General features: G+C 56.1%; 53 protein-coding genes and 1 pseudogene (1 of these 54 only partly in view). 23 read left to right on the forward strand and 31 right to left on the reverse strand.

Annotated features, from left to right (window positions below):
- The 9 genes from flgJ to flgB all read right to left on the reverse strand — a co-directional run.
- Positions 1-8, reverse strand: the beginning of a protein-coding gene (gene flgJ, locus IFU29_RS06305) for a flagellar assembly peptidoglycan hydrolase FlgJ (protein ID WP_062743740.1). It extends 934 nt beyond the left edge of the window; the window shows 8 of its 942 coding nt (coding positions 1-8); its start codon is at positions 6-8; its stop codon lies off the left edge, out of view.
- Positions 8-1114, reverse strand: coding sequence for a flagellar basal body P-ring protein FlgI (locus IFU29_RS06310; protein ID WP_062743741.1), 1107 nt, complete (start codon positions 1112-1114; stop codon positions 8-10). The genes flgJ and IFU29_RS06310 overlap by 1 nt, the downstream gene beginning before the upstream one ends.
- Before the next feature lie 9 nt (positions 1115-1123).
- Positions 1124-1825 carry a flagellar basal body L-ring protein FlgH gene (locus IFU29_RS06315; RefSeq protein WP_062743742.1) on the reverse strand — a complete coding sequence of 234 codons (702 nt, stop codon included), beginning with the start codon at positions 1823-1825 and terminating at the stop codon, positions 1124-1126.
- Between the two features lie 86 nt (positions 1826-1911).
- Positions 1912-2694 (reverse strand): flagellar basal-body rod protein FlgG, encoded by a 783-nt coding sequence (flgG, locus tag IFU29_RS06320; protein ID WP_191933186.1) that lies wholly within the window; start codon positions 2692-2694, stop codon positions 1912-1914.
- A 15-nt stretch (positions 2695-2709) separates the two neighbouring features.
- The gene (locus tag IFU29_RS06325) at positions 2710-3465 is read right to left on the reverse strand and encodes a flagellar basal body rod protein FlgF (protein ID WP_191933187.1); all 756 of its coding nucleotides are present in this window, start codon (positions 3463-3465) and stop codon (positions 2710-2712) included.
- 21 nt (positions 3466-3486) lie between these two features.
- Positions 3487-4695, reverse strand: coding sequence for a flagellar hook protein FlgE (gene flgE / locus IFU29_RS06330; RefSeq protein WP_191933188.1), 1209 nt, complete (start codon positions 4693-4695; stop codon positions 3487-3489).
- A gap of 30 nt (positions 4696-4725) precedes the next feature.
- Complete coding sequence (gene flgD, locus IFU29_RS06335; RefSeq protein ID WP_062743746.1) at positions 4726-5397, reverse strand: flagellar hook assembly protein FlgD; 672 nt, start codon at positions 5395-5397, stop codon at positions 4726-4728.
- Positions 5398-5408: 11 nt separating this feature from the next.
- Positions 5409-5813, reverse strand: a complete 405-nt coding sequence (gene flgC, locus IFU29_RS06340; protein ID WP_062743747.1) for a flagellar basal body rod protein FlgC — start codon at positions 5811-5813, stop codon at positions 5409-5411.
- 3 nt (positions 5814-5816) lie between these two features.
- Positions 5817-6230 (reverse strand): flagellar basal body rod protein FlgB, encoded by a 414-nt coding sequence (flgB, locus tag IFU29_RS06345; RefSeq protein WP_154750752.1) that lies wholly within the window; start codon positions 6228-6230, stop codon positions 5817-5819.
- Between the two features lie 155 nt (positions 6231-6385).
- Between flgB and flgA the strand changes: the two genes are divergently transcribed.
- The 3 genes from flgA (at position 6386) to flgN (ending at position 7896) form a co-directional block, all read left to right on the forward strand.
- Positions 6386-7054, forward strand: coding sequence for a flagellar basal body P-ring formation chaperone FlgA (flgA, locus tag IFU29_RS06350; protein WP_191933189.1), 669 nt, complete (start codon positions 6386-6388; stop codon positions 7052-7054).
- 104 nt (positions 7055-7158) lie between these two features.
- Positions 7159-7461 (forward strand): flagellar biosynthesis anti-sigma factor FlgM, encoded by a 303-nt coding sequence (flgM, locus tag IFU29_RS06355; protein ID WP_191933190.1) that lies wholly within the window; start codon positions 7159-7161, stop codon positions 7459-7461.
- Positions 7462-7464: 3 nt separating this feature from the next.
- On the forward strand, positions 7465-7896 hold the full coding sequence (flgN, locus tag IFU29_RS06360) for a flagellar export chaperone FlgN (protein ID WP_191933191.1): 432 nt from the start codon (positions 7465-7467) through the stop codon (positions 7894-7896).
- 62 nt (positions 7897-7958) lie between these two features.
- Here the strand turns inward: flgN and murJ are convergent, their stop codons facing one another.
- The 4 genes from murJ to rimJ all read right to left on the reverse strand — a co-directional run bounded on the left by murJ (position 7959) and on the right by rimJ (position 11873).
- The gene (murJ, locus tag IFU29_RS06365; protein ID WP_191933192.1) at positions 7959-9497 is read right to left on the reverse strand and encodes a murein biosynthesis integral membrane protein MurJ; all 1539 of its coding nucleotides are present in this window, start codon (positions 9495-9497) and stop codon (positions 7959-7961) included.
- Positions 9498-9700: 203 nt separating this feature from the next.
- Entirely contained in the window at positions 9701-10624 is a 924-nt protein-coding gene (locus IFU29_RS06370; protein ID WP_191933193.1) for a Gfo/Idh/MocA family protein, read from the reverse strand.
- Positions 10621-11271, reverse strand: coding sequence for a DUF480 domain-containing protein (locus tag IFU29_RS06375; protein WP_191933643.1), 651 nt, complete (start codon positions 11269-11271; stop codon positions 10621-10623). The genes IFU29_RS06370 and IFU29_RS06375 overlap by 4 nt, the downstream gene beginning before the upstream one ends.
- Before the next feature lie 8 nt (positions 11272-11279).
- A complete protein-coding gene (gene rimJ, locus IFU29_RS06380) occupies positions 11280-11873 on the reverse strand; it encodes a ribosomal protein S5-alanine N-acetyltransferase (RefSeq protein ID WP_191933194.1) in 594 nt (197 codons plus the stop codon).
- Between the two features lie 262 nt (positions 11874-12135).
- On the opposite strand from rimJ, the gene grxB reads away from it, so the two are divergent.
- The 7 genes from grxB (at position 12136) to solA (ending at position 17256) form a co-directional block, all read left to right on the forward strand.
- A complete protein-coding gene (gene grxB, locus IFU29_RS06385) occupies positions 12136-12783 on the forward strand; it encodes a glutaredoxin 2 (RefSeq protein WP_191933195.1) in 648 nt (215 codons plus the stop codon).
- Positions 12784-12935: 152 nt separating this feature from the next.
- Entirely contained in the window at positions 12936-13499 is a 564-nt protein-coding gene (locus IFU29_RS06390; protein ID WP_191933196.1) for a lipoprotein, read from the forward strand.
- A 136-nt stretch (positions 13500-13635) separates the two neighbouring features.
- Positions 13636-14688 carry a dihydroorotase gene (gene pyrC, locus IFU29_RS06395; protein ID WP_191933197.1) on the forward strand — a complete coding sequence of 351 codons (1053 nt, stop codon included), beginning with the start codon at positions 13636-13638 and terminating at the stop codon, positions 14686-14688.
- 135 nt (positions 14689-14823) lie between these two features.
- A complete protein-coding gene (dinI, locus tag IFU29_RS06400) occupies positions 14824-15066 on the forward strand; it encodes a DNA damage-inducible protein I (protein ID WP_062743759.1) in 243 nt (80 codons plus the stop codon).
- A gap of 195 nt (positions 15067-15261) precedes the next feature.
- Positions 15262-15549 carry a hypothetical protein gene (locus tag IFU29_RS06405; RefSeq protein WP_191933198.1) on the forward strand — a complete coding sequence of 96 codons (288 nt, stop codon included), beginning with the start codon at positions 15262-15264 and terminating at the stop codon, positions 15547-15549.
- A gap of 229 nt (positions 15550-15778) precedes the next feature.
- Entirely contained in the window at positions 15779-16033 is a 255-nt protein-coding gene (gene bssS / locus IFU29_RS06410) for a biofilm formation regulator BssS (protein ID WP_062743761.1), read from the forward strand.
- Positions 16034-16140: 107 nt separating this feature from the next.
- A complete protein-coding gene (gene solA, locus IFU29_RS06415; protein WP_191933199.1) occupies positions 16141-17256 on the forward strand; it encodes an N-methyl-L-tryptophan oxidase in 1116 nt (371 codons plus the stop codon).
- Positions 17257-17317: 61 nt separating this feature from the next.
- Here solA and proP read toward each other — a convergent pair whose 3' ends face one another.
- Entirely contained in the window at positions 17318-18796 is a 1479-nt protein-coding gene (gene proP / locus IFU29_RS06420) for a glycine betaine/L-proline transporter ProP (protein WP_191933200.1), read from the reverse strand.
- A gap of 598 nt (positions 18797-19394) precedes the next feature.
- Between proP and IFU29_RS06425 the strand changes: the two genes are divergently transcribed.
- Both IFU29_RS06425 and IFU29_RS06430 read left to right on the forward strand, forming a co-directional pair.
- Entirely contained in the window at positions 19395-19949 is a 555-nt protein-coding gene (locus tag IFU29_RS06425) for a cytochrome b (protein WP_191933201.1), read from the forward strand.
- A 20-nt stretch (positions 19950-19969) separates the two neighbouring features.
- Positions 19970-20545 carry a YceI family protein gene (locus tag IFU29_RS06430; RefSeq protein ID WP_062743892.1) on the forward strand — a complete coding sequence of 192 codons (576 nt, stop codon included), beginning with the start codon at positions 19970-19972 and terminating at the stop codon, positions 20543-20545.
- A 45-nt stretch (positions 20546-20590) separates the two neighbouring features.
- Here IFU29_RS06430 and trhO read toward each other — a convergent pair whose 3' ends face one another.
- A complete protein-coding gene (gene trhO, locus IFU29_RS06435) occupies positions 20591-21643 on the reverse strand; it encodes an oxygen-dependent tRNA uridine(34) hydroxylase TrhO (protein WP_137268871.1) in 1053 nt (350 codons plus the stop codon).
- 207 nt (positions 21644-21850) lie between these two features.
- Here trhO and IFU29_RS06440 point away from each other — a divergent pair, with 207 nt between their 5' ends.
- Positions 21851-22771 (forward strand): Kdo(2)-lipid IV(A) acyltransferase, encoded by a 921-nt coding sequence (locus IFU29_RS06440; protein ID WP_062743766.1) that lies wholly within the window; start codon positions 21851-21853, stop codon positions 22769-22771.
- Positions 22772-22906: 135 nt separating this feature from the next.
- A complete protein-coding gene (mdtG, locus tag IFU29_RS06445) occupies positions 22907-24142 on the forward strand; it encodes a multidrug efflux MFS transporter MdtG (RefSeq protein WP_191933202.1) in 1236 nt (411 codons plus the stop codon).
- A gap of 5 nt (positions 24143-24147) precedes the next feature.
- Here mdtG and IFU29_RS06450 read toward each other — a convergent pair whose 3' ends face one another.
- Complete coding sequence (locus IFU29_RS06450) at positions 24148-24897, reverse strand: DeoR family transcriptional regulator (RefSeq protein WP_191933203.1); 750 nt, start codon at positions 24895-24897, stop codon at positions 24148-24150.
- 83 nt (positions 24898-24980) lie between these two features.
- Here IFU29_RS06450 and IFU29_RS06455 point away from each other — a divergent pair, with 83 nt between their 5' ends.
- Together IFU29_RS06455 and IFU29_RS06460 are read left to right on the forward strand one after the other, a co-directional pair.
- A complete protein-coding gene (locus tag IFU29_RS06455) occupies positions 24981-25565 on the forward strand; it encodes a GDP-mannose pyrophosphatase (RefSeq protein ID WP_191933204.1) in 585 nt (194 codons plus the stop codon).
- Positions 25566-25574: 9 nt separating this feature from the next.
- Positions 25575-25937: an NUDIX hydrolase gene (locus IFU29_RS06460; RefSeq protein WP_191933205.1), complete on the forward strand. Its 363-nt coding sequence runs from the start codon at positions 25575-25577 to the stop codon at positions 25935-25937.
- Positions 25938-25967: 30 nt separating this feature from the next.
- Here IFU29_RS06460 and IFU29_RS06465 read toward each other — a convergent pair whose 3' ends face one another.
- Positions 25968-27299 (reverse strand): carbohydrate porin, encoded by a 1332-nt coding sequence (locus IFU29_RS06465; protein WP_191933206.1) that lies wholly within the window; start codon positions 27297-27299, stop codon positions 25968-25970.
- Between the two features lie 367 nt (positions 27300-27666).
- On the opposite strand from IFU29_RS06465, the gene kptA reads away from it, so the two are divergent.
- On the forward strand, positions 27667-28209 hold the full coding sequence (gene kptA / locus IFU29_RS06470) for an RNA 2'-phosphotransferase (RefSeq protein WP_191933207.1): 543 nt from the start codon (positions 27667-27669) through the stop codon (positions 28207-28209).
- Positions 28210-28219: 10 nt separating this feature from the next.
- Here the strand turns inward: kptA and IFU29_RS22465 are convergent.
- The 3 genes and pseudogenes from IFU29_RS22465 to IFU29_RS22705 form a co-directional block, all read right to left on the reverse strand.
- A pseudogene (locus IFU29_RS22465) lies at positions 28220-28348 on the reverse strand (IS3 family transposase); the annotation flags it as partial.
- Between the two features lie 520 nt (positions 28349-28868).
- Entirely contained in the window at positions 28869-29147 is a 279-nt protein-coding gene (locus tag IFU29_RS06475) for a YrhB domain-containing protein (RefSeq protein WP_191933208.1), read from the reverse strand.
- Positions 29147-30166 (reverse strand): toxin glutamine deamidase domain-containing protein, encoded by a 1020-nt coding sequence (locus IFU29_RS22705; protein WP_342214453.1) that lies wholly within the window; start codon positions 30164-30166, stop codon positions 29147-29149. Before IFU29_RS22705 ends, IFU29_RS06475 begins: the two co-directional genes overlap by 1 nt.
- Positions 30167-30261: 95 nt before the next feature.
- On the opposite strand from IFU29_RS22705, the gene IFU29_RS06485 reads away from it, so the two are divergent.
- Positions 30262-30477, forward strand: coding sequence for a hypothetical protein (locus IFU29_RS06485; RefSeq protein WP_191933209.1), 216 nt, complete (start codon positions 30262-30264; stop codon positions 30475-30477).
- Between the two features lie 51 nt (positions 30478-30528).
- On the opposite strand, the gene IFU29_RS06490 is transcribed toward IFU29_RS06485, so the two are convergent.
- The 4 genes from IFU29_RS06490 to IFU29_RS06505 form a co-directional block, all read right to left on the reverse strand.
- On the reverse strand, positions 30529-30807 hold the full coding sequence (locus tag IFU29_RS06490; protein ID WP_191933210.1) for a contact-dependent growth inhibition system immunity protein: 279 nt from the start codon (positions 30805-30807) through the stop codon (positions 30529-30531).
- Positions 30808-30821: 14 nt separating this feature from the next.
- On the reverse strand, positions 30822-42023 hold the full coding sequence (locus IFU29_RS06495; RefSeq protein ID WP_191933211.1) for a hemagglutinin repeat-containing protein: 11202 nt from the start codon (positions 42021-42023) through the stop codon (positions 30822-30824).
- A 12-nt stretch (positions 42024-42035) separates the two neighbouring features.
- Positions 42036-43712, reverse strand: a complete 1677-nt coding sequence (locus IFU29_RS06500) for a ShlB/FhaC/HecB family hemolysin secretion/activation protein (RefSeq protein ID WP_191933212.1) — start codon at positions 43710-43712, stop codon at positions 42036-42038.
- A 128-nt stretch (positions 43713-43840) separates the two neighbouring features.
- Positions 43841-44005, reverse strand: a complete 165-nt coding sequence (locus IFU29_RS06505; protein WP_191933213.1) for a hypothetical protein — start codon at positions 44003-44005, stop codon at positions 43841-43843.
- 65 nt (positions 44006-44070) lie between these two features.
- On the opposite strand from IFU29_RS06505, the gene IFU29_RS06510 reads away from it, so the two are divergent.
- A complete protein-coding gene (locus IFU29_RS06510) occupies positions 44071-44469 on the forward strand; it encodes a MysB family protein (protein WP_062743775.1) in 399 nt (132 codons plus the stop codon).
- A 19-nt stretch (positions 44470-44488) separates the two neighbouring features.
- Here IFU29_RS06510 and IFU29_RS06515 read toward each other — a convergent pair whose 3' ends face one another.
- From IFU29_RS06515 to IFU29_RS06525, 3 genes are all read right to left on the reverse strand, one after another.
- A complete protein-coding gene (locus IFU29_RS06515) occupies positions 44489-44707 on the reverse strand; it encodes a YceK/YidQ family lipoprotein (RefSeq protein ID WP_423244826.1) in 219 nt (72 codons plus the stop codon).
- Between the two features lie 217 nt (positions 44708-44924).
- Positions 44925-47501, reverse strand: coding sequence for a glucans biosynthesis glucosyltransferase MdoH (mdoH, locus tag IFU29_RS06520; protein WP_191933214.1), 2577 nt, complete (start codon positions 47499-47501; stop codon positions 44925-44927).
- Positions 47494-49029: a glucan biosynthesis protein G gene (locus tag IFU29_RS06525; RefSeq protein ID WP_191933646.1), complete on the reverse strand. Its 1536-nt coding sequence runs from the start codon at positions 49027-49029 to the stop codon at positions 47494-47496. The genes mdoH and IFU29_RS06525 overlap by 8 nt, the downstream gene beginning before the upstream one ends.
- Positions 49030-49299: 270 nt before the next feature.
- On the opposite strand from IFU29_RS06525, the gene mdoC reads away from it, so the two are divergent.
- Positions 49300-50427, forward strand: coding sequence for a glucans biosynthesis protein MdoC (mdoC, locus tag IFU29_RS06530; RefSeq protein WP_191933215.1), 1128 nt, complete (start codon positions 49300-49302; stop codon positions 50425-50427).
- Positions 50428-50522: 95 nt separating this feature from the next.
- Here mdoC and IFU29_RS06535 read toward each other — a convergent pair whose 3' ends face one another.
- On the reverse strand, positions 50523-51992 hold the full coding sequence (locus IFU29_RS06535) for a phospholipase D family protein (protein ID WP_191933216.1): 1470 nt from the start codon (positions 51990-51992) through the stop codon (positions 50523-50525).
- 131 nt (positions 51993-52123) lie between these two features.
- Between IFU29_RS06535 and IFU29_RS06540 the strand changes: the two genes are divergently transcribed.
- Entirely contained in the window at positions 52124-53293 is a 1170-nt protein-coding gene (locus tag IFU29_RS06540) for a beta-glucosidase (RefSeq protein ID WP_191933217.1), read from the forward strand.
- On the opposite strand, the gene IFU29_RS06545 is transcribed toward IFU29_RS06540, so the two are convergent.
- Positions 53274-53414, reverse strand: a complete 141-nt coding sequence (locus IFU29_RS06545; RefSeq protein WP_162900974.1) for a hypothetical protein — start codon at positions 53412-53414, stop codon at positions 53274-53276. The two genes, IFU29_RS06540 and IFU29_RS06545, sit on opposite strands and share 20 nt — an antisense overlap.
- 420 nt (positions 53415-53834) lie before the next feature.
- Between IFU29_RS06545 and IFU29_RS06550 the strand changes: the two genes are divergently transcribed.
- Both IFU29_RS06550 and IFU29_RS06555 read left to right on the forward strand, forming a co-directional pair.
- Positions 53835-54671, forward strand: a complete 837-nt coding sequence (locus IFU29_RS06550; RefSeq protein ID WP_191933218.1) for an AraC family transcriptional regulator — start codon at positions 53835-53837, stop codon at positions 54669-54671.
- Positions 54672-54722: 51 nt separating this feature from the next.
- Positions 54723-55130, forward strand: a complete 408-nt coding sequence (locus IFU29_RS06555) for a DUF2000 domain-containing protein (RefSeq protein WP_191933219.1) — start codon at positions 54723-54725, stop codon at positions 55128-55130.
- 25 nt (positions 55131-55155) lie between these two features.
- Here IFU29_RS06555 and IFU29_RS06560 read toward each other — a convergent pair whose 3' ends face one another.
- Both IFU29_RS06560 and IFU29_RS06565 read right to left on the reverse strand, forming a co-directional pair.
- Positions 55156-56538, reverse strand: coding sequence for an efflux transporter outer membrane subunit (locus IFU29_RS06560; RefSeq protein ID WP_191933220.1), 1383 nt, complete (start codon positions 56536-56538; stop codon positions 55156-55158).
- On the reverse strand, positions 56535-57626 hold the full coding sequence (locus tag IFU29_RS06565) for an HlyD family secretion protein (RefSeq protein WP_191933221.1): 1092 nt from the start codon (positions 57624-57626) through the stop codon (positions 56535-56537). The genes IFU29_RS06560 and IFU29_RS06565 overlap by 4 nt, the downstream gene beginning before the upstream one ends.
- Positions 57627-57671 lie beyond the last annotated feature (45 nt).

Genomic DNA, 57671 nt, shown 5'->3' on the forward strand with positions numbered 1-57671 from the left:
TCGGTCATCAGATAATTTCCAGTTTTGCGTGCAGACAGCCTGCGCTTTCCATGGACTGCAGAATCGACATCAGGTCGATAGGCGTTGCGCCCAGCGCGTTAAGCGCCCGCACTACGCTGTTCAGGTTGGCGCTGGCATTGACGGTCTGTAACGCCCCACCGCTCTGACGCAGATCGATCTGAGTCTGTGGTGTCACCACCGTCTGACCGCCGCCAAACGGCGTATCCGGCTGGCTGACGTTTTGCGTCTGGTTCACGGTAACTGACAGGCTGCCCTGCGCGATGGCGCACTGTGTCAGCATCACCTCACGGTTCATCACTACCGAGCCGGTGCGTGAGTTGATGATCACTTTGGCATCCTGGATCGGCACCGAAACGTCAATGTTCTGAATATCTGCCAGCAGGCGCACCTGAGAAGTGCTGTTCGCTGACGAGCGGATTTGCACGGTGCGGCCGTCAACGGCCTGGGCCATACCGTAACCGCCCCGGCTGTTAATGGCGTCGCTGATGCGCTGCGCCATGCTGAAATCTTCCTGATTGAGGTAGAGACTGACCACGTTGCTGGTGCCGAAGTTGTTCGGCAGCTCACGCTCAATGGTGGCACCGCCGGTGATCCGCCCGCCGTTGACCTGGTTCACCTGCACACTGCTGCCGCCGGCGGCCGCACTGGCCCCGCCGATCAGAATATTCCCCTGCGCCAGCGCATACACCTGGTTATCCACCCCTTTCAACGGTGTCATCAGCAGCGTACCGCCGCGCAGACTTTTGGCGTTCCCCATGGAGGACACCACGACGTCCAGCACCTGGCCCTGACGGCCAAACGCCGGCAGCTTGGCAGTGACCATCACTGCCGCCACGTTTTTCAGCTGCATATTGGTGCCGGTCGGCACGGTGATCCCCAACTGCGAAAGCATGTTACTCAGGCTCTGCGTGGTAAACGGCGTCTGCGTCGTCTGGTCACCGGTGCCATCCAGCCCCACCACCAGGCCGTAGCCGATAAGGGAGTTATCGCGCACGCCGCCCACCGTCGTGAGATCGCGAATACGATCGGCCTGAGCCAGGGTGCTGAACCCCACCATCAGCAGCAGGGCAAATCGAATCAGTACATTACGCATTAAAACCTCTTACATCGGTGATATGTTCAGGAAGAACCGCTGCAGCCAGCCCATATTCTGCGCTTCATTGATATAGCCGTTACCGACGTATTCAATGCGGGCATCGGCCACCTGAGTAGAAACAACGCTGTTGCTGGCGCTAATCGTGCGGGGGTTAACCACGCCGGAGAAGCGGATAAACTCTGTTCCCTGATTAATCTCAATCTGTTTCTCACCGACCACATTCAGGTTGCCGTTCGGCAGGACCTGATTAACGGTAACGGTGATGGTGCCGGTGAAGGTGTTGTTCGCCGAAGCGCCCCCTTTGCCAGAAAAATCATTTTTGCCTTCCCCGGCGAAGGTGGCTTTGTCGCCGCCCAGCAGTCCGACCAGGGCACGCGGTGTGGCAGACAGCCCAAAGCTACTGCTGCCATCACGTCCGGCATTGGCTGAAGAACTCTTACTCGCGCTGACATTTTCCTGCAGCGTGATGGTTAACGTGTCGCCAATATTACGCGGGCGTCGATCCTCAAACAGCGGCTGATAGCCGTAGTTCATCGGCATCACGCCCTGAAAAATAGAGCCGTTGACCAACGCAGGCGAAGCAGGCATCGGCTGGGCCGTTGTCGAACCTTCCACCAGTGGCTTACGGGGAACTAACGCACAACCGTTAAGCGTTAGCAGCAGCGTGGCCACTAACAAACGTCCAGGCAATGAGATCTGCTGCGCCATGGATATAAACCTTTCATTACGAGAATATTTTATTAACGGGCCGGGCAAGCCCGGCACCTGTAACGGTCAGACAGGCCGTTTTACACTTACAGCTGAGTCAGCTTCGCCAGCATCTGGTCAGACGTACTGACCGCCTTACTGTTAATTTCGTAAGCGCGCTGAGTCTGGATCATGCTGACCAGCTCTTCCGCTACGTTAACGTTCGACGTTTCAACGTATCCCTGATACAGCGTACCTGCGCCGTTATTGCCCGGGTTACTCTCCGTCGGAGCACCCGAGGCCTGCGTTTCCTGGTAAAGGTTCTCACCCATACTTTCCAGACCGGCGTCATTGATAAAAGTACTCAGCGTCAGCTGGCCTACCTGTACCGGGTTGGTCTGCCCCTGCTGCGTAACGCTCACCACACCGTCACGGCTGACCGTCATGCTAAGGGCATTCGGGGGAATGGTGATGGCAGGCTGTACCGGGAAACCGCTGTTGGTCACCAGCTGGCCATTCTGATCGGTCTGGAATGAGCCATCACGGGTATAGGCGGTCGTTCCATCCGGCATCTGCACCGAGAAGAAGCCCTGACCACTGATCGCCACATCTTTCGATGAGTCCGTCTGCGACAGGTTGCCCTGATTGTGCAGACGTTCGGTAGAAACCGGACGGACACCCGTACCAATCTGTAAACCTGAAGGCAGCGTTGTCTGTTCTGACGACTGAGCCCCTGGCTGACGCATGGTCTGGTACATCAGGTCTTCAAACACCGCGCGCTGACGTTTAAAGCCGTTGGTGCTGACGTTTGCCAGGTTGTTGGCAATAACGTCCATGTTGGTCTGCTGGGCGTCAAGGCCGGTTTTGGCAATCCATAAAGAACGGATCATGTGTTATTCCTCTGGTCAGCTCATTGACAGCAGCTGGTTGGCTCTTTGTTCGTTTTCATCGACGCTGGAAATGACTTTCATCTGCATCTCGAAACGACGGGCGTTGGCGATCATATCGACCATGGTCTGCGTGGTACTGACGTTGCTGCCTTCCAGCACGCCCGGCATCACTTTCATCGTCGGGTCGTTGGCCAGGGTGGCACCACGCTGTGCCACTGCGCTGGCGGAGACGCGGAACATGCCGTCATCGCCACGCGTCAGCTCGCTGCCGGTCGCCTGCACCAGCTTGAGCCTGCCCAGCTGCACCGTCGCGTTCGGGGCATCACCCGGATTCAGCGCGGTAATCGAACCGTCAGCCGCGATGGTGAGTTCAGCGCCCTGCGGCACCGCAATCGGCCCACCGTCGCCCATCACCACGTTGCCCTGTACGGTAAGCTGCCCGGCCGGGCTGACTTCCATATTACCGTTGCGGGTGTAGGCTTCGGTGCCGTCGGCAGTCTGCACTGCCAGCCAGCCGTCTCCCTGCATCGCCACGTCCAGCGCACGCTCGGTGTAATCCAGCGCGCCCTGCGTCATATCTACTCCCGGCGTTGACGCCGTGACCAGCGTACGGGTGGGCAGTGACAGGCCTTCCACCGGAACCGCACGCGCAGCGCTGAGCTGCGCACGGAAGCCCGGTGTGGCGGCGTTGGCCAGGTTGGCCGCCGTCACTGCCTGCTGATCGAGGGTCTGACTGGCAGCCCCCATTGCGGTATAGATTGCGTGATCCATTGGACTCCCCTGTTAACCGTATTAACGCAGGTTGACCAGCGTGTTAAGGATCTGGTCCTGAGTTTTGATGGTCTGCGCGTTTGACTGATAGTTACGCTGCGCGACGATCATGTTCACCAGCTCTTTACTCAGATCAACGTTCGAAGACTCCAGCGCACCGGCGGTCAGCGTACCGAGGTTACCGGTACCGGCGATGCCGGTCAGCGCCTGACCAGATGAAGAGGTGGCAGACCACACGTTGTCACCTTCCGACTTCAGGCCTTCCGGGTTAGCGAAGTTAGCCAGCACGATCTGACCCAGCACCTGAGTCTGTTCGTTGGAATAGGTCCCGACCAGCGTGCCATCATCATTGATCTGATAGCTGGTCAGTTCGCCAGGCTTATAGCCATTCTGAACCGGGTTACCAAAGGTGGTGGTGCCGTTGTTCTGCTGCAGGCTGCCGGTGATATCCACAGTCAGATTGGTCGGGCCTGCTGAACCGTTCAGGGAGCCCATGGTGAAGCCGACCAGACCGCTTGCCGGGGTAGTCAGGTTACCGCTGGTATCAAACTCCAGATTGGTTGGCGTGCCCGTGGTTCCGGTTGACGAATCTACCGGTGTAACCGTCCACTTGTTATCTGCTGTCTTGTTAAAGTACAGGTTGATAATGTGTGTGTTACCCAGTGAGTCAAACGTGGTCATCGCTGACTTGGCGTTAGATGTCGTAGGATCATCAATTTTCAAATCAGCAACAGGCTTAATGGTGTCCGTAGAGTTCAGGTTAGCCGTCATCGATGTCGTTGTGGTGGCTTTAGCCGACATGCCGCCGGTGGGTACACTCAGGCCTACCGGGTTAGCACCGGTCTGGATAGTTGGCGGTGTGCCGGTGGCCGGATAGCCGGTCAGCTGCAGACCCTGCATGTTGACGATATTACGATCGGCGTCGAGGGTGAACTGGCCGTTACGGCTGTAGTACACGGCACCGCTGGCATCCGCCATGCGGAAGAAGCCCTGCTGGCTGATCGCCACATCAAGACCACGGCTGGTGGTGGTGGTGGTACCGTCGTTAAAGTCCTGCACCACGGCCGCAACCTTGGTACCCAGACCGACTTTTGATCCGGCAAACATATCGGCAAACGCGACGGTGCTGGATTTAAAACCCGCTGTCGCGGAGTTGGAGATGTTGTTACCAATAACGTCGAGGTTGCTCGATGCTGCGTTTAAGCCGCTGACTGCCTGTGAAAAGCCCATGTTGTCACTCCTGAAGCATAAATTAGTGGATTAAATAATCTGACGTATGTTATCCAGGGTGGTCGTACCCATGGTGCCAAGGTCAAGTACTGCGCCTTTTGAGCCGCTACTGACGCCGCTCACCAATGCATAGTTCAGCGGCTGTGCCACCAGCTGGCCAGTAGCATTGCTGGCGCTGATGGAAACGGTATATTTGCCGTCGGCGGCGGCGGTGCCATCCGCGGCTTTACCATCCCACTGGAAGGTATGCACGCCAGCGGTCTGTGCGCCGAGGTCAATGGTCTGGATCACGGCACCGCCAGCATCTTTAATGGTGGCGGTCGTCGAGGTTGAGGCCTGCCCCAGTTCCACACCAAATGGCGTGGTGGTGGTTTTACCGACCAGAATTTGTGACCCGTTGACCATCACACCGTGACCGATCAGCGTCGACGCCTGTAAAGACTGACCGGAAGTAATCTGGCCGGAGATCGAACCGAGGGTAGTGTTCAGCTTCTCAATCCCGCTCAGGGTGTTGATCTGCGCCAGCTGCGAGGTCAGCTGGCTGTTGTCCATCGGGTTCGTCGGGTCCTGGTTCTGCAGCTGGGTTACCAGCAGCGTCAGGAAGTTACTCTGTAAGTCCGCCGCTGACGTATCAGAAGAAGACGAAGAAGACTGCAGCGTGGTGGTAGCCTGCTTCTCATTTACACCAACAGCAATACTCATCGGGAAGCTCCTTATTGACCCATGGTTAAGGTTTTCAACATCATTTGTTTAACGGTGTTTAAAACCTCGACATTGGCCTGATAACTGCGCGAGGCCGACATGGTGTTCACCGTTTCACCCACAACATCCACATTGGGCATTTTTACGTAGCCTTTGGCATCTGCCATCGGGTTACCGGGTTCATAGACCAGACGCGCCGGGGCCGGATCGTCGATCACCTGAGCCACTTTGACGCCACCGGTAGGCGAACCCGGTGCCGCGTCGGTTTGAAACACGACCTGCTTCGCCACGTAGGGCTGACCGTCCGGCCCGGTGACGCTGTCGGCGTTGGCCAGGTTACTGGCGCTGACGTTAAGACGCTGTGATTGTGCAGCCATTGCCGAACCGGCAATATTAAAAATATTCAAAAGTGCCATGCGTTATTGCCCCTGTAGCACAGACATCATGCCCTTAATCTGACTGCTGATAGCCATCAAATCCGTCTGATATTTCAGACTGTTATCGGCAAACTCTGTGCGTTCGCGGTCCATATCTACCGTGTTACCGTCCAGCGCAGGCTGGTCAGGAACGCGGTACATCAGATCCATCGAAGGCGGTTGAAGATTTTCTGCAGGAATATGGCGTGCCGACGTCACCGCCAGCGACAGACCGGAACCCTGCGCGCGCCCCTGTTCCAGCACTTTGTTCATCTGGCTGGCGAAATCGATATCGCGTGCCTGATAGCCTGGCGTGTCAGCGTTAGCGATATTGGATGCCAGGATTTCCTGTCGCTGTGCACGCAGGTTCAGGGCTTCGGTATTAAACCGTAGTGCTGCGTCCAGTTTGTCGAGCATGCGTCCTCCGCAAGTGAGAATTTAGAGCTGACAGCATAATCGCCGGGGGGAAAGGGCTATCGTTTGAATAGCGCTAAAAAGCGTCGCTAATTTGCGCCTTGACAATATGTGCGGAGGGGTAGAATCAGTGCCAGGTTGATTAAGAGGAAGCCCTGATGCGAGGAATGACAAGACTGCTGGCCGTTTTACTGGTTCTGATAAGCGCCTCTGCCAGTGCTGCTGACCTTAACGCACAGCTCAATGAATTTTTCAAAAACCGCTATGGGCAAAGCGGACAGGCTGCCGATAACATGACCGTAGTGGTGAAAACGCCACAGCGGATGTGGCCCGCCTGTGAACAGCCGAAGTTCTCCCTGCCCGGCAATAGCCGCATGTGGGGCAATATCAGCGTCGCGGCCAACTGCGAACAGAATCGCCGTTATATCCAGGTCCAGGTTCAGGTTACCGGTACTTATCTGGTCGCCACCCGCCAGGTCTTACGGGGTGCCACCATCAGCGCGGATGATATGCGCCTGGAACAGGGTCGGCTGGATACCCTCCCCGCCCGTACGGTAATGAAAGCGGAGGAGGCAGTCGGTGCCATCGCCCTGCGTGACATCACGCCAGGACAGCCCGTGACCCAGATGATGATGCGCCAGCCATGGCGGGTGAAGGCCGGTCAGACGGTCACCATCACCGCCAGCGGTGATGGTTTTAACATCAGCAGCGAGGGTAAGGCGATGAACAATGCCGCCGCCCTGCAGACGGTCAGAGTACGAATGAATTCAGGACAGATTGTGATGGGTAAGGTCGACGCTAATGGGAATATTCTGATAACGCTATAAACCACTAAAGTAGGCCTCAGTTCTGCCGATAGTGTTAATAACGGCCATTTTACTATTAGAATATTGAACATCAGACCCGCATGTCTGAGTTAACAGGAGCGCATATGAGCATCGACAGAACCCAGCCACTGAAACCAGCAAGTACCGTTCAGCAACGTGACACCAATGATGTTGCCCAGCCGAAAGCCCGTGCGGCAGAAAGTAAAGCTGCGGCCACGCCAAACGGTACTCAGGTTGTCCTCAGCGGTGCCCAGTCACAGCTGACCAAAGCCAGCGCACAGGACATTAATACTGTTCGTGTGGAAGAGCTGAAGAACGCAATTCGCAACGGCGAACTGAAGATGGACACCGGCAAAATTGCCGACGCGCTGATTCAGGAAGCTAAAGACTCACTGCAAGGTAATTAACCCATGGATAAGCTGCAAAACGCCCTTGATAAAATGCTTGAAGTTCTGTCATCGCTGGCCGATGTCATGAATGCAGAGCAGGAACAGCTCTCAGCAGGTCAGGTTAACAGCAGCTTATTACAGCGAATTACCGAGGATAAAAGCTCTTTACTGGCTACCCTCAACTTCCTGGAAGAGATGCGTCGTGACGCGGAAAAAGCCAGTGGAACCCATGTGCCCTATAGCCGGCACCCCGAACTGGCGCGTCGCTGGTCATCTATTCAGGATCAGACGGTAAAACTGCGTGATACCAATCTACACAACGGTATGCTGCTCAATCATCAAATCAGTCATAACGAGCATGCGTTGCAGGTACTGAAGCCTTATCAGTCACAAAAATTTTATGGCCCTGACGGTCATGCGGTAACCAGCGCTCCGGTCAGCCGCAAAGCCTGAGTCTCCGTCAGCCATTGTCAGACTTTACCCTGCAGCGCTTTTGCGCTGCGGGGTTTTTCTGTTCACACCGCCGAACGGCGGGAGAAGTGTGCCGGGCGGAACCCCAGTAGCGCCAGCACGGCAAAATAGACACCGCCGCCCACCGCGCAGACTGCCGCCAGTCGCAGCAGGCGCGACAGCATATTGCCGGTCGCCCAGTCTGGCATCAGCAGCATCATGCCCACTAACGCCGCAGCCATCATCACCACGGCAACGACCAGACGGACGAGGAAGCTGAACCAGCCCGGCTGTGGCTGGAAAATATCCTGTTTACGCAACTGCCAGTAAAGCAGTGCCGCATTGAGGCAGGCCGCCAGACCGATCGACAGCGACAGCCCCGCATGTTTTAGCGGGCCAATAAAGGCAAGGTTCATCAGCTGAGTGGCGGCCAGCGTGAACAGCGCAATTTTCACCGGGGTTTTAATGTTCTGACGGGAATAGAAGCCCGGTGCCAGCACTTTCACGACAATCAGCCCCATCAACCCGACCGAATAGGCCACCAGCGCGCGCTGGGTCATTGCCGCATCGAACGCGCTGAATTTACCGTACTGGAACAGCGACACGGTCAGCGGCTTTGCCAGGATACCCAGCGCGACGGCGCTGGGCAGCGCCAGCAGGAAGCAGAGCCGCAGCCCCCAGTCCATCAGCCGGGAATACTCATCCTGATTACCGCTGGCAAAGCTTTTTGCCAGTGACGGCAGCAGGATAGTACCGAGCGCGACGCCCAGCACCCCGGATGGAAATTCCATCAGACGGTCGGCGTAGTACATCCAGGAGACGGAGCCTGACACCAGGAAAGAGGCAAAGATGGTGTTGATGATCAGGGAAATCTGACTGACTGACACGCCGAGGATCGCCGGGCCCATCTGACGCATCACGCGCCATACGCCGGCATCCTTCAGATTCAGACGCGGCAGCACCAGCATGCCGATTTTCTTCAGGTGCGGGAGCTGATAGCCCAGCTGTAACACCCCGCCTGCCACCACCGCCCAGGCCAGCGCCATGATCGGCGGATGGAAGTACGGTGCGGCAAAGACGGCAAAGCCGATCATGCTGACGTTTAGCAGCGTAGGGGCAAAGGCCGGCACGGAGAAGCGGTTCCAGGTATTGAGGATCGCCCCCGCCAGCGACGCCAGCGAAATCAGCAAAATATAGGGAAATGTGACGCGCAGCAGTGAGGAGGTCAGGGCAAACTTATCGGGCGTGTCCGCAAAGCCCGGAGCGGTGATCAGGATCACCCACGGGGCGGCGAACATCCCCGCGACAGTGACAATCGCCAGCGCCAGCGTCAGCAGTCCGGAAACATAGGCCACAAACACTTTTGTCGCTTCTTCACCCTGCTTACTTTTGTACTCCGCAAGGATAGGCACAAAGGCCTGAGAAAAAGCCCCTTCCGCAAAAATACGACGCAACAGGTTGGGCAGCTTAAAGGCGATAAAGAAGGCATCCGTCGCCATGCCTGCGCCGAATACGCGCGCGACGATGGCATCACGCGCAAAACCCAGCACGCGTGAAAACAGGGTCATGGAGCTGACCGCCGCCAGTGATTTCAACAGGTTCATGTATATCCTGATTCAGGTATCCGGGAAGACCGGCTTGCAACAAGAGAGGTCCGGTGAGATCCGGTCCGTTTAGGGTGTGGATAGTCTACTGAAGTGAAAGGAAATAACCACTGCGGATTGTTACGGGTTTTATCCTGTCTGCGCCGGCCTGCATCGTCATTGAAAAGGGCTGACCACAAAAGAAGGTCAGCCCCTACAGCCGCCTATTCCCGCTCGGCGTCACGCCACAGTTTTTCCACCATACGCTGGGCGATTAACGCCTGTTCTCCGCTGGTTTGCGGCATTGTCTGATTTTCCACACAGCGGATAAAATGGTGCGCTGCGCCGACAAAACCGCGCTGCTCCAGGGTGGTCTGCCAGCCGGGGGTTGGATCCACGCTGATCATCCCCGCTTTCTCCTGCTGCCAGTCGCGCATCTCGCTAACCTGATAGACGGCACCGTCATCGATTGCCATCACCCGCTCGGTCTGGCTCCCTGCACGGCGATGCATACTGGTGGTCACCTGGATGTTACCGGCGTTAAAATGGTGTTCGGCATACAGCATCTGCCCGCTGTCATTTGTCTGCAGCGTCCCACTCAGGAGCCGCCCCTCCCCACCCGCCAGCCACAACGCACTGTCGACCACGTGCAGGTAATCATCCAGCAGCGTGAAGAACAGATCCTGTGGGCCGACGCTGTCGCTGCGGTGCTTATCCATGCGGATAGCAGCAGGCTGCACCAGTGCCTCTTTCAGTTGGAGGTAGCGCGGTGCAAAGCGGCGGTTAAACGCCACCATCAGCTTACGCCCGCGCCTGTCAGCCAGTTCCACCAGCCGCTCGGCCTCGCTCAGGGTGGCCGCAAGCGGTTTGTCCACGCAGACATCCACACCGGCACGCAGCAGGCGATCCACAATGGCATAGTGGCTGGCGGTAGAGCTGTGAACGAATACTGCGTCGCTGGCCGCAGCCAGGTCGTCGAGGGTCGCCAGCAGCGGAATACGATAGCTGTCGCAGATCGGCCGCGCCTTTGCCTGATTTGGTGAAAAAGCCCCGGCAATTTGCCAGCCGTCGGTGCGGGCCAGCACCGGCAGCCAGGCCTTCTGCGCTATCCCTCCCAGCCCGACGATACCGACTTTCAGTCCGCTCATTCCGCCCCCTGTGCGTTCAGTAACCGGTCAATCTGCTGCTGTAAAGACGCGACCTGCTGTTCGAGGGTGTCGACGCGCGCTTCCAGCCCTCCATCCGTTTCAATGCCGGGGCTGGCGGTCAGTGTCTGTTCCTCCACGTCACCGCTGAACAGGTGCCTGTAGCGGCTTTCACGCTTGCCCGGTTCACGAGCCAGTCTGACCACCAGCGGCCCCTCTTCGCGCTGCACCAGATGCTCCAGTACCTGCTCCACTTCCCCCACATCGGCAAAGTCATACATCCGCGTACTGCGGGTACGCAGCTCACCCGGCGTCTGGGCCCCACGCAGCAGCAGGGTGGCAATCACCGCGACCTGCGCCGGAGAAAATTTAAGCTGGCCGAACTCAGAATTACAGAAACGCTGCTCATACTTCACTACCCGGCTGCCAACGCCGCTGAGGGCCGTCAGCTGATGTTTTTTAACCAGCAGATCGAGCGTATTCTGCACTTCGCTCTCGCTCAGGGACATGACCGGTTCACGGTTCGACTTTTGATTACAGGCGGTGACCACGCCGTTCAGCGACATCGGGTACTGGTCCGGCGTGGTGACCTGTTTTTCCAGCAGGCAGCCGATCACCCGCGCTTCAGTGGCGGTTAAGGGCGTTTTGATCATCAGGGTTATACTCCACGCCGTTCCGGCGTCCATTCATGGGAGGTCAGCGCCGTCAGGACATGGTCCTGCCAGCGGCCATCAATCATCAGGTAATCTTTGGCATAGCCTTCTTTTTCAAAGCCGAGGCGGGCCAGTAATCCGCCGCTGCGCTGATTGTGCGGCATATAATTGGCCATAATACGATGCATTCGCTGCTGGCGCTGCATATAGCGAATGGCACTTTGCAGCGCTTCGAACATCATGCCCTGCCCCTGCCATTTCTCGCCCAGTGAATAGCCGAGATAGCAGGCGTGAAACGAGCCGCGCAGCACGTTGCTGAAGTTCGCCACGCCGCGGATCTCATTCTCATCCGGGTCCATGACGGCAAAGTAGAAGGCACTGCCCTGTTTCTGCATTTCCATTATCAGACCCAGCCGTGCCTGCCAGCCGGAAGGATAGCAGTGGCTTTCGTCACGGACCGGCTCCCAGGGCTTCAGGAAAGCGCGATTTTCAGCATAGTAATCAGCCAGTCTCCAGGCATCACGCTCATTGACCAGACGGACAACCAGACGATCGGTAGTCAGGTGCACTTTCGGCACGGCAGTACGGTAGCCAAACATCTTATCTCCTGAAATCTCTGGCCAAAATAACATTCTTCAACGGGAGCCACCGGCAGTAAACAGCACGGAATTCCTGTTGCTTCACTATAACCGCCATCGCGAACCCGGGTAAAATAGTGCCGGATAAAAAATCGCGAAATTGACGATAAAACCGTGAAAATCCGGTGTGAATTTGCCCTATGCCGTGTTCTCTTCCATACTTCTTTAATACATTCAGGTAATTGATGGATTTTTCATCGTTATCACGACTAAGGGGAACCGATTGAAACTTTATATCTACGATCACTGCCCGTTCTGCGTTAAAGCCCGTATGATCTTCGGTCTGAAAAATCTCCCGGTTGAGCTCATCGTTATGATGAACGATGACGAAGCCACGCCAAACCGGCTGATCGGCCAGAAAATGGCCCCCATCCTGATGAAAGACGACGGCAGCTGTATGCCGGAAAGCCTGGATATCGTGCAGTATATTGATCGGCTGGACGGAGAGCCGCTGCTGACCGGGAAAACCAATCCGGCCATTACAGACTGGCTGCGTCATGTTCATAGCTATGTGAATAAGCTGCTCTATCCGCGCGTGGCGGAAGCCCCCTTTGCTGAATTCTCAACGCCGGAAGCCCGTACCTATTTCAAAAACAAGAAGCAGGCGGTCGCCGGTGACTTTGCCGAACTGCGTGAGCACTCCGCAGGCTGGATCAAAAATATCAATGACGACCTGCGTAAGCTCGATAAGCTGATTGTGAAACCCAATGCTGTGAACGGTGAACTGTCGCTGGACGATATTCATCTGTTCCCTCTGCTGCGCTCGCTGACGCTGGTTGCCGGCGTCGAATACCCAAGCCGCGTGGCCGACTACCGTGACAATATGGCTAAACAGACTCAGGTTACTCTGCTCTCCTCTTCTGCCTCCTGACCTGCCGGGCCGTCGTATGGCGGCCCGACACATCCCGTTGTCATTTCCTGCGGTTTCTCTCAGCGTTGTCCTGGTGACGAACCGGCCTGAGTGGTGCATGCTATTCCCCTGCTCCGGCGGGATCGTCCGGTGATTAAAAACAGAGGAACAACATGAAAAAAACACTTTTTGGCCTTGGCGCTTTACTGTTAGCGGGTTTGGTCAGTGGCTGCAATCAGATCGCCCAGTACAGCATCAGCGAACAGGAAATTAACCAGGCGCTGGTTAAGCATAATAATTATGAAAAAAATATTGGTGTCGCCGGTCTCGCCGACGCGCACATTACGCTGAAGGATCTCGCCAGCCAGATAGGCCGTGAAGAGCCGAATAAAATCACGCTGACCGGTAAAGCAGATGTGAATATCAGCTCCCTGTTTGGCCCGCAGCAGGCGCAGATGACGCTGAAAATGAAAGCGCAGCCGGTTTTCAACCAGCAGGAAGGGGCCATTTATCTGAAAGACATGGAGCTGGTCGATGTCACGGTGCAGCCGAAGAAGATGGAAGGCGTGCTGAAAACGCTGACCCCGTACCTTAATGAGTCGCTGAAAAATTACTTTAATCAAAAACCGGCTTATGTCCTGAGCACTGACCGCAGCAAGGCGGAGTCGCTGGCGAAACGCTTTGCCAAAGGGCTGGAAGTGAAACCGGGCGAACTGGTAATCCCCTTCACCGACTGATCGACAAAACGGTACGGGCAAGCCCGTACCGTTTTTTCCCCCCCTTCGCATAAACCTGGTGCATTCCCCGCGCTTTATCCCTATCCTTAGTACCCGGCCAAAACCTGCCTTTTTCCTTTCTGCCGGAGCATATCGCATGACCACACAACCTCAGCAACTGATTATTCGCCGCCCTGACGACTGGCATATCCATCTGCGTGACGGGGAGATGCTGGAGGCGGTCGTGCCCTTTACCAGTGAAGTCTGTGGTCGCGCCATCGTGATGCCTAATCTGGTGCCGCCGGTCAGTAGCGTGGCCGCCGCCCGCGCCTATCGCGAACGAATTCAGGCCGCTGTCCCTGCCGGCCATCATTTCACTCCGTTGATGACCTGCTATCTGACCGACGGTCTCGACCCGGACGAAATTGAGACCGGCTTCAGTGAAGGGGTCTTTACCGCCGCGAAGCTCTATCCAGCGCACGCCACGACCAACTCCGCACACGGTGTCACCAGCATTACCGCTATTGCCCCGGTGCTGGAACGCATGCAGAAAATCGGCATGCCGCTGCTCATCCACGGTGAAGTGACTGATGCGCACATTGATATCTTTGACCGTGAGGCCCGGTTTATTGAGACGGTTCTGCATCCGCTGCGCCTGCAGTTCCCGGAGCTGAAAGTGGTCTGCGAGCATATCACCACCAAAGAAGCGGCCGCTTACGTGCTGGAAGGCAATCGTTTCCTCGGCGCAACCATCACCCCACAGCACCTGATGTTCAACCGTAACCACATGCTGGTCGGTGGTATTCGTCCGCACCTTTACTGTCTGCCGATCCTGAAGCGCAATATCCACCAGCAGGCGCTGCGCGATGCGGTTGCCAGCGGGCATGAACGTTTCTTCCTCGGTACCGATACCGCCCCCCACACACGCGACCGTAAAGAAACCAGCTGCGGCTGTGCCGGCGTGTTTAACGCCCCGTCCATGCTGGCCGCTTATGCCACCGTCTTTGAAGAGATTGGGGCGCTGGCCCACTTTGAGGCGTTCTGCGCTGAAAACGGGCCGCGCTTCTACGGGCTGCCGCTGAATGAAGGTACCGTGACGCTGGTACGCCAGCCCTGGACCGTGGCCGACGCGGTCCCGGTTGGCGATGACGGCCATACGCTGGTGCCGTTCCTGGCGGGCGAAACGCTGAACTGGCGGGTTGTGGTTTAGTTTTTGCCAGACAGATGCCGCTATCTGCAGGCGGCAGGGGGCCCGCATTTTCGGTTACTCCCCGGTCCCCGGTAAAAAGGATTGCACCCGGCTGAATTACTGTATATATTTACAGTAATTCAACCGGAGGCTATCATGCGTATTGAAGTCACTGTAGCAAAAACCACCTCGCTGCCTGCGGGTGCCATTGATGCACTCACGCAGGAACTCAGCAAAAGAATCGACAAACAGTTTCCTGACGGCAGCAATACCATTTCTGTACGCTACGCCGGTGCCAACAACCTGACGGTGATGGGCGGCGGAAAAGAAGCCAAAGATCAGATCAGCGATATTTTGCAGGAAACCTGGGAAAGTGCTGACGACTGGTTTATATCCTGAATAATCCGCATTGCCGCTGCGGTTGCGGCGACTCCCTCTGCGGCCTGAAGCAGAATGGATAAATAACGATTGTGCCATTTTCGCCGGATACGCTATCCGGCTTTTTTACGTCTTTTTTTTGCTGAAGAACACCGATAGACGCAACGGGTAGAATATCTTATTCTGAGCCTGACATTAATTACTGAGGTTTTTCTTATGGCTGCCGATAATCCAGAAGAGGCGATGACGTTTGGTGAGCTACTGGCCATGATTGGCGAACAGCAACGCCGTCTGACAGTATTAGAAAATGCCTTTTCCACCCTCTCCTTTTGCCTTGATGATAAAGCTAATCAACTGTTAATTCACAGTTTAAAGCTGGAGGGGCAGAACCAGAATCGTGATGAACAGTTGCAAAAACATTTCATCCGTCTGGCCGGGGAACTGGAAAAACGTTCAGGGGTGTTGCCCTCCTCTCCGGATGCACTCTCTACCCCAGAAATATGAGTGCATTTTCACAGCCGAATTAATCGCGCCGTCCCCTGCAGGGTGATTATTTTTCGCCCTGCTGAGGTTTAATTACCGGATGAATAGCGCCGTTTTTTTAAACAGCGCGAGATTTACATCGGCGAACAAAAAAAGTCCTGTTATAATTAGAACGCTCTAAGAAAAAAAACGCATTGAACCTCGATAAATCACTTCGTTGCCATCATTCACGAGTAATAAGGGGGTTATAATGGACAGAAACAAAGAGGTCATCCAGACACATCCCCTCATCGGATGGGATATCAGTACCGTAGACAGCTATGATGCCATGATGATCCGTTTACACTCGCTCTCTTCTGACCAGCAACAGGCGGAAGATGCAGAAGTCGGTCAGACCTACTGGCTGACCACGGACGTGGCAAGGCAATTTATCTCCATCCTTGAAGCTGGCATTGCCAAGATAGAAGCGACTGAATACCAGGATCGTGACTACAAAAAGCACTAATCTGTGACGGAACGATGTTTCTCAGAGGCACCCAACAGGGTGCCTTTTTCATGTCCGCAATAATTTGGTATTCTGCTGCAATTGCTTGATTAACTGAGGCTGATGCGATGGTTTACGATTTAATTGTGGTGGGCAGTGGTTCCGTCGGCGCGGCTGCGGGATGGTATGCGACCCAGGCCGGTCTGAAAGTGCTGATGATCGATCGTCACCATCCCCCGCACCGCGAAGGCAGTCATCACGGTGAAAGTCGGCTGATCCGCCATGCCTACGGCGAAGGGGCGCGCTACGTGCCGATGGTGCTTCGTGCCCAGCAGCTGTGGGATCAGCTGGAGCAGCAAAGCGGCGAGCGGGTGATGCAGCGCAGCGGGGTACTGAATCTGGCTCCCCAGTCCTCTGAATTTATTCAAAATGTCATCCAGAGTGCAGAGCAGTTTGCGCTCAACGTGCAGATCCTCAACGAAGTGGAAATCAGCCAGCGCTGGCCACAGATCAGCGTCCCCGACGGCTATGTTGGCGTGTTTGAACCTCAGTCCGGTTATCTGAAGTCGGAAATTGCCGTGAAAAGCTGGATCCGCCTGGCGAAAGAGGCGGGCTGTGCGCAGCTGTTTAACTGCGGCGTGACGCAGATTGATACGGTAGAGGGACTGCAGGCGGTTACCACGCCGGACGGTGTTTATCGCGCTCGCAAGCTGCTGATCAGCGCCGGAACCTGGGTGAAAAGCCTCTATCCTGCCCTGCCGGTCACCCCGGTGCGTAAAGTCTTCGCCTGGCATCAGGCCGACGGGCGCTACAGCGAGAATAATCAATTCCCGGCGTTTACCGTTGAGATGCAGGATGGGATCCACTATTACGGTTTTCCCGCTGATAATAACGCCATCAAAATCGGCCGGCATGAAGGCGGGCAGCCGATCGATTCGCCGGAAGGGCGTAAACCCTTTGGCAGCGTGGCGGAAGACGGCAGTGAGCTGTTCAACTTTATGCGCACCTTCCTGCCCGGCGTTGGCGTCTGCCTGCGCGGTGAGGCCTGTACCTATGATAATTCGCCGGACGAAGATTTCATTATTGATACCTTCCCCGGTGAACCTGACCGGATGCTGATCACCGGGCTGAGCGGTCACGGATTCAAATTTGCCAGCGTACTGGGAGAGATTGCCGCGCAGTTTGCTCAGGGAAAAAGCAGCGAGTTTGATTTAACCCCCTTCTCGCTGACGCGCTTTCGATAGCCACAGACAGGATGAAAAAAAGGGCTCCCGACGGGAGCCCTTTTGCTTTTCTGCCTGGCGGTTACTTACCGTCAGCGGGACGGGGCTTTCGACCGCGCAGACGCAGCTTATCCACCAGTCGCTGTGCTTCAGCGCGGCTGCCTACCGACGGAGCTGAACCACGCAGGGGCTTACGTGCTGTTTCCCGCAGGGTGAAAACGGTGATCACTCCAATCACCCCGGCGCCCATCAGGTAGTAGGCGGGCATCAGGAGGTTGCCGGTTTTCTCTACCAGCCAGGTGGTGATTAATGGCGTGGTCCCGCCAAACAGCGAGACGGAGAGGTTAAAACCAATCGCCAGCGCACTGTAGCGGATATCGGTGGAAAACAGCGCGGGTAGCGTTGCCGGCATGGAGCCGCTGAAACAGGTATGGATCGCGCCGAGAATAATCAGGCCAAGGAACACCAGCCACAGATTGCCCGTGCCGATCAGCAGCATGCAGGGCACCGCCAGCAGGATCAGCGCGATGGCCCCGCCCCAGATCACCGGACGACGGCCCAGGCGGTCGTTCCAGTGTCCCCAGAACAGCGTCAGCGGCATCATCACAAACATCACCACCATAATCAGCAGCAGTGAACTCAGCTCGCTCAGGCCCAGGATCCCCGTCAGGTAACTTGGCATATACGACGTCATCATATAGTTAGAGACGTTAAACAGCAGCACCAGACCAATGCACTTCAGCATGGCAGCGCGGTACTTTTTCAGCATCTGCCACAGCGTCAGGCGCGGCTTGCTGTGTTCCAGCGCTTCCTGCTTTTCCATATGCTTCTGGAAGGCAGGCGTCTCTTCCAGCTTCAGACGGATATACAGCCCAAACAGCCCTAAAGGCGCGGCAATAAAGAAGGGAATGCGCCAGCCCCAGTCAAGCAGCGCGGACTCTGGCATCGCCGCGGTCAGGCCAGTCACCAGTCCGGCCCCGAGCAGATAACCGCCAAGTGTACCGAACTCCAGCCAGCTGCCCATAAAGCCCCGGCGCTTATCGGTGGAGTATTCGGCAATAAAAGTGGCCGCTCCGCCGTACTCGCCCCCGGTAGAGAAGCCCTGCAACAGGCGTGCCAGCAGCAGCAGCACCGGCGCCATGATACCGATAGTGGAATAGGCGGGTATCAACCCGATGCAGAACGTGCCGATCGACATCATGATCATCGTCAGCGCCAGCACCTTCTGGCGGCCGATACGGTCGCCCAGCGGACCAAACACCAGCCCACCCAACGGACGTACGAGGAATGCGGCAGCAAAGGCACCGAAGGTGGCCAGCAGCTGTGCTGCCGGACTGCCGCCGGGGAAAAACACTTTACCGATGGTCACCGCAAGAAAACTGTAAACCCCAAAGTCAAACCACTCCATGGCGTTGCCGAGGGCGGCCGCTCCGACGGCACGCTTGAGCATTGATTTATCCACAATAGTGATATCGTCAACGCTGAGTTCCGGCCTGGCCGATTTATCTTTATTCCAGAAATGCTTTTTATGAGGCTGTTGCCCCTCTGATGTCGTACCCATTGAGCGCTCCCGGTGTTGCAGTAAGTGAGCAGCCTCATAGCTTTCGTCGCCTGACAGAGAAGGGAAAAACAAAGGGGAAGAAAGCTATAACGCAGCAAAGTCAGAATGGTCATGAACGGTAAATCTTATAACGTCTGTGACTTACACTCCTTTACAGTAGACAATATTCCAAAAAACTTCAAGTTAAGCGCAGCATTCGCTGTTTTGTGGCACAACCACCGTTTTACACGTTGCCATTATGGTTTAATGCCAGACGGCGCGCTGCCCTCTCCTGCCCCTCACCCCCACAATACATAAATTTATATAACAATTACCATCAGCGTGATATTGACACAACGTGACAAAAAACTGACATTCGCTGAGAATAACAGCAAAAAATCAGAACATGATATTTACTACAGCGACGGAATAATCATTGATATGGCCGTCTCATACTGTCACAAATCCGACTTCGCCTTCTGATTAACTGTCGATAACCTCCCGCATCATTCAAAATATTTCACAATATTAATGAATTTACTAACCAGTAAAATTATTTGTTGATTTTGCTCAGGTACCCGGTCAGTCTTACTGAAAATTCTCACAAGCGGATTTCCCTATGCAGTTGAAAAATAGCGCCTCTCGTTATGGCTCAGTGAGCATCATTATGCACTGGCTGGTGGCGGCAACCGTTTATGGCATGTTTGCGCTTGGTCTGTGGATGGTCACGCAGGGCTATTACGACACCTGGTATCACAAAGCCCCGGAGCTGCATAAAAGCATTGGGATGGTGCTGTTTGCCGTGATGCTGGTGCGCGTGGTGTGGCGATTTGTCTCCCCACCACCGAAGCCGCTTGCCAGTTATACCCCGCTGGTACGCTACAGCGCGGTCGCTGCCCACCTTCTGCTTTATGGCATCCTGTTCGCGATTTTAATCAGCGGCTATCTGATCTCGACGGCGGAAGGTAAGCCGATCGATGTCTTTGGGGTACTGCCGGTTCCGGCGGTATTTGCCGGGCTGGGCGAACAGGCCGATTTGGCTGGCGATATTCATCTCTGGCTGGCCTGGAGCGTGGTGATCCTTTCCGTGATCCATGCGCTGGCCGCACTGAAACACCACTTTATCGATCGCGATATCACGTTAAAAAGGATGCTGGGTCACCGCATCGATTAATCACAGAAATGGAGAACACCATGCTGAAGAAAAGTATTCTGGGTTTAACTACTGCCGCACTGTTAATGACTGCCGGCACCGCGTCTGCCGCTGACTATAAAATTGATAAAGAAGGGCAGCACGCGTTTGTCCAGTTCCGCATCAAGCATCTGGGCTACAGCTGGCTGTACGGTACCTTTAAAGATTTCGATGGCGCATTCACCTTTGACGAAGCCGATCCGGCTAAAGATAAAGTGAATGTCACCATCAAAACCGGCAGCGTAGATACCAACCATGCCGAGCGTGACAAACACCTGCGCAGCGCGGACTTCCTGAATGCCAGCAAATTCCCGCAGGCGACCTTCGTCTCTACCGGCGTGGAAAAGCAGGGTGACGGCCTGACCGTTAACGGTAACCTGACGCTGAACGGCGTGACCAAACCGGTGAAACTGGCGGCTAAGCTGACCGGCGAAGGGAAAGATCCGTGGGGTGGCTACCGTGCAGGCTTTGAAGCCACAGGTAACCTCGCACTGAAAGACTTTAATATTAAGTCCGATTTAGGTCCGGCCTCGCAGGAAGTCGAACTGATGATTTCTGTCGAAGGTGTGCGCCAGTAAATGATTGTGGCGTCATCATCGTCCGCGATGATGACGCCTGCACCGTTACTCTTCCGGCGAAGGGATGTGCATGGTGGTGCTCAACAGCCCACGGGATTTGTTGAAAATCTTATTACCATTCTCACGCCCCGCACGTCGGGCGCGCTGCTCTTCAGGCGGTAACGCCAGCTCTTCCATACAGATCGGGCTACAGCAGTGGTTGAATTTGCTGGCGCAGCTCGGGCACTGAATAAACAGCAGGTGACAGCCATCATTCAGGCAGTTAACGTGGGTATCGCAGGGCTCGCCGCACTGATGGCAGTTGGCGATAACATCCTCAGAAATACGCTCCCCCATCCGCTCATCAAAGACAAAGTTTTTGCCTTTAAACCGCACCGGTAATCCCTGTTCACGGGCGCGACGGGCGTACTCAATGATGCCACCTTCAATATGGTACACGTTCTCGTAACCGTTATGCCGCATCCAGGCGCTGGCTTTTTCACAGCGGATCCCCCCGGTACAGTACATCACGATCTTCTTATCTTTATCCTGCTGCAGCATATCGACGGCCATGGGCAGCTGATCGCGGAATGTGTCCGCCGGGATCTCCAGCGCGTTATCGAAATGCCCCACTTCATATTCATAGTGGTTACGCATATCCACAAAGACCGCCTGCGGATCATCCAGCATGGCGTTCACTTCCGCTGCCTTCAGATAGGCCCCGACATCGCTGGCATCGAAGCTGTCATCTGTAATGCCGTCAGCGACAATGCGGTCACGTACTTTCAGACGCAGCACCCAAAAGGATTTACCGTCGTCGTCCAGCGCAATGTTCATACGCAGGTTATCCAGCGCAGGATGGAAGTCATACAGCGCAGCTTTCATGGTCTCGTACTGGCTGGCCGGGACGCTGACCTGGGCATTAATGCCCTCTGCAGCCACATAAACGCGACCGAAAACTTTCAGCCGGGTCAGGGCAATATACAGGGCGTCGCGAAACGCGCGGGGATCGTCGATAGTGAAATACTTATAAAAAGAGACTGTAGTTCGCGGCTCGGTTTCGGCCATCATGCGCGCCTTCAGCTCTTCATTGGAGACAAGGTTATGTAACACTGGCATGGTGTACGTTCCTGTATTCAAGGAGAGGAAAAAATTTTCGGCGCTATCATACCCGAGCCGCCACACCTTGTCCTTAGCCGAAAAAAGTTTTCTTTCCGCGTCTGCCGCCGAAAACTTCGACTACACTAAGAAAAATGGCACAATAGGCCATAAATAAACTTTAAACTTCTTCATAATAGCCCCCTTTTTTTTACGATCTGGAAACTCATGACCCAGCTGCCTCAGTTCAATCGTGCATTGTTGCATCCCCGTTATTGGTTTACCTGGCTCGGTATTATCCTGCTTTACCTGCTGGTGCTGCTGCCCTACCCGGTGCTTTATTATATTGGCTGCGGCCTGGGCAGGTTATCCATGCGCTTCCTGCGCAGCCGCGTCACCATTGCCCGGCGTAACCTGGCGCTCTGCTTCCCACAGATGCCTGCCGCCGAGCGTGAGGCGCTGGTCCGCCGTAACTTCGAATCGCTGGGTATGGGGCTGATTGAAACCGGCATGGCCTGGTTCTGGCCTGACTGGCGGATTAAAAAATGGTTCAGTGTCAGCGGGCTGGAGCATATCAGCCAGGCGGCGGCTGACGGGAAAGGAGTGCTGTTGATTGGTATCCATTTTCTCACCCTGGAGCTGGGTGCGCGCATCTTCGGTATTCATAATCCCGGCATTGGCGTATACCGTCCCAATGATAATGCCCTGCTCGACTGGCTGCAGACCTGGGGACGTATGCGTTCCAATAAAAGTATGCTCGATCGCAAAGATCTGAAAGGCATGATCCGCGCCCTGAAAAAGGGGGATATTATCTGGTACGCCCCGGACCACGACTACGGCCCAAAAAGCAGCGTGTTTGTGCCGCTGTTTGCCGTTGAACAGGCGGCGACCACCAAAGGCAGTTACCTGTTGATCCGCAGCGGCAACCCGGCGGTCATCCCTTTCGTGCCGCGCCGCCTGCCATCGGGTAAAGGGTATGAGATGGTGATCCTCCCTGAGCAGACCGGCATTCCACTGGACAGTGAAATCGCCACGGCAGCACACATGAATAAAATTATTGAACACGGCATCTTAATGGCACCCGATCAGTATATGTGGCTGCACCGCCGTTTTAAAACCCGCCCTGAGGGGCAACCCTCTCTCTATTAACAGCCTGCAGGCCGGACTACCGGCCTGTTTCATTATTTGAAACGGTTTTTCATTTTTTTGATTGCGCGCCGTTCAGTCGCCTGATATCAGCGTATACTGGTTAAGCTGATTGCTGATAAGGTTACTGTTTACTTTATGTCTACCCCCGATGTCCCCGCTATCGCCATCCACTGGCAACGAAATCTGTTCGTCACCTGGATAGGGTGTTTTCTGACCGGCGCAGGCTTCAGTCTGGTCATGCCCTTTCTGCCGCTTTACGTTGAGCAACTGGGCATCACCGACCCGCAGGCCCTGAATCTCTGGTCAGGTCTGGTGTTCAGCATCACGTTCCTTTTTTCGGCTATTGCCTCGCCCTTCTGGGGGGGACTGGCGGATCGTAAGGGACGAAAAATCATGCTGCTGCGCTCGGCACTGGGCATGGCTATCGTGATGATGCTGATGGGCATGGCGACCTCGATCTGGCAGTTTCTGGCGCTGCGCGCCCTGCTCGGTCTGCTCGGCGGATTTGTTCCCAACGCCAACGCCCTGATCGCCACGCAGGTTCCGCGCGGTAAGACCGGCTGGGCGCTGGGCTGGCTCTCCACCGGAGCCGTCAGCGGGGCGCTGATTGGCCCGCTGATCGGCGGCCTGCTGGCCGACAGCTTCGGCCTGCGTCCGGTATTCTTTATTACCGCTGCAGTGCTGTTTACCTGTTTTCTGATGACGCTGTTTTGCGTACGTGAGAGTTTTATCCCGGTGCAGAAAAAAGACATGCTGCATGCCCGCCAGGTGCTGACCTCGCTGAAAAATCCCCGTCTGGTACTGGCGCTGTTTGTCACTACGTTGATTATTCAGGTCGCTACCGGATCTATTGCACCGATCCTGACGCTTTACGTCCGCGAGCTGGCGGGCAACGTCGCTAATCTGGCGTTTATCAGCGGAATGATCGCCTCAGTGCCGGGTGTGGCAGCCCTGATGAGTGCGCCGCGCCTCGGCAGACTGGGCGACCGGATCGGGCCGGAGCGCATTCTGATCACCATGCTGATACTCTCCGTGCTGTTGCTGATCCCGATGGCCTTTGTGCAGAACACCTGGCAACTGGGCATTCTGCGCTTCCTGCTCGGGGCGGCCGACGGTGCGCTGCTGCCTGCAGTGCAGTCCCTGCTGCTTTATAACGCCAGCAATCAGGTCGCCGGCCGCGTTTTCAGCTATAACCAGTCGTTCCGCGATATCGGAAACGTGACCGGCCCGCTGATGGGGGCCGCCGTGTCAGCACATTTTGGCTTCCGTGCAGTGTTTATCGTCACAGCCTGCATCGTCCTGTTTAACGTACTTTACACCTGGATTACACTGCGCCGGCGCAGTGAACGTATGGTGGTACGCGAGGAATAGCCCGGTCAGACCAGACCAATCTGCAACTGATGCAGCCGCTGGCACATCTCTTCATCGGGCCACTCATCGACCACCAGTGTGCTGGCCAGCGACAGGTCGCCAATGACGAACGCCGAGGCGGAGTTAAGCTTTTCCTGGGACACCAGCACCACCGTCTCTGCAGCCCGTTCTGCCAGCGCCCGTTTGACGCACGCTTCCTCATAGCTGCCGGTGGTGAGCCCGGCGCTTCGGTGTACCCCGGTCACCCCCATAAAAAACAGATCGGCATTGATACGGCGGATCCCCTCGATCATCGCCGCTCCGGTGGTCACCACAGAATGCTTATACAACTGACCGCCGATAATAATCACATCGATTAGCGGATAGTCCACCAGCCCCACCGCCACACCCGGACTGTGCGTCACGACCGTAAAGGCAAAATCGGTAGGTAGCCGCCGGATCATCTCTGCCGTGGTGGTGCCGCCGTCAATCATCACCACCTGACCCGGCTGGATCAGCCCGACGGCCTTCTCCGCGACGCGCCGTTTAGAGTCCATCTGCACGCTTTTGCGCGTTTCAAACGGTGCGATGGCGGCCGAAACCGGCAGCGCACCGCCATGAACCCGCTGCAGTAATCCCTCTGCAGCTAATTCCCTCAAATCCCGCCTGATAGAGTCTTCTGATACGGCAAAATGCTGGCTCAGTTCCCGCGAAAGCACCTGCTTCTCACGGTCGAGCATGGCCAGAATCTGCTGTTTGCGCTGGCTGGAAAGCACCCTTATCCCCTTCACGATTGATCTTGATATTGCACGATTATGCGTGTTAGCGTGTTATCTGTCACCTCATTATGGGCACAAACATGCAAAACATGCAGAAACGCGTACGCAACATCCGAGAGCAGCTGCTGTCGGATAACTGGTACACCCTGAAAAAATACACCTTTGAACTGCTGCGCCGTGACGGCAGCTGGCAGGAACAGAACCGGGAAGCTTACGATCGCGGTAACGGTGCCGTGGTGCTGTTGTACCACAAAGCCCGCAAAACCGTGGTACTCACCCGCCAGTTCCGCTTCCCCGTCTTCGTGAATGGCCACAGCGGTTTCCTGATTGAGGCTACCGCAGGCCTGCTGGATAACGCCTCGCCGGAAGCACGTATTATTGCCGAGGCGGAAGAAGAAACCGGCTTTCGCATCACGCACATCGAAAAAGTCTTCGAATCCTATATGAGCCCCGGTTCAGTGACAGAAAAACTGTTCTTCTTTATCGCCGAATATTCTGACGACGACCGTCAGGGAAGCGGCGGTGGTGTTGCGGAGGAAGGCGAAGATATCGAAGTACTGGAGTGGCCCTTTTCCCGCGCACTGGAAGCCGTGCGCAGCGGCGAAATTATGGATGCCAAAACCATCATGCTGATCCAGCACCTGGCCCTTAACCCTAATTTTTAGGAAACCCTTATGAAATCACTGCAAATTCTGGTAGCAGGCCCGGTACGTAGCGGCACGGGCGATCGGGAAGACTTGATCCATGCCAACCTTGAACGCATGGAACAGGCTGCGTTAGCCCTTTACCAGAAAGGGCATATTCCACTGATTGGCGAGTGGCTGGCGTTTCCACTGGCGCGGATTGCCGGGTCGCAGAAGATTGGCGATGCGATCAGTGAAGCGTATTTATATCCGGTCGCACACCGTTTAATCGGCCACTGTGACGCCATTCTGCGTTTACCGGGCGAGTCGCACGGAGCAGATAACGATGTGCGCATTGGCCGTGAACTGGGGCTGACGATTTATCACCATCTGGATGAGGTGCCTCAGTGCTGACCTGAAGCGGGGCCGGATGGCCCCCTGTCATCAGAAGCTGATATCTGCTGCGAGCCCCCCGACCAGCGCGTCATTCACCTGGCGTACGCCGCCCGGTTTAGTGATCACCTGTAAGTTTGGCCGCACGTTCAGCCAGTGGGTGGCCTTCACATTATAATAGACCTCATAGTTCCACTCTGATCCCTGCTGCAACGGCAGGTAAGCCGGGTCGTTATAGTCACTGACGCCCCGATCCTCGTTCTGCTGATTGCGCATTTTAGTGTAGTCGTTGTTGACGTGAATACGCGCCATGCCGACGCCGACTTCATCACCCGGGCGTGCATCAAACGGCCCCTTCCACGCCAGCGCCAGCGACTGGTAGTTATCCAGTCTCGCGGTGCGATGGTCGTTCATCACATACTGGAAGCTGACGCTCAGACCCCGACTTTTGTCCCTGTCCATGGCAAAAAGCTGCTGCTCGGCCAGCAGATAGCCGCCGTATGCCTTTTTGGTTTTACCATACCCGCCATCGTGCCAGGTGTGAAAGTCGCCCCCTTTGGTTGAGCTGTAGAACATGCCCAGCCGGTAGTTGCCGGGCAGTTTCTCCTGGCCCAGCTGTGGCGTCCAGCCCAGCTCTACCGGAACCAGATTCCCTTCGCCGTGGCCCATATCAAAACGGAACCCGTTCGCTTTAGTGTCGTTCGCCTTGTTCTGGTTATATACGCCGACCTGTAAATAGACGTCATCAGGCAGATTCAGCTTTACCCTGCCCCCCCACTGAGAAATCGGGGCGTTAAACCAGCGGTCGTTGCGCCAGTGACCCGGCTGCCCGTTGCCCATTGCCCAGTTCTGAAACATCCCGACGCTGGCGGTATCGAAATCTTCATTGGTCGTCACCCGGCCCAGTTTGACCTCCAGCCAGTTATCCAGCAGCTTCTGGTTTAACCAGAACTGGGTCAGGCGCAAATAGTCACCGCGTGCCGAAATACCCTGCACGTTCGACAGGCCCCCCGTGCGGGGATCGTTGATATAGGGCGTCAGATTTTGCCCGTTACGGTTGGTCAGGGTGGCCTGGAACTGGCCGCCCTGCCAGTTCAGCAATTTTTCCAGATCCAGCTTGCTGCCGAACGTCCACTGATCGGCATAACGCATCGTGGTGCTGGTGCGGTAGCCGCCGGCCAGGTTGGCCGCCGACTGCGTGGTGTAACCCACCTGGAAGTCTACGCCCTCATCGGCAAGATGCTTGCGATAGCCCGCCCAGTCACCCAGCAGCCAGGGGGAGTCGGGGTCAAACGGAGCCACGCTGGCGAATGCCGGGGCTGCCAGAATAAGGAGGCTGAAGGAAAGCCCGGTAAAGCTCGTTTTGAAAGAAGGTTTGCGCATCTGTCTTATTTTTCCTTATCACTGATCCTGAAACAGGTGGTGAACAGCCCGGCCATGGCCGGAGCTGGGGCAGATCATTTGCCCGGCGCTAATTAACCATATTCCTGAAACACAGCCCTACTGAAAACGTGCGGAAGATACCGCTATAGCACACAGGTGAAAGCGGGTCGCGCTGAGAAAGGGAAACTGTTGTCGGGTTTATTATTTTCATTGATGCAATCTCCCCGCATTCACTCATTCAGATCCCCGCACGCTTATCGTTCTGTCAGCACCAGTTAATATTCCCCGACTATCTTTTCTGGCATCGGGAGCGTTCTGCAGGCAAAATCCGCTTCAGAACGTTATTTGTTTATTGGGATTAAGGTTTATGAGTCAGTCACTTTCAGACGTCAGTAAATTTTTGAGCTACGTATTACGCCACCAGCCTGAAGCCATTGGCTTAACTTTAGACAGCGAAGGCTGGGCAGATATCGATATGCTGATTGCCTGTGCAAAAAATGACAGTAAAAACCTCACTCGAGAGATTATTCTGTCCATTGTTGAAAGCAGTGATAAGAAACGATTTTCACTCTCAGAAGATGGCTTGAAGATCCGAGCCGTGCAGGGACATTCATCACAGCAGGTTGATATCAACTATCAGGAAAGCACGCCTCCTGACGTTTTATACCACGGCACGGCCACACGGTTTCTTGAGTCGATACTGACCCAGGGATTAATCTCTGGATCGCGCCAGTATGTACATTTATCTGCGGATGAAGCGACCGCCAACAGCGTCGGACAACGACACGGGAAGCCCACTGTGCTGAAAATCGATGCGCTGGCAATGCTTAAGCAGGGTATGAAATTTTATCAGGCTGATAACGGGGTCTGGCTGACGAAAGCGGTAGCCAGCACGTTTATTATTCAGTGAAATTATAAATTTCGATAACATTTTTGAGTGCCCGGTTCTTAAAACCAAGGTCGGAAAAGGTCTGTTTGATGCGTGGTTTCTCGTCCCCCAGATCTTTTATATTTTTAATATCAGATGCCACATAATTAGACTTCCAGTTGTCTGGTAATCACCTCCCGCTCGTGCGAGCCTGAACATCCGTTGACGCGCGTCAGATGCTTGAGCGAAGCCGCCCTGTGGGACATAGCGCAGCAGGAGCTGTGCATTCTGGCTGAATGAAGAGAACAGTGAGCGCCCCCATGAATCCCTGGATAACCTGACACAGGAAGAATACCAGCTGATGGTCTGAAAACCGAAATATCAAAAAATATGTGGTATTAGAACAGATGTACTAATAAGTCACCCCACACTTAATCCACCATACGTAATATCCGTCATCCTCAGCTTCGTTCTTAACTACGGAGCAAGTCAGCAACTGATGAGTTTATGGCCGATTACAACCGACGATTTGCGAAATCTTACCGGCATGACTTTGATGCCCATCGGCCACTTGAAAATCATCCATCCAGCTTGCGGCTGGTTAACAGATTGCTCCTGTCGCCGACTACGTCACCGGACAGCACCTTACATACTCAGGAGTCCACATGTTTGGGGTGCAGTCTAAATATTTTTTGACTCTTCTAACTCAGCGCATGTTTCTTTTCTTCATAATCTTGTAAATACTTTTCAATAGAATATGCAGTTCCAAGTTCATGTACTTCACCCGTATCCTTATCAACTATAAATGGCGAATTACCTGCGAGATGCGCAGAAAACTCCCCAGTTTCAAGGTATTCTCGAGATTGAAAACAAAAAAACCACCCTTCAGAAAAACGGCCATGCAGGGTAATAACAACCGGAATATCAGTATCTTTTAGATATTCTGTCGCTTTTTCCACAGCCTCTTCATAACTAACCATCAATTCGTCCTCAATAACTGGAATGATTCAAACTTGCTGAGATTAGCAGGTTTACCTGTTTGTCCATCAAGGAATCGGACTGTTCCGTTTTGGTTTACAACATTAAACACGTGTCCAGATTGACCTAGTCCATATGAACCAAAAACAATCCCCCTGGAACCAGAACCTGCACTTGCCATTTGCTGTGTAATACTTTCGGGCGAAGAAATATACTTAAATTTAGTACCGTATTGTTTTTCCAAAACGGTCAAAGGAATACCGTTTTTATAGTTTACAGGCAACGCCGATGCAGGATTTCCAGCCAGAGTAGCATCGGTGGCAACAGAGCAGTTTACACAATTATGTGTTCTACCCGGTTCTGGGTATCCTGGATTAACGTTTTTAATAGAGCCAGCAGTTTCTCCGTGCGATCCAATTCCCTTAATCCCATACGCCGCGCCACCAATTGCCGCTGTGGTATGAGCAACCGCCATACCCTCATACAGAGTAGCGGCCGTTTCCTTACTCACACCCCAGTTTTCAGATATGCGATTAACGTTAGCTTCACGCTCTGCTTTCGCATCGGACGTAGCGTACTGCCACATCAGGGCATCAACCTGACCTTTTCCTTCCTTGTAAACACTACCCATATTGCCGATGTACTGACCGTCCAGCTGGGCATCATAACTCTTGCCCATTGCCACCAGTTCCTGACGCATCCCCCTACAGTCCGCTGATGACAGATTCTTACAGGCTGAGTCCATTGCTGCATCGAATGCCTTATCTTTCGCATTCAGATCGCTTACCAGCTTCTCTGCCTGTGCTTTCTTTTCACCTTCCAGATACGGCAGTGACCATTTCGCATCCTGCCGCTGTTTCTCATCCTGGGAGGACAGCGCATTATTCTCCACAACAACTTTTTCCGTTGTGAAGTCAGCCAGCGTACACCGTTTTTCCCTGTGCTTTTCGTTAGTTACTGCACCTTTCCCCTGCTGCACTTCCGGTACCGCAACTTTTTGCCCCGGCGCGCTTTCTTTCACCTGTTAAAGAGCAGACCACTACCCATACTAACCAGCGCTCCCGCACCTGTCATTAGCGCTTTTCTGCGCGGCGGGAGCCGGGTCACAGCTTGCCTATGGGCCGGCGAACCGTCTGCCGGGCGCGGGCTGTGCGGGTGATGCCGGGCTGTCTGATACTGACCGTCCAGGAACCCCGGCCAGAGCCGGAGGAGCCGGAAGTGGTCACCACCCTGCGACAGACCTGTAAAAAGCTGTCTGCTCGTAAGCAACAGCAGATCGCCGAGTTTATTCAGGTGATCGCAGGGCCGCAGAAGCGGACGGCTAAGGTGTAACTGACTGGTGTATAGCGTAAAATCCCGGCTCGATGGCCGGGATTTTTTAGCTTATGGCAACACACTTAATATATGTTGTAACCATTTTTTTACTGTAAAGCCATCTGGGGTAGGATCATAATATCCGTGGTTATCAGTTATAAAGCTGCCTGATAACTCATCACTATTACTAGTCAGTAGAAATTTAATTTCCTGCTCAAGAGCATTAACTCTTTCAGGAGATTCTCTTGCTACAAAAGATCTGATTACATCATCAGGTTCAGGGGCATCTAAAAACCAATCCTGATGGAAGTAAGCACCTAATAAATATGTAAAATTTTCAACTTTCATATTAATTACCATAATCATTTCGGATATGCCGTATGTACTCGATAGCCCTTTGGCATCAACGGATCTTTATCAACCACCAGTATGATTTTATTAGATAAATGAGATGAACCATCCCCTTTATTTATAACTCTACCGACATTAAACATCTCTTCATGCGTTAACACTAATCTAGTTTGATCACCAACTAACCATTCAGTAAGCTTCCTCTGGTTAGATTTATCTGCAAAAGCATTTCCTATGGCTCTGTCTGCTGCTGCGCTATCGAAAAATGTAGAAGTAGCACCGAGACGAGGTTCAGCTTGAAGACGGGCCAGTAATTCGGCATCAGACTTATTCACATGCTTCTCTATTACATGCCCACCAAAATTCTCATGATAGATTAATGAATTACCAGTTTCGGCTTTAAAAGTCGTACTTTTAGTAATCGCAAAAAATGCCTTAGCTGCCACATATTGCAACAACTTAGCTTCAGATGTTGGTACACCACCTGAGATGATTTCTGCTGCTTTCTCCGGCGTCATCTTTTCGTTAGACATGATAAGATCTAACGGCATTCCAAAAAAGTTACCCCACGCAGTAATTAACCCTTTCGCCGCATCCTGGCCTTCCGGCATATCACCTTCAGTCGCTTTAGCCAAGGCAGCAGAGATTTCATCAGCAGTCGCGCCATTCTTAATCATGGAAACACCGCGAGAGGCCTGCGCCTGTGCGTAGTCTGCGGTCCCTGCTGGCAGTAAACTGCTCCAGCCATCACTCAGGGAGTTATTCTCCACCGCATTCTTGCCTGCAAGCGCTCCGGTCGTTGCGGCTGCCGAGCTGTTGCCTGCTACCGCCCCCGCTGCTCCGGCGGCAATCGTGCCCAGCAGGCTCAGCTGCTCTTTGTCCGCCTGCGACAGTCTGGCAATGTCCTCTGGCGTGCTGGCGTGATATAACGCTTCGGCAATAAACCGTGTGGCCAGCTCACCGCTGAACGCTCCGGCGGCTCCCGCTGCGGCATTACCTCCCGACATCTGCGCCGCCACCGCGCCCCACACGGCATGCGCCATCGCGTTGGCAACCACATTCGTGTTGCCGCCGGCATCGGTGGTTTGCGCTTTGATGACCTGCGCCACCAGTGGGTTAGCCGCTCCGGCTACCGCCTGTGAAATATTTCCGTTAACCAGTCCCTGAAGCACACCGCTTACTGCCTGAACCACCATCTGGTTCTTGCTGCCCACGCCGTAGTCGGACATGGCTTTCTGATAGGCATCGCTTTCTCGTAAGCCTTCCAGCCAGTCAGCGCGCTCTTTCTCCGTCGCGTTTGCCTCAAGCGGTGCAGCGCCTTTTTTCGCCTCTTCCAGCCCTTTGATATCGCCCATCGTGTTCACGATGCTGACCATCTGGCCGGTGATTTCACCCACCGCCTGCGCCGTTTGCAGACGCTTTTGCTCTTTCTCTTTGTTAAAGATCGGGCTGATGCTGCCGTTGGCCTTAGTGGTGTCGCGGCTCAGACTGCCTACATCCTGCTGTTGGTTAGCCGTATCGCGGATAACAATATTGCCCTGCCCGACCGCAGACTGAGTGGTGCCTTCCGCATGCCCCTTGCCGTTCAGCCCCGCCAGCAGCGTGCTGGCCGAGTTCGACAGCACGTTGCCCAGCATCTGGCCGCTCATCGTTCCGCCGTTGCTCATACCGGCGCTGATCCCACTATGGCTGACTTTGTAATCTGCCTGGTTGCCCAGGTCGCTGAAGCCCAGCGTCCCGGTCTCCAGACGATTTTTGTCTGCCCCTGCCTGGCTGGCCACCACCGCACCGTTCAACTGGGTGTGGTCGCCCACCCGGATATCGAACCCGCCCTTGCCCGCATAGATGCCACTCTGCTCCATAACACTATCATAGGTGCTGTGCATCTTGTCCTGACTGGCACTGATGTAACCTGAGGCCGTTGTCGAACCGAAGGTAAAGCTGCCGCCTGCGCCAAGGCTGGTCTGTTTTGAATCGTAGCGGTCGCTGTCCTGCTGACTGGTGATGGTCAGGTTGCGCCCGACATCGGCGCTGACCTGATTACCGTTCACCTGAGCGCCGGTTAACGTGGTGTCACGCCCGCTGTTCAGCGAGACGTTGCCACCGCTGTCGAGGGTGGTTTCACTCCACTGCGTACCGTTACCGGCGTCTTTGCCTTTCGCGCCGTTGGCACTGGCAAAGATGCTCAACCCGGCGTTGCCACTGCCCACGCCAAAACTAACGCCCACGCCGCCACCACCGCTGGAGTTACTGCCCACAGATTGCTGCGTGTTGGCCGCGCCGGTTAACAGGATGTCATTCGCCGCCGTCAGCGTGGTGTCACCGCCCGCTTTCAGCAGGCTGCCGCCAATGGCGATATCCCCGCTGTTAGCCGATTTACCTTTACCCATTGCGGTAATCGCCAGATTCTGCCCGGCATTCAGGGTGGATCCGGATACGGTATCACTACGATGCTGTGATTGTGATGTTGTTTTTTGCGAGTTCAACGAAATGCTGACGCCAATTCCGTTATTCGGGTCGCCGCTGACTTGCGCCTGCTGGCTGGCCAGCTGTGCCTGCACCCCGGAGAGGGCGGTTTTTGTCGCCTGCAGGGCCGCCAGGCGACTGTCACTTTCTCCTTTCGCGGCCTGTGCGGTGGCGATGGCATTATTGACCGCCTCGCCAACCGCACCGGAGAGCGCCAGCGTAATCCCCGTGGATTTCTGCTCGAACCGCTCGTCCACGGTGCGCTTATCATGACCCGGCGCGATGACCACACTGTCACCGTTGACCGTTAACGATTGACCCGCCACCAGGTCAGCACCGCTGATCTTCACGCCGTCAGCCGCGCTGACCGTCACATTACCCCCGGTGCTGCCGACGGTACTGACGCTCTGGCTCTGGGTCGTTCCCTTCACTTTCAGGTCATGCTTCTGGCTGGCGGTGCCGATGGTGATACCAATCCCACCCGTGCCCATCAGCCCGCTTTTTTTCGTTTCACTGAAATGCCAGCTGGAGTCCGTGTTGGTCGCGGCAACAATATCGATATTACCGGCCGCTTTCAGGGTTACGTCGTCGTCCCCCACCACCTGCGATCCTTTCACCAGGATATTTTTACCGGCCTCGACACTGACGTTATCACCGCTCAGCAGCGTGCCTTTCTCCGCAGTCGAATAGTCCTCCTGGATGGTGTGGGTGGTTTTTTTGCTGAGGAACCCTTTTTTGGTTTTCGTCTCTTCTTTGTAGAAATAATCACTCTCGGTGGCCGTCGTCAGGTTGACGTCATTCCCCCCGTTCAGGGCAATATCCTGCTGTGCCGTCACCTGGGTGGCCGCACTGTTAATATCCCGCCCCGCCTGCACCGCAATATTGCCGCCGCTGGCAATCTCCGTCCCCTGCTGGCGCACCGCTTCGTGGATTTCCGTGCGTTCGCTGCTGCGGTAGCTGTCACCTTTAGTGGTGGTGGCCGCCAGCAGACTCACATCCCTGCCCGCCTGTAATGTCACATCGTTATCAGCCACCAGGCCTGCCGCCTGGCTGTTCAGATCGCGGCCTGCGCTGAGCGTCAGATCATTACCGCTGGTCAGCGTGGTGCGCTCCTGACCGGTGACATGGTTTTCCCCTTTGCCCTTGCTATTGCGCTGCGCGGTGTCTGCTGCGTTCAGGTTGAGGTCGTGCCCAGCGGCTAACGCCATATCCTTCTCAGCGTTGAGTACACTGGCCGTCACGCTGAGGTCATGTCCGGCGTTAAGGGTTAATGCCCCCCCCGCAGAGAGATCGCTGCCAACGTTGCCAGCCTTGCCGCTGCTGGCGATATTTTCGCCTGCATACCCGGTATAACGGCTGCTGCTGGTGGTCTGGTTGGCACTGATGGCAATATCACCCGCCGCATCCAGTGTAAGATCGCCCCCTGCCGTCACCTTGCTGCCGGTAACCTTAATATCCTTGCCTGCTTTCAGCGTTACGCCCTGCAGTGCGCTCATCGTTGCCGTTGTGCCCAGTTGGGTCTGGCTCATCGCCACACCCGACCCAAACCAGCCTTGACTACTGGCGTTCCACTGCGTGGTCAATGTCTGGTTATTAATGCTGCCGTCGAGGCTCTCCAGCATCAGGGTTTTACCGCTGATGGCCGAACCGATATTGTTGATATCACCCAGCGCGCTGAGGTTCATATCCCCGGCAGCGCTAATCAGGCCTGCGTTCAGGTTACTGATGCTGCTCTGACTGTTGATATTCAAATCGGTTTTGGCGGCCAGTGTGCTGCCATTATTGTTCAGCGTTCCGGCGTTGATCTTCACCGAATTAGCGGCAATCACGCTGCCGCTGTTGACGGTAATATCCTTCGGCGACAGGTAGAGCTTCGGTATCATGACGGTTTCGCCGTTAATCTGCGTCGCTTCCCACCAGAGGATGCTGCGATCAAGCGCAGCGACCTGTTTTGCATCGAGTGAAACGCCAAATTTCAGGTTCAGCGACTGCTGGGCGCTGGCCGCGCTATCCAGCAGATAGCGCATCTGTTCCAGGTCGGAACCCACCCCGTTCAGATAGCGGTTGCCGGTCTGGTTAAGCAGCGCATTGCTGACGTAGCGGGTATCAAAAGCCGCATCACCCAGCAGACGATAGTCGTAGTCAGGCTTAAGATTGAGGCGATCCAACAGGTAGGACGATCCAAGGAACTGTTTCTGGTCAGTGTAAACACTGCGCGTTTCCTGCGGTGCGCTGCCCGGCTGTTTGCCCAGTAACGCATTCAGATCGCCAAACAGGTTGTGATCCAGCTTGCCCAGCCCGTCGAGCTGCGGATTGGTGACGATCAGATACGGGCTTTTGGGATCGCTGGCAGGAACGAAATAGCCGTTATTGCCGGTGGGCAGTGGCCACGCGCTGGTGTCGATGCCCTGAGCCACCGGCTGCTGCAAAGGTGTGGCGGCCTCAGGAAACAGCGATGTGCTGCTGTGACTGGTTGTACGCTGGTCGGCCAGGGTCACCATTGGCTCGCCACTGGTGTCCAGCGCTTTGCCATCACTCATCTGTTGCAAGGCAGACTGGATCTGCACCTGCCACTGGGGTGAATTGACCGTCACTTTTTCTGTGCCGGACAGGGCCTGTTGTTGCACAGTGCTGCCGATACCCTGCTGGCTGAGGGTATTGAGCACGGGTTTTGCCAGGGTACTGGTGATCGTGCCGCTATTGGCACGGGTAGTCGTATTGCTGACGTTACTGGTGAAGCTGGCGGTCAGTGCCCCCCCGGACTGAATCACCGCGCGCAATGTGCTCCCGGAGGAGAGGTTTTCAGTGGTGGGGCCGCCACTTAACAAGAAAGTAAAGTCGAAACTCTTTTTCGTGTGATCCGGGTCCTTGATGAATGTTCTACACGTCTTCGTATACATTTGAACGCATTCATATGTCTGCCAGACGCGTGCCGTTCCATTTTCAATCGAGTCATTATCCAATCTGCTTCCCTGCAATTGCATACTTTTGCTGGCAAGCAGATCGCTGGCTTTATTTTCCAGATTATCGGCATTGATGGTCAGGTCTTTTCCTGCAGAAATACGTGCTGCACCCCCGCTGGCGCTAGCCGTTACCTGTTTTTCGCTTACCAGAACAGTTTGCTGATTGTATTGAGTCAATAAATCCGCGTAGGGATGATCGATGCACACATTGCCCTGACCGTGACAAGACTCATCGTTACCAAATGTCAGCTTATCCCTGGTCATAGGGAGCATGATGCTCCCAGAATCAGACGGATAATAACTCTTCTCATCCACCTTATATGTCAGCCCGTCGCGCTGATTAAGCAGATGCGCAGTGGACATCGAAATGTCCCCATTTCGCGTCTCAATGGTGCCGGAGGTGTTAATGATTTCACTGTTGGCATTGCCTGCGGCATCACGCTGCATCCAGAGATTATTGTCGGCGAGGATATCGCCGCGCTGGTTGCGGATGCTGTTGGCCTGCAGACGCATATCCTGGCCTGCATAGAGTAAGGCTGTGTTAATGATGCTGCCCGGTGCCGTCAGCGTCAGTGACCCACGGGTTCCGGTAAAGCCGGCGACATTGATATCGCCACGGCTGGTCAGCGAGATGTCACCCCCGCCCTGCACGCTCCCGGCGTCATTGAGGTTGATCTGGCTACCAGTCAGGGTGCTGGTTCGAGTGCCAGAGGTGATTTTCCCACTGTTGCTGAGGATGCTCCCCGCGCTGAGAGTAATGCCCTGCCCCTGCATCACGCCCTGGTTATCGATGGCACCGTTGCTGGTGACCGTCAGCTGATTGCCTGCCGCCAGCGTGCCGCGATGCGTAAAGGCGTTGCCCAGTGTGGCCGTCAGATCCCCAAGGGCCACCAGCTGGCCGGTGGGGGACAGTTCGCTGGCCTTGAGGGTCAGCACACCGCCGCTGAACAGCCGGCCGCTGTCCTGCTGAACGACATTGTTCCCCGTAACGGCTAACTGCCGATTACCCAGTACGGTGCCGCTGTTATTCAGCTGTTGGTAGTCAACCGTCAGCCGATCGCCCTGAACACTGCCCAGATTGAGCAGACGGCTGCCCGTCAGGGTGCCCTGCTGCTGTACCAGCAGCGTGCCTTTATTTTCTACCTGTGCCGCCTTGAGCAGCAGGTCGGTTGCCTGCAGCCAGCCTTCATTGTTAAACTGCGCGGCATTCAGAGTCAGATCGTCGCTGGATAACAGCTTCCCGCCATTCTGCGCCGTCCCGGTGAGATCCAGCCGGGTCTGTTTGCCGCCCTGTATCGTACCGTCGTTGCTCATCTGCGCCGCCTGGAGCGTCAGCGCCTGCTGGCTGAACAGTATCCCGTTCTGATGATTGGTCAGGCGATCGCCGATGACCAGAGTCAGCCCGTTATCACCCTGTAACCTGCCGCTATTGTCCAGCGTGCTGCCGTTCATGGTCAGCGTATTGCCCTGAATACGTCCGGCATTTTCCAGCGAAGTGACGTTAATGCCCAGTGCGCCGCCACTCAACAGTGACGCCGCCTGCTGCTGCTTCAGCGCACCACTCAGGGTCAGCGTCAGGTTATCCACCCCACTGATGGCACCCTGGTTACCCAGCGTATCGGCCGTCAGCGTGAGATTTTTAGCCGTCCACTGCCCCTGATTGCTGAGGGTGGCGGCATGCAGTAACGCGCTGCCCTGTGCAGCGATCTGGCTACTGGCAGCGGAGGTCAGCGTATCACTCAGCTGCAACGCCAGGTTGTCGGCGCTCTGTATACGGCCCTGATTGCTCAGGGTGCGGGCGTTGGCGACAATATCCTGCGCCTGCCAGATGCCATCATTACTCAGGCTGTCGCCGTTTATTCTCAGGGTGCCCTGGGTCAGCAGCTTACCGCTGCCGCTATATATGCGTTGCACTGCGGGTGTTGCCGCCAGCGCCATGCGTGCCACAGCGGCGGGGAGAGAGCCGAGGGTCAGGGCCTGCAACCCCACCAGCGTGCCGTTGTTGGTCAGCGTTGCGGCGTCTACCGCCAGCGTGCTGCCCTGCACCGCGCCCTGATTAGTGAAGCCGGTGGCACGCAGCGTCACGGCATCTTCGCCGAGCAGCTTGCCGGTAGTGTTCAGCGTCGCAGCATCAAGCTGAATGCCGCCCTGGCTTAAAATCTCACCCGTATTCACCAGCGTATCCCCGACCTGTGCCGAGACGCCTGCGCTGCCAATGGCCGTTCCGAGATGCTGCCAGTTCTGCGCCGCCACACTCACCTGCGCCCCCTGCAGCGTGCCGTCAGTGGTTAACCCATTACTGCTGAGTTCCAGGCTGCCGCCGCTCAGGGTCTGCCCGCTGGCGCGCTGGATTAGCCGATCGGCGGTGGCAGTCAGGTGTTGATCACCCTGCCACAGGCCGCTATTGCTAAGGGTATTGCCGTTTAGTTCGAGGTCGCGGGCGATCATTTTCCCGGTGTTTATTACGCTGTCTGCGCTTAACTGCGCCGTCGCCTGGCTGCGGATCTGACCGCTGTTCTCCAGCGTGCCGGTCAGCGCGCCGTCAAGATGGTCTGATCCCATCAGGGTGCCATTGTTGGTCAGTTGACCAAGGTTGAAGCGCAGCGTTGCCCCCTGCCCCTGCCCGGCATTGATGGCACGGTCACCGTGCAGATCCAGCATCCCTGCACTCAGTAACTGACCGCTGGCCTGGTTATCCAGCGTGGTGGCCGTGAGCGTCAGCGCGTTCTCGCCCTGCATCCGTCCGGCATTGACCAGCGAATTAGCTGCCACATCCAGCTTCCGGCCCGCCAGCAGTTGGCCCCGGTTATTCAGCTCGCGCGCCGTCACCGTCAGGGAGTCACTGACCTGCAGTAACCCGTCATTGTTCAGACTGTCGAGCGCCAGCGTCAGTCCGCCCGCCTCCATCAGCGTACCGCTGGCGGTGTTGTTGAGTTGCGTCGTATCTAATGTCAGTGCGCGATTCGCCTGTAACAGGCCGCTGTTGGTCAGCACGCGGGCCACCGTCAGCTCACCACGGTCAGTGATCAGCAGCGTTCCGCTGTTGTTAACAGTTGCGCTATTCAGCACCAGATGCCCGGCCTGAAGCTGACCGCCATTGTTCAGAGTGCGGCTGGTCAGGTCAGCGCGCTCACCGCTCACCAGCGTTGCCCCCGTCAGGTTATTGATTGTCCCGCTGTTCACCACCAGCGCCTCACTGCCCTGTATCCAGCCACGATTGACCAGGCTGGTCGCATTGAGGGCCAGTGCTGGCGTAACCATCTGGCCATCATTGACCACCGTCGCGGCATCAAGGGTCAGCGTGCGGGTGGCACTGGCTTCACCTCCCAACTGCTGGGTGAACTGCTGTGCCAGTGTCAGAGCCGTGGTCATCCCCTGCAGGAGGCTGCTGTTGTTCAGGCTGTCTCCCTTCACCACCAGCGCCCCGTCAGAAAGTATGTCGCCCCGGTTGTCGACGGTTTGCACCTGCAGGGTCAGGTTGTCATTACTCTGCAACGTACCGTGATTATCAAGACGATCGCCGGAGATGCTGAGTGCTGCCGCGGCGATCTGCCCGCCGTTATCCATCCTCTTGCTGGTCGCCGTCAGCTGCTGCTGTGACAGTAACACCCCCCCCTGCTGATTGTTCAGATCGAGATAATCTGCGCGCAGAGAACGGGCGTTGATCTCTCCCCGGTTATCCAGGCTGTCGCCACTCAGCGTCATATTGGCATCGCCGGCGATCAGTCCGGCATTGTTAAGCTGCGCCGGGTTAAGCGTCAGGTCACCACCGCTGTGTAGCGTGGCACCCTGTAAATTATCAAACAGATCGGCCTGCAGGTGCAGGGCGCGGCTGCCGTCCAGCAACCCGCCGTTGGTCAGGTGCTGCGTGTTCAGCGACAGTTCGGGGGCCACCAGCGTGCCGCCGTTGGCCAGACTGTTGGCGGTGATGTCGATGCGTGCCGCGTTACTTTTGCCGCGATGATCGAGGGTGGCGGCATTGACGGTAAAGTCGCCGAGCGCTGTCTGGGTACCCTTCAGCGTCGCCTGCTGTGCCTCGAGAGTCAGCTTGCCCCCACTCTGGACCTGCGCCGTGCTCAGGGTCGTCAGCGCCTCCCCCTTCAGGGTCAGATTGCCACCTGCGTTGACCTCACCGCCCAGCTGCATCTGACCGGCCTGCAGATCAATCGCCTGCTGGCTGGTGATACGGCTACCCTGCTGGCTGATAAGTGTGTCACCGCTCAGGGTAATACCCCGGCTGCCGGACAGCAGCCCCTGCAGCGCCCCCTGTCCGCTATGAACAGACAGCAGGCCTTCGCTGAGAATATTTCCCTGCGCACCCTGCGTCAGCCTGTCGCTAACCGTCAGGCTGGCATCCGTTTTCGCACTGAGTGTGCCGTTCTGATCAAGCTGGCGCGCCGTCAGGGTTAACCCGCCACCGCTTAATATCTCTCCCTGGTTATAAAGCTGGCCACCGTCGACCGTCAGTCTGCCGCTACTCTGCAGCTTGCCCCGATTATGCTGCGTGGCGGCCTGCACCTTCAGGTTGCGGTTAGCCACCAGCGCGCCGCTATTCTCCAGCGTGCCAGCCTCCACGCTAAGATCCTGCGCGGCGGTGAGTTTCCCCTGCTGCGACAGAGTGCCGATCGCGGTGCTGTGTATATTGCCTGCCGCATTCCCCTGGCTCTGCACATCCACCCTCAGCGCATCACCGTGCAACTGAATATCGCGGGCTGCGGTCAGCGAGCCATTCGCCAGCGTGACCGTTTTTCCGGCATTCAGCACCACATCACGATCGCTGACCAGTCCGCCCTTCTTAAGCGTCACATCACCGTCACTGCTGACCATGATGTCGCCACCAGCTTTATGATCGCCGCTGAGCGCCACTGCCTGACCGTGGACCTTCAGCGCCCCGCTGGCAAGGCTGTTGCTTACCGACAGCTTGCCGCTGGCATCCAGAGTAATATCGCCCTGACGAGCATTGAGGTTACCGAGATTGACCCCCAAGCCTTTGTCGCTGGAGACCAGACGAATACGATTGGCGTACATGCCACCGAGCGCGCCGGTATCTACCGCCACCGCCGGCGGTGAACTCGCGGAGGACACGGCGGTGACCTTACCCTGTGCATCAACCCGGTTCGAACCGACAATGACCGTCAGATCGCGGGCATGGATATCCGCATTGATTTCCGTGGCGCGCGCAATAATTGACAGGGCATCACTCTGGCTGGCATTCAGCCCCTTCCCTTCAACGATAATGCTGCCCCGGGAGACGTCCAGACTGCTGACGTTGCCTTTGCTGTCGAAGGTCGGTTTCCCGGTCGTCAGCGTCACCTGCGGGGTGTTGATAAAACCGCAGCCATTACAGGTGATACCGAACGGGTTGACCACCATCACATTGGCGGCCTTCCCGGCCACCTCGGTAAAACCCTGTAACTGCGAACGGTTGCCGCCGACCACTTCGTTAATGATGCCGCGCGCTTCTTTACCTGCAGTCAGATGAGGGTTGTTCTGGATCAATCCGCCCAGTTGGGTCTGCGTCAACGGGCCAGTGGCGTTATTCAGGATCAGGCCCGGCTTGCCAACGTTATAGTCTTTAAACTGATTGTGGGAAATTCCTGCCTGATTGGGCGTGGCAATGTTCAGTACCGGCACCCCGTTGCCCGCTTTATCCACCTGGCTGCCCGGCGTCACCGGGGTGAGCGCCGCCACCGCCGGCAGCAGTGGCTGCCCGCCAATCAGCGCACAAATCAGATAACTCAGCAGGCGCTGAGAACGAGGAACCGGGTGCTGAAGATTGTCCATAATCATTGCCTCTTAAAATACCAGCGAGATGCGGTACTGCACGACGATCGGGTCTGGTGCCAGCCAGTCCGGATAATCCAGCGGTGTTCCCAGGGTTAACTGAGTCGAGATATAGCGCTGACTGGTCGTAAGGCCGATGGCACTACCCCACAGGGTGCCGGATGCCCAGGGATCGAACCGATCGCTGTGCAACCAGCCACCGTCCAGCGCAGCCACTGCGTTCACCTGCCCCAGCACCGGCAAGGTAAACAGGCTGTAGTTCATTTCATTGCGCCAGTAGCCGCCGTTATCCCCGGAAAGGTACTGCTCTTTAAAACCGCGTACCGAGCTGTCCCCACCGAGAGTCAGGCGCTCGCTGCCGTACAGACGATCCGGTGACCACTGGCCGTAGAAGCTGCTTAACCACCACAGGTCTTGAGTGACGGGCAGCTGATAGCTGCCGCTCAGGCTCCATTTACGGAACTCTGCTTTCGGCACATCGCCGTTTTTACCCTCGTCACTTTCCGCCGAGAACCACGGCATACCGCGCGTCAGCATCGGGTTAAGGGTGGCGATGCCACCCCACAGCTTTTGCGTATGATTCACGCCAATTTGCAGGCTGGAGAGATTCCGACTGCTGCTCTGCAGTCGTGCATCGTTGAGCCAGTTACGGCTGCTACGCTGATTCACGCTGACGGCGAGGCCGGTTTTGATGTCACTGTTGCGGTACAGCCCCCAGTAGCCGTTAATGCGGTGGGTTTTAGTGTCCCCGCGCGACAGCCAGTCAAAACCGTTATTATTGATAGTACTGAGGTAATTGCTCCAGCTGTAGCTGTAGTCCAGCAGGCCGTATCCCCAGGGAATGCTCACACCGGCCTGGACATTTTGTGCATCATGCGCACTGGAGAAGGCCGAACTGCGTCCGCCGCTCACAAACCAGCGATCGGCCAGCCCCAGCGGGTTATTGACCGTCAGTGAACCGCTCAGTTGCCCGCTACCGGTACTTTTCTGGCCGCTGTTATCAAAACTCACCGAGGCGCTAAGGGGGATTTCCGGGGAAGCGGTCAGATTGACGACCGAATACCCCGGCTGGTCTGCGGGGAGGATTTCGATCTGCACGGGCGTGGTACGCAGGCGGTTGATCTGCTCCATTCCCTGTTCGATATCACGCAAGTTAAGGATTTTCCCTTCCCTGCCAGGAAAGGCCATCTTCAGCTCGCGCGCCACTGCGCCGTTCAGGCGGATCTGCTGTAACTTGCCTTCCAGCACCGCCAGCGTTAATTCACCGCCGGAAAGATCCTGCTCGGGAATAAAAGCGCGGCTGGTGATATAGCCCCGGCTGATATACCAGTCAGAAACCCGGTGGGTGAGCTGACTGATGCTGGCCATATCCAGGCATTTTCCCTGCCACGGGGCCATCAGTTGCTGCTGCTGGCGCGGGGAGATCAGGGTACTGCCCGTCAGGTGAACCGTGGTAATACGAAAACAGGGCCCGTCAGGGACTGCCGGCTGAGCCGCAGTGCGTACCTCGGGCAGGGCCGTGCTGCGCTCCAGCTCATCGCGTTGCTGCTGGTTTTGATCGAGGATCTGCTGCTGCTGCTGGCGCACCGCATCACGGTCGGCCGGACTGAGCGGCGCAGCCGACGCACTGGCGATACTAACCGTCAGCAACAGGGCTGTCAGTGTCCTTACTGGAAATAACATCATCATGATATAAGCGCAATAAATGTAAACAAGGCAATAATGGAATGCGCACAGATTACATAATGAGAAATAAGAATAAACTTAATTTATACTGTTTGAAACATTATCTCTAAAGTTTATTTAAATTTACTATTTTATTCTGCTTTAATTAAAATAGCGACAATGATAAACAATCCCACCTCTTTATTAATAATGTATTTAAATGAAATTTTTCTTTCCGTGATATCGCCGTTCACACCATCACTGTCACAACCCTTACCTTTGTCCTCCCCGCCCACGGATACAAATTTTTTCTTCACTTGCCTTGCATCCTGGCCCATAGCGGCAACAATTACTCTTTACCAAGAAAACCAGGGAGAAGAAGATGACACTTTATGCCACGCTGGAAGAAGCCATTGATATGGCTCGTGAAGAGTACCTTGCCGCCAACCCGGAAGTCGATGAGGAAGACGCCTCCGTCAACCAGTTCAACCTGCAAAAATATGTCATGCAGGACGGTGACATCATGTGGCAGGCCGAGTTCCTCACCGACGACGGTGATGAGGGGGAGCTCCTGCCGGCGCTGAGTGGGGAAGCCGCACAGGCAATTTTTGACGGTGACTTTGACGAGATCGAGTTGCGTAACGAATGGCTGCCGGAAAATACCCTGCACGAGTGGGATGAGGGAGAATTCCAGCTGGAGCCTGCCGCTGGCAGCGAAGAGGCAGATGCGGCAGCGGAAGAGTGGGAAGATAATAATACCGACGCCGATAACCGCGCCTGAGGATCAGTGCAGAAAGTAATTACTCATAAGGGCCGTGGCTGGCATCGACCGGCACCAGCAGAGTATCCAGTATCAGCGACAGCGGCAGGTCAATTATCGTGATAAAGCGCCATGCTGAACTCCGCACATCCCACTGTACGCCCGGGTAATACTGATTGCCGTGCCCCTGTCCGGGCACGGTTCTACTGATAATACTGCCGCACCCGCTCAGTACCAGCAGGCTGACTGCTACGATCATACCGCGTAAAAGCATGTTCACCACGTTAACCCCGATTAAAAAACGCACTATTTTACTCTGCGCCTGTCGCTGCACCATAGCACTGAATGCAAATAATACGTAAAAAAAAGCCGGAACGTGAGTTCCGGCTTTTTATTGTTCCGCCTGACGGGCTGACCCGGTAAGCAGGTGAGCCACGGCAGCGACGGGTTTCATTCCCCGCCTGGGGGCGACCCTTTTATGCCTGCCCTGCGTCCTGTTTCGCGTTATTCAGCGCCAGCGGGTTAAGCGTCAACGTATGGTAGTGATCTAACCAGTCGTGATACTTGTCCGCATTCTGCCACAGACGGTAGTGCATGCGCGACAGCGTCACCGGGTCACTGAGCAGCGCAAGGCGCTGATCGCGATCCAGTTTCGCCGGCGACTCGCTCAGGGCCTGTTCAACGCGGCGGTCACGGGCAAAGTCAAGAATATCGCTCTTCAGGTGGCGCGACGTTGCCATGGCGCTGGCCAGCGCGTTAAACGACGGATGGAACATGGCATGCATAAAGCCATCATCCAGCGCGCGCTCACGGTTCAGCTCCACGTAACGATCGGTATCCAGCAGCTCCTGCGGCGGACTGAACTCTTCCGGGATCAGGAACAGCTTGCCGCGCTTCGATGCCTGGCCGAGCGTACGACGGCTGGACCACACCGACACAAACGGCGACAGGATCAGTGAGAAGACAATCGGTGACAGCCACCAGAGGAAGTTCAGATCCAGCCAGCCCATGCCGCCTGCCCAGACCAGACCGAGCAGCATCTGCGAACCGTGACGCTTAAAGGCCTCACTCCACGGCGTGGCATCATCGTCACGCTGCGGCGAGTTCCACACCACTTCCCAGCCGAGGAATGCGCTGACCACAAACACGGTGTGGAACAGCATACGCACCGGTGCCAGCAGCACGGAGAACAACATCTCCAGGAACAGCGACACCAGCACGCGTAACGCACCACCGTAAGGCTTCGCCCCTTTGCACCATACCAGCACAATACTCAGCAGTTTCGGCAGGAACAGCAGCACCAGCGTGGTGGAGAACAGCGCGATGGCCAGTTCCGGACGCCACTGCGGCCATACCGGGAACAGCTGCCGGGGCTGCATGAAGTACTGTGGCTCCATAAGCGTGTGAACGACCTGCAGGGCGGTAGACAGCGCCAGGAACATAAACCACAGCGGCGCTGACAGATAGGACATCACGCCCGTCAGGAACACGGCACGGTGAACCGGGTGCATCCCTTTTACAAGGAACAGACGGAAGTTCATCAGGTTACCGTGGCACCAGCGGCGGTCACGTTTCAGTTCGTCCAGCAGGTTTGGCGGCAGCTCTTCATAAGAACCCGGCAGATCGTAGGCAATCCACACGCCCCAGCCCGCACGGCGCATCAGCGCCGCTTCCACAAAGTCGTGGGACAGAATCGACCCGGCAAACGAGCCTTCGCCCGGCAGCGGTGCCAGCGCACAGTGTTCGATAAACGGCTTCACGCGGATAATCGCGTTATGGCCCCAGTAGTGCGACTCACCCAGCTGCCAGAAGTGCAGACCGGCGGTAAACAGAGGACCGTACACGCGGGTAGCAAACTGCTGACAGCGTGCATATAGCGTATCCATGCCGGAAGCTTTCGGAGATGACTGGATGATACCCGCTTTCGGGTTGGCTTCCATCATGCGCACGAGGCCATTCAGACAGTCACCGCTCATCACGCTGTCAGCGTCCAGTACCACCATATAGCTGTACTGGCTGCCCCAGCGGCGGCAGAAGTCATCGATGTTACCGGATTTGCGCTTCACGCGGCGGCGGCGGCGGCGATAGAAAATACGCCCTTCCCCACCCACATCACGGACCAGCTCCATCCAGGCCTTCTGTTCCGCCATGGCAATATCCGGGTTGTAGCTGTCGCTCAGGATATAGACATCGTAGTTCGCCTGCTCACCGGTACGCACAACGGACTCCCAGGTAGCACGCAGACCGGCAAAGACACGCTCAACATCTTCATTACAGATGGGCATGATTAGCGCAGTACGGTGCTCCGGATTTATCGCTTCGTCGCCGTTGGTCAGGTACGAAATGCTGTATTTATCCTTACCGATCATCAGCTGCAGAAAGCCCATCAGGGCCGTCCAGAACCCGGCGGAGACCCACAGGAACAGAATGGCAAACAGGAACAGGATCCCGGTCTGCAACACATAAGGCAGGATCTGCAGTAACGACTGCTGCCAGTTCTGGTTGATCATATCCATAGGGTCGATCAGCGCCCAGCCCTGGTATGGCAGTATGGTCTTCATATACCAGGTCGCCACCACCGTCTGGAAGACGGAGAGGAACAGCAGGATATAACGACGAATGGAGCCTACGTGCCGCCATTTGTCCTCATTTTTCTGCTCTTCACGGCTGTCGAAACGCGGTGTGCTTTTACGTCCGCGCAGAGAATCCCACGCGCGCGCTACCGGGTTGGTTCGCCACTCTTCCGGGTACATGGAAGAACGGGTGTGTTTCGGCATCGCTTTCAGCGTGGTACGGTCCAGCGCGTCCTGACCAAACTGACGGCCACCGTCTACAGAGTCAGGCCAGCTCATCTCAACGCGCGCTTTTACCGACTCCTGCGGAGCATCATCGGGACGCGTTTCGACCGGGCCCTCTTCGGCCAGTTGATAGTGCAGCTGGCTGAAAGCCTCTTCCGGCTCTGCGGGCAGCGCATCACGCAGCGCCCCTTTCCGCTCTGGGGGAAGGGGCAGCGCGTCAATATATTCGTCGGGAATTACGGTTGACTTATTCATTGGCAGGCAACTGATTGCTCCAGGTTTCCGTCAGCGTTTTGTCACCGTTAACCAGTGCAGCACGCATCTCGGTCGGCTGTTTATTGTCTTTAACACGAATACGTAACACCAGACGCCAGCCTTTGGTGACCGGGTTGTAACGAACGCTGTTTTCGACCAGCTCTGCGTTATTACCCACGCTCACCTGCGGCGTTACCGGGGTGTTTTCCGGCAGCTTGCTCATCTCCGGGCCAACAAAGTCGACGATAAACGCCACTGTGCCGTCCGGCTGACGCACCAGGTTAGACTGCTTCACGTCACCCGGTGAACGCAGCGTGCTTTTCACATACGCCGTTTCCGGCGAGTGCAGCTGGTTTTCGTCACGCGTAAAGTGCAGGCGATAGGCGAATTTCATCTCTTTGCCCGGCTCAGGCAGGGTTTCCGGTGTCCAGAAGGCCACGATATTATCGTTGGTTTCGTCGGTTGTCGGGATTTCTACCAGCTCAACGCGGCCTTTACCCCAGTCACCTTTTGGCTCAACCCAGCCACTCGGACGGAGATCGTAGCGATCGTCCAGATCCTGATACTTATCGAAATCTCGGCCACGCTGCAGCAGACCGAAACCACGCGGGTTTTCAACGGTAAAGGTGCTGACGGCCAGATGTTTCGGATTATTCAGCGGACGCCAGATCCACTCGCCGTTACCGGCATGGATCGACAGGCCGTTAGAGTCGTGCAGTGCCGGACGGAAGTTAGCCACCTGTGACGGCTGATTCGCGCCAAACAGATACATGCTGGTAAGCGGTGCTACGCCCAGTTTACCTACGTTATCGCGCAGGTAGACCTTCGACTGCACGTCTACGGTGCTGTCTTTACCCGGCGTCAGGGTGAAGCGATAGGCTCCGGTGGCACGCGGCGAATCGAGCAGCGCGTAAATCACCAGATGCTTATCCTGAGGCTTGGGACGTTCGATCCAGAACTCTTTAAAGCGCGGGAACTCTTCACCGGACGGCAGCGCGGTGTCAATCGCCAGGCCACGGGCTGACAGGCCATAGACCTGACCCTGACCTATTACGCGGAAGTAACTGGCACCCAGGAAGCTGGCGATCTCGTCTTTCTTATCTTTGCTGTTAAGCGGATACAGCACTTTGAAACCAGCAAAGCCGAGGTTTTTCACCGTATCCGGATCATGCTTAACGTTGCCAAAGTTAAAATACTCTGGGGAGTATTTTATCTCGCGAACGCTGGTCGCAGTGACCTCGTTCAAACGTACCGGGGTATCGAAGTACATCCCCTGGTGGTAGAACTCAAGCTTGAAGGGGGTCTTCAGTTTGTTCCAGTACGCTTTTTCATGATTGAACTGGATCTGCTGATAGTCGGCATACTTCATATCACGCAGCTGTGATGGCAGATTGCTCTTAGGCGCTTCAAAGCCTTTACCTGCTAAGTCTTTCGCCTGTTTTGCCACATCGTCAATGTTAAAAGCCCAGCCTGTATTGGCATACATTGAAAGCAAAACTGCTGCGCTAACCCAGCGCAATTTCATCAGTTTTGGTTTATTGTTCATGTTAATCCGCACATCCCCCCCTTTCGGGTACGTAAATCAATTGATCCATCTTAAAGGATAATTCGGCATTCCGACAGCCTGACCCCATTTTTGTTCTGCCCTCTCTCCGCGGCTAACAGCCAGATTCTCAAGCGTTTAGCGGAAACAGATTCGGCTGATAGTATACGCGTGTTTGCTCCATTAAAGTAAGCAGTAAGCTTTAGGCTGGTTCAGGGTGAGCCAGGTTAATAACGTGTTGAATATTGGATATATATGACTAAGAAAACACCACAACGAGAATATTTTCTGGATTCGATTCGCGCCTGGCTGATGCTGTTAGGGGTGCCTTTTCATGTTTCACTGATTTATTCCACACAAAACTGGTCTGTTAACAGCCCCGCGCCCTCTGAATGGCTGACGCTGCTGAACGACTTTATCCATGCCTTCCGCATGCAGGTATTCTTTGTTATTTCAGGCTATTTTTCTTACATGCTGTTTCTGCGCTACACCCCGTCTGACTGGCTGAAGGTACGCGTGGAGCGGGTCGGCATCCCGATGCTGACGGCTATCCCGCTGATTACGCTGCCGCAGTTTTTTATGCTGAAAGAGTGGACCAGTAAGATCGGCGACTGGAGCAGTAAGACACTGTATGAGAAGTATAACACCCTGGTCTGGGATCTGATTTCGCACCTCTGGTTTCTTCTGGTGCTGATTGTGCTGACGGTGGCGGGCTTCTGGCTGTTCCGTTTTCTGCGCGACGGCGCGCGGCAAAAAACAGACTATTCTGACCTTACCTGGACCCGTTTAACGGGTTTTATTCTGCTTTGCAGCCTGGTGTGGATCGCTTTTCGTCGCCTGATGTTTATTTTTGCACCGCAAGTGCTCGGCGATGCGCTGTTTAATATGGCCGTGATGCAGACGCTGCTGTATCTCCCTTTCTTTATGCTGGGTGCTATGGCCTGGAAATACCCGGCGATTAAAGCCCTGTTTGTCCGTCCGGTTCCCTGGACCTTTATCGGTTCTGCGCTGGCTTTTGCCGCCTATGTGGCTAACCAGACCTGGAGCAAGGGCGAAGGCTGGCTGTATGAGATTGATGCGGTGGTGTCGATGCTGATGGGCCTGTGGATGATCAATGTGGTGTTTACCTTCGGCCACCGGATGCTCAACTCCCACTCGCCGCGCGTCACCTATCTGGTCAACGCATCCCTGTTTATCTATCTGGTGCATCACCCGTTGACCATTCTTTATGGCATCCTGTTTGTTAAACAGATCGACAGCAACACTCTGGGCTTTTTCGCCGGGCTGGTCTTCGTCTTTGGCATTGCCTTCCTACTGTACGAAATCCATCTGCGTATTCCGCTGCTGCGTTTCCTGTTTTCCGGTAAACCCCAGCGCCAGTAGCCGTCGGCCGGCACCCTAATGCAGGGGCCGGTCATTGTTACCGTTCGGCCCCCTGCTTAACGTGCCCACCTTTAGCAGGGGGCGGCAGGCCCCTCCTATAACAACCATTCGATCGGCAGACGCCATACCAGACGCACCAGCAGGCGCTGCATCAGACGGGTTCGCGGCTCACGTTTATGCACCACTTCATTGGCACCCTCTCCCGGGTACTCCACCCAGTTTATCCGCCCCCACTTATCCAGCCGCAGCGTCCAGGCGCGATCGCGCATGCTGCTGATAAAACGCTGGTGAATTTGCGTGGCCAGCGCGTCATTCTCAATCACCAACCCCATTTCCGTGTTCAGCACGGCAGAGCGAGGGTCAAAGTTAAACGAACCGATAAATACCGTCTGGTTATCAACGCTGAAGGTTTTGGCATGCAGGCTGGAACCCGAGTTCCCGGTCAGGCCCCGATCATGGCTCGGCTCGCGCACGTCGCTGTGCGGTTTCAGTTCGTATAAGCGAATGCCGTGACGCAGGAGTTTTTTGCGCCACTTGGCGTAACCGGCATGGACTATCGACACGTCGTTAGCCGCCAGCGAGTTGGTCAGAATCGAGATCTTTACCCCTTTGCGCACCAGCGCCAGCAGTTGCGCCACGCCTGTTCGTGTCGGCACAAAATAGGCAGAGATAATGTCCAGCTGCTGCTGGGGCCGGCCGATCACTTCCAGCAGACGCTGGGGCAGCAGGGTGCTGGTTCTCGCCCGCCCCAGCCCTTTACGCGGGTCGTCACTCAGCAGGCGCGTTTTGGCCCAGGTAAACGGCAGCGATCGGTTGTCCAGCCCGGTCACAAAAGTCGACTCATCGACCTGGCGCAGATAGCGGGCGACCTGTGGGCTGTCGCGCCAGGCTTCGGGCAGTGAGACGGCTGAAGTGGCATTCTCTTCCTCATCCACCACCCGACGCAGCGGTGCCACGGGTCGGCTCTGCCAGTAGCGCTCAAAGTCCTGCGCCACCTCCTGCACCACCGGGCCGACCGCCAGTACATCCAGATCGGAAAACAGCGGCTCGTCCCCGACGCCAAAATATTCATCACCGATATTTCTGCCGCCGACAATGGTGGCCGCATTGTCCACGGTGAAACTTTTATTGTGCATCCGTCGGTTCAGACGGGCAAAATCGGTCAGGTAGCCCAGCGCACGCAGCGTGCGGAAGGTGAACGGATTAAACAGCCGCACCTCAATCAGCGGATGACGGTTCAGCTCACTGAGCGTGCGGTCCAGCCCCAGCGTGTTATTGTCGTCCAGCAGCAGACGCACCCTCACTCCGCGCCCGGCCGCCGCCAGCAGCGCGCTGAACAGCAGCCTGCCGGAGAGATCGTTCTGCCAGATGTAATATTGTATATCCAGCGTCTTTTCCGCCAGAGCGATCAGCTGGTAGCGCGCAGCGAAGGCGTCAAGCCCTTCAGACAGGGGATAGACCCCGCTGTGCTGAGGATGTTGTTCGACCAGCGGCGTAATCGCCTGCGTCAGGCGTGTCGGGACAGCAGCGCTCTCTGCCTGTTGTGAGTGAAGCGTGTCGGTCATCAGCGATCCTTAGCGGTCGTTCTGTTATTCATCCGGTTATTCTGCCTCTGTTTTTCGCCAGGCTCAGTGAGGCAAACATATAGTCTAGACTTAGCCCATCGCCTGCGATTTTATTGCCCCAGGAGAACATCATGCATGATGACAGCCCCCCGGCCACACGCCGTCACCAGCCCGCCCTCTTTAGGCGCTTTTTCCAGGGCAGCTTTGCCTGTTCCACCGCCTGCCGTACGCCCGGTAAACGGGCAGATTTAATGATCAGCAGCGGTCACGATACGCTGCTCGAAAAGGATTACGCCCTGCTGGCCAGTCACCAGATCCTCACGGCGCGCGACGGCGCACGCTGGTATTTAATTGAGAAGCAACCGGGAGAATACCACTGGGACAGCTTTTTACCGCAGCTAAAAGCAGCAGAAAAGCATGGCATTGAGATGATCTGGGAGCTGGCTCATTTCGGCTGGCCGGACGGGTTGGATATCTGGGGAGCCGAATTTGTTGATCGTTTCAGCGCCTACGCCCGCGCCCTTGCCTGCCTGCTGCGCGACGAGGGGCATACCCAGCCGTTTATCACCCCAATGAATCAAATCTCTTTCTGGTCCTGGGCCGGGGCGGAAATTGCCTGGTTTAATCCCTTTGTCACCGGGCGCGGGCGTGAGCTTAAACGACAGCTTGCCCGGGCCAGCATTGCCGCCATGCACGCCATGCGTGAAGCGCTCCCCGGCGTGCGCTTTGTCATTACCGATCCGCTGGTGCACGTGGCCGCCTCAGGCTATTCCGCCGCAGCACGGCAGGAGGCCCGGTTACAGCATCAGGCGCAGTTTGAAGTCTGGGACTGGCTGGCGGGAAGAAGCGAACCGGAGCTGGGTGGCTCGGAGGATCTGCTGAACATCATTGGCATGACCTGGTACCCGGATAATCAGTGGTTCCATAACGGCGATCCGCTGGAGCCTCATCATCCTGATTATCGTCCGCTGAACCTGCTGTTACAGGACGTGTGGCAGCGCTACCAGCGGCCGCTGCTGATCGCCGAAACTGGTGCGGAGTCGGGCCGCAGTCAGGACTGGCTTAATCGGGTGATTCAGGAAGGAGAGATGGCACTGAATGCCGGCGTTCAGCTTGAAGGCATTTCGCTTTATCCGGCAGTGGATTATCCGGCATGGGATGATGACCGCCGCTACCCCGTGGGGCTGTTTGGCTTACCGGATGCCAACGGGAACCGCACCGTTAACGAAGAGATGGCATTGATGCTGCGCAGTCAGCAGATCAAACTCAGTCAGGGTACGATCAGGACATCCACAGAGTGATGCCCAGGACAAAGATAATCAGCGTGAACGAGGTCACGGCAAGCACCACAATGGCAAACTGCGCATCATCTAACGGCACACGGGGTTCTTTTTCAGACTCAGGTTTGGAACTGTTTTTCATGTTCAGCCACAGCGTACCGGCAAAACGTTCCTGTTGGGTGCCGGTAAAAAATGAAAGACGTCCCTTTCACCAAAAGTAAGCATTTCTAACGAAACCGGAGCCTGATACGGGCGCTAATCGCACCCAAAAGCGTCAGTAACCCCTGAATTATCGCGCAGAATAATAGCACGACTTGCCAACAGATTAACGTAATAAATTGATTAAACACCGCTGAAAACGGCATAACATATATTTTTTTATTGAAAATCAGTGAGCCTGCTTACTTCAAAAATTGAACAGTCAGATTAAAAGACTATCAAACTTAACTAATATTTTAACCGCTCCGTCAGCTCACTCCACCCGGCTTCAGCGCCCGGTGTTCTGGCGGCAGCGCCGGAAAATCTGCGGTCTTGAGATACCGCCGTAAGCCAGGGAGAAAAAATGAAGCAGTCAGGCTGGGTAGACTTCGCACGTGACGGGTTGTCATCCATAGAGACCCTGCGCGCTCATTTTACCGGCCACGCCTACGATCCGCACTGGCACGACAGCTATCTTGTCGGCGTCACGGAACAGGGCGTGCAGCAGTTTCATACCCGCCGTCAGCAGCACCGCAGCCGTCCCGGTACCGTGTTCCTTCTGGAGCCGGGTGAACTGCACGACGGCGATGCCATTGACGACAGCGGGTTTACCTACCGGATGCTGTATATCGATCCGCTGACTATGCGCGGGCAGTTGGCCAGCCAGTTCAGTGATATTCCCGACCATTTCGAGCTGAGTTTTGCCCGCACGCTCAGTGGCGACCGCCGGCTGGCCAGGGCAACGTTTCATGCGTTTCAGGCGCTGCATCAGGGTGAGTTGAAAATCGTCAAAGAGAGCTCGCTGCAGCGGCTGTTTACCGCGCTGACCCGCCACCTGCACTGGCGAAGAGCGATCCACATCCCGGCGCATGAGAAGACCCTCGCGCTGCGGGCGCGGGATTTTATGCTGGATCGCCGCTATGACGATATTGGTCTGAGCGATATTGCTGCGGCGCTGGACGTTGACCGTTTTCGGCTGTCGCGCGAATTTCATGCCCACTTCGGCCTGCCCCCGCACGCATGGCTGATCCAGCTGCGTCTGAGCGAAGCGCGTCGCCTGCTCGCGGGTGGGCTGCCGCCTGTCCAGGTGGCGGCACAGCTGGGGTTTGCCGATCAAAGCCACTTAGGCCGCTGGTTCAGGCGCACCAGTCAGTTAACCCCCGCCCGCTATCAGCAATACTGCACAAATCTTCCAGACTGACGGCGCAGGCTGATTTAGGCTGCGTGTTTTCTCCGTCAGAAGGTAAAAGTGATGAGTGATGTTCGTTGTGTGGTGGTGCTGAACCAGGATTTAGCCAGTGGCAAGGCGGCGAATGCGGCGGCGGTGATCGCGCTGACACTGGGTCAGCGCCATCCCGGCCTGGTGGGTCATACGCTGTCGGACGCCTACGGCCAGCAGTATCCTGGCCTGATCCCGGTGGGGATCCCCGTACTGTCAGCCGATAATACGCAGCTGCGCGCGCTGCTCGCACGCTGCAGAGAACAGCAGCTTGATATCGTTCTCTTTCCCCGCGAGGGCCAGATGACGGTTGATTACGCGGCGTTTGCGGCGGCAGTCAGGGAAGTGGCCACCGGGGATCTGCAACATCTGGGTCTGGGGATTGCCGGGGATAAGAAAGCCCTGCGCAAGCTGACGGCCAGCCTTAAGCTGTTTGGCTGACGGCCGGCCTGCATCACCGGCCCTGTTACGATGCCTTCCAGCCGCCGCCCAGGGCGCGGTAAAGGTCAATCTGTGCCAGCAGCAGGTTGTTTTTCGCCTGCACCACGCTGAGCTGGATGCTGAACAGCGAACGCTGGGCATCGAGTTCATCAAGGTAGGACGCATACCCGTTCTGGTAGCGGTTGCGGGCAATGCGCAGGGCCTCCTGCACCACTTTTTCCTGCTCCTGCAGTTCGGTCAGCTGCTCCTGATAGCGGGTAATGGCGTCCAGATCGTCATTAACCTCACTGAATGCGCTGCGTACCACTTTTTCATAGTTGTACAGGGCCTGATTGCGCGTTGCCATAGAGACATCGACCTGCGCCGTCAGTGCTTCGCGGTTCAGCAGCGGAGCCAGCACGCTCCCGCCGATGCTCCACAGGCGGAAGGGGTTTTCCACCAGCTCATGCAGCACGGAACTTTGCATCGTACCGCTGGCGGTCAGGTTCAGCGAGGGCAGCAGGCTGGCGCGCGACGACTGCAGTGAGGCATCAGCGGCCAGCAGCTGACGTTCGGCCTGCACGATATCCGGCCTGCGTTGCAGCAGCTGTGATGGCATCACGGCGGGCAGAACCTGCGGGGCAACATGATCAAAGTGATTCTGCCGGGCGATCTGGCGGGGATTCATCCCGACCAGAATACTCAGGGCATTTTCCTGCTGCGCAATCTGATGCTGCAATAGGGGAACCTGCGCCTTTGCCGTCTGGTATTCCGAGCGGGACTGCACCCACTCCAGCCGGGAAGTATAGCCGGATTCAAACTGGCGCTGCGCCAGCTTTAACGAGTCTGCGCGGCTGTCCAGCGTAGCGCGGGTCACCCGCAGCTGCTCATCGAGTGATACCAGCGTCATATACCCTGAGGCCACCGAACTGGCAATCGTCAGTTCTGCCGCACTGGCTGCTGCCTGCTGTGCTGCCAGAGAGGCTTTCGCGGCGTCAATGCTGCTGCTGCGTTCCCCCCACAAATCAACGTTGTAACTGGCCTGCAGCAGCCCCTGGAAAACCGCCGACTCGGCCGGTTGCCCGGTGGCGGCTGACAGGGAGCGCGCGCGCGCGGCTGACACGCCCGCATCCAGCGTCGGGAAATTATCGCCTTGCGCACCGCGCAGTTGAGCACGGTACTGATCGACCCGGGAGCGGGCAGTGAGAATATCCGGGTTGTTGCGCAGCGCCTGATCCACCAGCTGATTCAGCGACGGGTCATTAAACGCCCGCCACCAGCTGGCTTCCACGGCCGCCCCTGGCCCGACCTGATTACGCCATGCCGCCGGGATCGGCAGCGAAGACGGGGCCTGCCTGACCTCGGTTGCGCATCCGGCCAGCGTGGCCGACAGCATCATCACTAACAGCGTTTTTGGCGCAGGCATCATTTTTTATCCTCCGCCTGTACCGAAGCCGTATCAATATCCACTTCCACCGACATGCCCGGACGCAGATGTCGGGTATTGTCACTGGTGATCTTAATGCGTACCGGAATACGCTGGGCGATTTTAACGAAGTTCCCCGTCGCGTTATCCGGGGAGATCGCGCTGAACTCCGAGCCCGCCGCCGGGGAGATGTACTCGACTTCCCCGCTGAAGCGTTCACCGTTCAGGGCATCGACGCGGAAACTGACCGGAAGGCCAGGCCTGATGTGCGCCATCTGGGTCTCTTTCATATTGGCGATCACCCACTTCTGTTCCGGCACCAGCGAGGTCAGACGCGTTCCCGCCGTCACGTAGGCCCCCTGCCGTACGGCAATCTGCCCCAGCTGCCCCTCGCGCGGGGCGATGATTTTGGTGTTATCAAGGTCGATCTGCGCCAGCTCAAGCGCGGCCTGTGCGCTGGCCACGTCGGCTTCCAGCGAGGCGCGGTTGACGATGGCCGTTTGCAGATCCTGACGTGAGACTTCCAGCGTTGCCTGCGCCTGCTGCACATCGGCCAACGTCTGGCTGTTGCTGGCGCGTGCAGCATCGCGTTCACGCAGCGACAGGGATCCATCGGAGACCAGATTTTCAACGCGTTTCAGGTCGAGGCCCCCCTTCACTGCCTGGGCTTTGGCGTTTTGCAGCGCGGCCTCATTGCGTTTGATCACCGCTTCTGCACTGCGCCGCTGCTGAATATTATTGGCCAGTACGGCCTTTTTCATCTCCAGCTGCGCCACCGCCTGATGTACTCGCTGGCGATAAATCCGGTCATCGATGGTCATCAATAAATCGCCCTGATGCACGGGCTGGAAGTCCAGCACGTTAACCTGGGTGATATAGCCGCTCACCTGCGGACTGATAAACGTCACCTGGCCGCGCACGTAGGCGTTTTCCGTCGACTGCGTCTGGCTGGTAAAGGGCGGGAGCTGCCAGGCGTAAAGGATCACCAGTACGCCGACCAGCGCAATGCCCGACCCGAGGGCTATCGATATAATTCGCAGCTTATTATTTCTCAGACGCTCGGTGAGCTGCTGCTGTTCCTGTTGACTCATAATTTCCCCGTGTCCCGTTAGTTGCACCGCACGCAGAGGTGTTGC

It is taken from the genome of Erwinia persicina, from assembly GCF_014838825.1.
In the GTDB taxonomy this organism is placed as follows: domain Bacteria; phylum Pseudomonadota; class Gammaproteobacteria; order Enterobacterales; family Enterobacteriaceae; genus Erwinia; species Erwinia persicina_A.

Excerpts from the sequence above, each read along its gene's own strand:
- mdoC (WP_191933215.1), top strand. The coding sequence starts at position 49,300 with ATGACTAAGAAAACACCACAACGAGAATATTTTCTGGATTCGATTCGC.
- IFU29_RS06540 (WP_191933217.1), top strand. The coding sequence starts at position 52,124 with ATGCATGATGACAGCCCCCCGGCCACACGCCGTCACCAGCCCGCCCTC.
- solA (WP_191933199.1), top strand. The coding sequence starts at position 16,141 with ATGGTTTACGATTTAATTGTGGTGGGCAGTGGTTCCGTCGGCGCGGCT.
- flgE (WP_191933188.1), bottom strand. The coding sequence starts at position 4,695 with ATGGGCTTTTCACAGGCAGTCAGCGGCTTAAACGCAGCATCGAGCAAC.
- trhO (WP_137268871.1), bottom strand. The coding sequence starts at position 21,643 with ATGCCAGTGTTACATAACCTTGTCTCCAATGAAGAGCTGAAGGCGCGC.
- IFU29_RS06440 (WP_062743766.1), top strand. The coding sequence starts at position 21,851 with ATGACCCAGCTGCCTCAGTTCAATCGTGCATTGTTGCATCCCCGTTAT.
- IFU29_RS06490 (WP_191933210.1), bottom strand. The coding sequence starts at position 30,807 with ATGAAAGTTGAAAATTTTACATATTTATTAGGTGCTTACTTCCATCAG.
- IFU29_RS06555 (WP_191933219.1), top strand. The coding sequence starts at position 54,723 with ATGAGTGATGTTCGTTGTGTGGTGGTGCTGAACCAGGATTTAGCCAGT.
- IFU29_RS06430 (WP_062743892.1), top strand. The coding sequence starts at position 19,970 with ATGCTGAAGAAAAGTATTCTGGGTTTAACTACTGCCGCACTGTTAATG.
- IFU29_RS06515 (WP_423244826.1), bottom strand. The coding sequence starts at position 44,707 with ATGATCGTAGCAGTCAGCCTGCTGGTACTGAGCGGGTGCGGCAGTATT.
- proP (WP_191933200.1), bottom strand. The coding sequence starts at position 18,796 with ATGGGTACGACATCAGAGGGGCAACAGCCTCATAAAAAGCATTTCTGG.
- IFU29_RS06545 (WP_162900974.1), bottom strand. The coding sequence starts at position 53,414 with ATGAAAAACAGTTCCAAACCTGAGTCTGAAAAAGAACCCCGTGTGCCG.
- IFU29_RS06460 (WP_191933205.1), top strand. The coding sequence starts at position 25,575 with ATGAAATCACTGCAAATTCTGGTAGCAGGCCCGGTACGTAGCGGCACG.
- IFU29_RS06500 (WP_191933212.1), bottom strand. The coding sequence starts at position 43,712 with ATGATGATGTTATTTCCAGTAAGGACACTGACAGCCCTGTTGCTGACG.
- flgN (WP_191933191.1), top strand. The coding sequence starts at position 7,465 with ATGGATAAGCTGCAAAACGCCCTTGATAAAATGCTTGAAGTTCTGTCA.
- flgB (WP_154750752.1), bottom strand. The coding sequence starts at position 6,230 with ATGCTCGACAAACTGGACGCAGCACTACGGTTTAATACCGAAGCCCTG.
- flgA (WP_191933189.1), top strand. The coding sequence starts at position 6,386 with ATGCGAGGAATGACAAGACTGCTGGCCGTTTTACTGGTTCTGATAAGC.
- IFU29_RS06550 (WP_191933218.1), top strand. The coding sequence starts at position 53,835 with ATGAAGCAGTCAGGCTGGGTAGACTTCGCACGTGACGGGTTGTCATCC.
- IFU29_RS06425 (WP_191933201.1), top strand. The coding sequence starts at position 19,395 with ATGCAGTTGAAAAATAGCGCCTCTCGTTATGGCTCAGTGAGCATCATT.
- flgD (WP_062743746.1), bottom strand. The coding sequence starts at position 5,397 with ATGAGTATTGCTGTTGGTGTAAATGAGAAGCAGGCTACCACCACGCTG.
- IFU29_RS06310 (WP_062743741.1), bottom strand. The coding sequence starts at position 1,114 with ATGCGTAATGTACTGATTCGATTTGCCCTGCTGCTGATGGTGGGGTTC.
- IFU29_RS06390 (WP_191933196.1), top strand. The coding sequence starts at position 12,936 with ATGAAAAAAACACTTTTTGGCCTTGGCGCTTTACTGTTAGCGGGTTTG.
- flgM (WP_191933190.1), top strand. The coding sequence starts at position 7,159 with ATGAGCATCGACAGAACCCAGCCACTGAAACCAGCAAGTACCGTTCAG.
- IFU29_RS06485 (WP_191933209.1), top strand. The coding sequence starts at position 30,262 with ATGGGCCGGCGAACCGTCTGCCGGGCGCGGGCTGTGCGGGTGATGCCG.
- IFU29_RS06455 (WP_191933204.1), top strand. The coding sequence starts at position 24,981 with ATGCAAAACATGCAGAAACGCGTACGCAACATCCGAGAGCAGCTGCTG.
- IFU29_RS06370 (WP_191933193.1), bottom strand. The coding sequence starts at position 10,624 with ATGAGCGGACTGAAAGTCGGTATCGTCGGGCTGGGAGGGATAGCGCAG.
- mdoH (WP_191933214.1), bottom strand. The coding sequence starts at position 47,501 with ATGAATAAGTCAACCGTAATTCCCGACGAATATATTGACGCGCTGCCC.
- bssS (WP_062743761.1), top strand. The coding sequence starts at position 15,779 with ATGGACAGAAACAAAGAGGTCATCCAGACACATCCCCTCATCGGATGG.
- pyrC (WP_191933197.1), top strand. The coding sequence starts at position 13,636 with ATGACCACACAACCTCAGCAACTGATTATTCGCCGCCCTGACGACTGG.
- IFU29_RS06510 (WP_062743775.1), top strand. The coding sequence starts at position 44,071 with ATGACACTTTATGCCACGCTGGAAGAAGCCATTGATATGGCTCGTGAA.
- IFU29_RS06325 (WP_191933187.1), bottom strand. The coding sequence starts at position 3,465 with ATGGATCACGCAATCTATACCGCAATGGGGGCTGCCAGTCAGACCCTC.
- murJ (WP_191933192.1), bottom strand. The coding sequence starts at position 9,497 with ATGAACCTGTTGAAATCACTGGCGGCGGTCAGCTCCATGACCCTGTTT.
- IFU29_RS06565 (WP_191933221.1), bottom strand. The coding sequence starts at position 57,626 with ATGAGTCAACAGGAACAGCAGCAGCTCACCGAGCGTCTGAGAAATAAT.
- IFU29_RS06535 (WP_191933216.1), bottom strand. The coding sequence starts at position 51,992 with ATGACCGACACGCTTCACTCACAACAGGCAGAGAGCGCTGCTGTCCCG.
- IFU29_RS06475 (WP_191933208.1), bottom strand. The coding sequence starts at position 29,147 with ATGGTTAGTTATGAAGAGGCTGTGGAAAAAGCGACAGAATATCTAAAA.
- IFU29_RS06315 (WP_062743742.1), bottom strand. The coding sequence starts at position 1,825 with ATGGCGCAGCAGATCTCATTGCCTGGACGTTTGTTAGTGGCCACGCTG.
- IFU29_RS06465 (WP_191933206.1), bottom strand. The coding sequence starts at position 27,299 with ATGCGCAAACCTTCTTTCAAAACGAGCTTTACCGGGCTTTCCTTCAGC.
- IFU29_RS06405 (WP_191933198.1), top strand. The coding sequence starts at position 15,262 with ATGGCTGCCGATAATCCAGAAGAGGCGATGACGTTTGGTGAGCTACTG.
- dinI (WP_062743759.1), top strand. The coding sequence starts at position 14,824 with ATGCGTATTGAAGTCACTGTAGCAAAAACCACCTCGCTGCCTGCGGGT.
- IFU29_RS06560 (WP_191933220.1), bottom strand. The coding sequence starts at position 56,538 with ATGATGCCTGCGCCAAAAACGCTGTTAGTGATGATGCTGTCGGCCACG.
- mdtG (WP_191933202.1), top strand. The coding sequence starts at position 22,907 with ATGTCTACCCCCGATGTCCCCGCTATCGCCATCCACTGGCAACGAAAT.
- flgC (WP_062743747.1), bottom strand. The coding sequence starts at position 5,813 with ATGGCACTTTTGAATATTTTTAATATTGCCGGTTCGGCAATGGCTGCA.
- rimJ (WP_191933194.1), bottom strand. The coding sequence starts at position 11,873 with ATGTTTGGCTACCGTACTGCCGTGCCGAAAGTGCACCTGACTACCGAT.
- kptA (WP_191933207.1), top strand. The coding sequence starts at position 27,667 with ATGAGTCAGTCACTTTCAGACGTCAGTAAATTTTTGAGCTACGTATTA.
- IFU29_RS06495 (WP_191933211.1), bottom strand. The coding sequence starts at position 42,023 with ATGGACAATCTTCAGCACCCGGTTCCTCGTTCTCAGCGCCTGCTGAGT.
- flgG (WP_191933186.1), bottom strand. The coding sequence starts at position 2,694 with ATGATCCGTTCTTTATGGATTGCCAAAACCGGCCTTGACGCCCAGCAG.